The sequence below is a fragment of the Krasilnikoviella flava genome (genome assembly GCF_900167525.1).
In the GTDB taxonomy this organism is placed as follows: Bacteria; Actinomycetota; Actinomycetes; order Actinomycetales; family Cellulomonadaceae; genus Isoptericola; species Isoptericola flavus.
The window spans coordinates 341808-397538 of sequence record NZ_FUZQ01000003.1 but is presented as its reverse complement, the minus strand read 5'-3'; the positions used below and the strand labels follow the sequence as shown (position 1 = coordinate 397538).

The window sequence follows — 55731 nt, the reverse complement described above, 5'->3', positions numbered from 1 at the left end:
GCAGGTTCGGGTCGCCGGGCACGTCCGTGTAGCCGAGCACATCGGCCCAGAACACGGACTGGGCATAGGCGTCGCGGGCGTCGAACGTCGTGTGCGAGATGCGTGAGGTCATGCGGGCATCCAAGCAGCGCCCGCGGCCACCCGGCCAGGAATTTCGCCGGTCGTCCGCATATCCTCGCCGGAGCCCTGTCCCCGCGAGCCCCTGGAGGCCCCGCATGGTCGCGCACGACGCGCGGGTCGCGCCGTGAGCGCCGACGTCACCGCCACCGTCGGCTCCGTCGTCTGGTCGGTGGTGGTGTGCGCCTTCTGGGCGGTCTGGCTCGGGGTGTCGCTGCGCGCAGACCGGCGCCGGCTGCGCAACGGCTTCCTGCTGATCGCCGTCGTGTACACGGGCGTCGGGGTGGTGGGCCAGCTCGTGACCCTCCTGCCCGAGGGCGACACCGTGCTGGGGTGGGTCGGCCTCGCCCTGTTCGCGCTGCTCGGGCTGGGGCTCCTCGTCCTGCCGGCGTTCCTGGTCGTCAACGGGCTCACGATGGTGCGCCGCGAGCGGCGCAGCCTCGGCAACCTGCTCTCGCTGCTCGTGGGGCTGGCGATGTTCGCCGCGCCGGTCGTCGTCGCCGCGCCCGTCGTGGTGCGCTCCCCGTGGACGGCGGGGCTGTCCGTGGCGGTCTTGATGGGCACGGCGTGGCTCGGGCTCGTCTTCCTGGGCTTCGTGGCTCAGACGCTGCTCTACCGGCGGTACGTGGCGCGGGCGCCCGCGCACGGCGTCGTCGTGCTCGGCTCCAAGGTGGTCGGCGGCCGGGTGCCGCCGCTGCTCGCGGGTCGCCTCGCGGCCGGGGTCGCGGCCGCCGACCGGCTCGCGGCCGCCGGCGGGGCGCCCGTGCCGATCGTTCCCTCGGGCGGGCAGGGTGCGGACGAGGACCGCCCCGAGGGCGTCGCGATGGGGGAGTGGCTGACCGACCACGGCGTGCCGCCCGAGCGGGTGCTCGTGGAGGACCGGGCGCGCACCACCCGGGAGAACCTCACGCTCGGCGTCGCCGTGCTGCGCGAGCACGGCGTCGACGGCCCGTACCTCGTCGCGACGAACGACTACCACGCCCCCCGCGCCGCGCTCGAGGCGATGGACCTGGGCCTCGACGTGCACGCGGTGGGCGCCCCGACGGCGCGCTACTTCTTCCCCAGCGCCTACCTGCGCGAGTTCGTCGCGGTGCTGCGCCGCCGCCCGACGGTGCACGTCGTGGCGGCGGCGGGCATCTTCGCCGTGGCGGTCCTCGTGGCGGTCCTCGTGACGGTCGTCGTGGTGGCCGGGCTGTAGCGGATCAGCCGACCGGGACCGGCTCTCCCTCGGCGTCCGGGACGGCCTGCAGGTGCCGGGCGGCGTCCTGCGTGCCACGCGGCCGCGGGATGAACAGCACGATCGCCGCGCCGACGGCCGCCGCGAGGGCGCCGATGACGAAGCAGAGCTGGAACGCGCCGCCGGTGGGGACGGCGGGTGTGCCCGGGGCCAGCACGGTGGTCCGGCTGGTGAGCACGATGGCCATGACCGCGCCCGCGACGGTGGTGCCGATGGAGCGCATCAGGCTGTTGAGCCCCACGCTCGCGGCCGACTCGGCGGCGGGCACGTTGGTGAGGATGAGCGTCGGCATCGCTGCGTAGCCGATCCCGACACCGGCGGACGCCACGCAGGAGGCGAGCATGAGCTGCCAGGGCGCGTCCATGAGGAAGACGGCGACGACGTAGCCGAGCGCCAGGACGCCCGCGCCGATCGCCATCGTGCTGCGCCCGCCGAGCCGGGTCAGGAGGCGGGACGAGACCGGCGTGAACAGCATCATCATCAGGCCGGCAGGGGCCATCCACAGGCCGGCCTGGAGGATGGTCTGGCCCAGCCCGTAGCCCGTGACCGTCGGCATCTGGAGGAGCTGCGGCACCACGATCGACTGCGCCATCATGCCGAAGCCGATGAGGACGGCGGCGAGGTTGGTCAGCAGCACGGGCTTGCGCGCGCTGGTGCGCAGGTCGACCAGCGGGTCGTCGTGGCACAGCTCGAACCTGCCCCACAGGAGCAGCACGACGACACCGCCCACGATCATGCCGAGGGTGCTCGCGGATCCCCAGCCCCAGTCGTTGCCCTTGGAGACGCCCACGAGCACGCCGACGAGACCGATCGCCAGGCCGAGGGCGCCGACGACGTCGAGCCGGCCGGGGTGCGCGTCGCGCACGTGGGGCACGACGGTGGCGGTGAGCGCCGTCATCGCGACGGCGAGGACGACGGAGACCCAGAACAGCATGTGCCAGTCGAAGTCCTGCGCGATCCATGCCGCCAGCGGCAGGCCGAGCGCGCCGCCGACGCCGAGGGTGGCGCTGACGCCGGCCACGGCCGTGTTGCGCAGGTGCGGCGGCGCGATCTCGCGGACCATGCTGATGGCGACCGGGATGTAGCCCATCGCCACGCCCTGCAGCACGCGGCCCACGAGGACGGGGCCCACGGAGTCGGACACCGCGCAGACCAGGGAGCCGACCACCAGCACGGCGGCCGAGACGACGAGCACCGGCTTCTTCCCGTAGAGGTCGGCGAGGCGGCCCGTGACCGGCATGGCGACGCCGCCGCCGAGCAGGGTGGCGGTGACGACCCAGGAGGCGTTGCTGGCGGAGGTGGACAGGAGCTCGGGCAGCTCGCTCTGGATCGGGATGACGAGCGACTGCATCAGCGCGGCGCAGAGGCTGCTGAAGCAGACCACCACGACGACGGCGATCGCGCGCCGGTCGGTGCGCGGTGGCGCGTCGGGGGCGGGGGACGGGGAAGAGCTCACGGCACACCTCAGGATGTGTAAGTTACATATGACCGTGTGTATGCTACCTGCATATCGACCCGCGTCAATCTTCGGAGGGCACCCGATGCCGAGCGAGACACCGTCGTCCGCGACGTCGCCCACCCGGTCCGCACCGTTCGGAACCGGGCCCGGCCTGGCCCCCGACCGCCGCATCGCGGCGCTCCTGGCGCGCCTCGACGTCCATCGGCGCCTGGCCGAGCACCGCAGCGTCATCGGGGTCGCCGACGGCCGCCTGCTGTGGCTCCTGTCCGACGGCCGCCCGCGCACGCTGCGGGAGATCGCCGACTCCCTGCGCCTCGAGCAGTCCACCGTGAACCGCCAGGTCAACGGCGCGCTCGCGGCCGGGCTCCTGCGCCGGTTCACCGAGCCGGGCCGGTCCGCCCGGCTCGTCGAGCCGACCGCGGAAGGGTTGGCCCTGTTCGAGACGGCGACCGGCCAGGCGCTCGGCGCGTACTCCGACGGCCTGGCCGTGCTCGGTGACGACGTCGAGACCTTCCTCGAGCTGCTGGGCCGGTTCGCTGACGCCTACGGGGACGCCGTCCGCGAGGCGTAGGGCGTCCTTGCCCGGATGCGGGCAAATTCTGGCAGGTCGTGTTCGGCGGGTGCATGATGTCCCGGTGACCGACGCCGACCTCGTCGCCCGCATCGCCACCTCCACGGGGCTGTCCCCGGCCGAGGCGGCACGCGTCGTCGAGGACGTCCTCGCCTGGTACCGCGAACCGGTGGAGGACTACGTCCGGCGCCGGCACGCGTCGCTGCGCACCTACGGGCACCGCAACGAGGAGATCTACGCGCTCATCGCCGCCGAGCTCCGCGAGCGCCTCGTCGCCGCGCCGCAGCTCAGCGAGCGCCAGGTCCGTCGCACCATCTACGGCTGAACCGTCTACGGCAAGGAGCACCACCCCCATGTGCGGAATCGTCGGCTACGTCGGCCCCCAGCAGGCCGCTCCCGTCCTCGTCGAGGGCCTCACGCGCCTGGAGTACCGCGGCTACGACTCGGCGGGCATCGCCGTGCTCAACCCGCGCTCGAGCGCGCACCCGTCGCGCGTCGTGCGGGCCAAGGGTCGCGTGCGCGACCTCGAGGCCGCGCTGCCGGCGCGGCTGGCCGGCACGGTCGGCATCGGGCACACGCGCTGGGCGACGCACGGCGAGCCGAGCGAGCGCAACGCCCACCCGCACACGTCGTACGACGGCCGCGTGCACGTGGTGCACAACGGCATCATCGACAACTTCCACGTGCTGCGCTCGCGCCTCGCCGCCGACGGCGTGGAGCTCACGTCGGACACGGACACCGAGGTCGTCGCGCACCTGGTGGCGCGTGAGCTGGCCGCCGGTCTGGGCTTCGAGGACGCCGTGCGCGCCGCCGTCACGTCGATCGACGGCACCTACGCCCTCGCGGTGGCCGACGTCCAGAACCCCGACCGCGTGGTCGTGGCCCGCAACGGCTCGCCGCTGCTGCTCGGCGTCGGCGACGGCGAGATGTTCGTGGCGTCGGACGCCGCGGCGATCGTGCGCCACACCAGCCAGGTCGTGCTGCTCGACGACGGCGACTTCGCCTCCGTGACGGCCGACGGCTTCCGCACCTTCACCGCCGACGAGGAGCACACCGCGCGCTCCGCCGTCACCATCGACCTCACCGTCGAGGAGCTGGAGCTGGGCGGCCACGCCCACTTCATGCACAAGGAGATCCACGAGCAGCCCGAGTCCGTGGAGCGCATGCTGTCCGGCCGCCTCGACGACCGGTTCGGCACCGCCAAGCTGGACGGCCTCAACCTGGACCCGCGCCAGCTGCGCCGCTTCACGCGCGTGAAGATCCTCGGCTGCGGCTCCGCGTACTACGTGGGCCAGCTCGGCGCGTCGATGATCGAGGACCTGGCGCGTATCCCCGCGGACGCCGAGCCCGCGAGCGAGTTCCGCTACCGCAACCCGATCATCGAGCCCAGCACCCTCTACGTGGTGGTCAGCCAGTCCGGCGAGACCGCGGACACCCTCTTCGCCGTCCGCGAGGTGCAGCGCAAGGGCGGCACCGTCGTCGGCCTCGTCAACGCCGTCGGGTCTTCCATCGCCCGCGAGGTGGACGGCGGCATCTACCTGCACGCCGGCCCCGAGGTGGCGGTCGCGTCGACCAAAGCCCTCACGCACATGGGCGTCGGGTTCGCGCTGCTGGCGCTCGCGCTGGGCCGCGTGCGCGATCTGTCGTTCGCCGACGGGAAGCGCATCATCGCCGGCCTGCGGGCGGTCCCCGCGCAGATCGCGCAGATCCTGGGCGGCGAGGAGGAGCTCGCCGGCGCCGCCAAGGTGCTCGCCGAGGCGCCGAGCCTGTTCTTCATCGGCCGCGTGCGGGGCTACCCGGTGGCGCGCGAGGGCGCGCAGAAGTTCAAGGAGATCACCTACCGCCACGCGGAGGCGTACCCCACCAGCGAGCTCAAGCACGGCCCGCTCGCCCTCATCAGCCCCGAGCTGCCGACGGTCGCGATCATGCCCGCCGACGACCTGCTGGAGCGCAACATCACCGCCGCGCAGGAGATCCGTGCCCGCGGCGGCGCCGTCGTCGCGATCACGCACCCGGGCGTCGAGCTCGGTGACGCCGCCACGCGGCGCATCGAGGTGCCGCGCAACGAGGTGGAGCTGGACCCGATCCTGCTGACCATCCCCACCCAGCTGCTCGGCTACCACGCGGCCGTCGCCCTCGGCGAGGACGTCGACCGCCCGCGCAACCTGGCCAAGTCCGTCACCGTCGAGTGACGACGGCGGCGGGGAGGTGCGGCAGGTGGCGGCTCAGCCGCCGACCTCGTCGAGGAGCTGCCGCACCCCTTCGCCGTCCATGAGGCCGATGACGTTGCCCGCCGGGTCGGTGAACCAGGCGCCGTCACCGCCCTCCATGAAGCCGCGGGCGACACCGTTCTCGTCCTGGTCGAAGCCCTCGTAGCGCTCCAGGGACACGCCCTTCGCGACGAGGTCCTCCACCACCGGGTCGACGTCGTCCACCGCCAGGTGGAAGACGGTGAACGCCGCGGGCGTGTGGTCCTCCTTGGGGTACACGAACACCGGGGCGCCGTCGCCGAGGTGGACCACCAGGCCCATGCCCTCGTCGAGGGTCGTGACGCGGAGCCCGAGGGTGTCCGCGTAGAAGCTGCGTGCCGCGTCGAGGTCGTCCACCGAGAAGCTGGAGAACCCGCGCCGAGTCGTCACCATCGCTGATCCACTCCTTCGTGACCGCCGGCCCCGGACGTCGGGGAGCCGCCACGCAGGGTGCCGGACCCTTCCAGGATCCGTCCGCCACGCCCGTACGGGCGGCGCCGGGCCGGGTGAAGTTCCGTCAGGCGGGGTCGGGCTGGTCCTCGATCTTCACGGCCTTGAGCTCCGGGGTGAACGCGAACAGAGCGCCGTTCCTGGTGCCCACCCACCAGCCGCCGCACTGCAGCGAGGCGTCCTGCTCCTGGCCGGTGGTCCACCAGCTCGCCTCGAGCGTGGAGTCGGTGCGGTAGTCGTCGGCGCTCAGGGTGCCGCGCGTGGGCGCCGCGACGAGCGGGTGGTCGGCGTCCACGGACGTGCAGCCGGCCGGCAGGGACGTCACGTCGGCGTCCATCGTGAGGATCATCTCGTCGCCCGTGGTGCGGAAGACGCCTCGGACGTCGGAGGCGCCGTCCGGCACCCACGAGGGCAGCCCCTCGTCGGCCTTGCCGTCCGCACCGCTGTCGTAGGAGAACGCCTTGGTGTGGCCGGAGCTGCGGTCCTTCATCGCCTCCGTGATGGCACCGCAGGCCGACGTGGAGACCGCGACGGCGGCGACGAGCGCGAGGGCGCCGACGCCGCGGTACCGGCGCGTGGCGGAGGTGGTGACGGTGGACAGGTCGGCGGGAGCGGTGCGGTGCTGGTCGTGGTGGTTCTCGTGCTGCGTCATGTCCTCGACGCTACGAACGCGCAGGTGGCACCGGCGTCGGCCTCCGAGCGGAACCTCGCGGCCCGCGCGTACGACCCGGGGAGGACCCGGGGCCCAGGGCCGGCTCAGGGGTTCACCGGAGGGGTCACCCGAGGAACTCGCGCACCAGCGGCGTCGCGACCTCCTCGCCCTCGTGGAAGTAGGCGTGCCGCAGGCCGGGCAGCACCTCGACTCGCGCGCCGGGGACCCGCCGCCCGAGCAGCCCCGCGTTTACCGCGGGGGCGAGCACGTCGTCCGCGCCGTGCAGCACGAGCGTGGGCGCCAGCACCTGCGGCAGGTGATCCCACGCGTCGTGGCCGTCGCTGGCACGCAGGTGGTCGCGCCGGGCCTGCGGCGTCATCGACGGGTCGCCCTCGACCGTCGTCGGGCCCGGGTGGGCGGCCAGCCAGGCCGGCGTGTACATGAGATCGAGCAGGGAGCGCCGGGCCGCGCCGCGGTCGGGCTGCACCATCGCACGTCGCACCTCCGTCGACCGCTCGACGGCGTGCGCGCCGCCGGGCGTCGTGCACCCGAGGACGAGCCTCCCCAGCCGCCGCGGGTGGTCGACGGCGAACCACTGCGCCACCCGGCCGCCCATCGACGTGCCGTACACGTCGGAGCACTCGAGGCGCAGGTCGTCGAGGACGGCGGCGACGTCGCCCGCGAGGCGCCGGGTGGTGAGCTCACGGTCGGTCGGGCCGGACGTGCCCGTGCCACGCCAGTCGAGGGTGATCGTGCGGCGCCCCGCGCCGAGCCGGTCGCGCACCGGGTCCCACCAGCGGTGCGAGTTCGCCTGCCCGGCGAGCAGCACCAGCGCCGGTCCGGCGCCCCGCACCTGGTAGGCGATCTCGGCGCCGTCGTCGGCGATCGCGTGGGGCATCGTCACACCGTAGGCCGCCGGTCGAGGCGCGCGGCGACGGCGGCCGCGACGACGGCGACGACGGTGGTCGCGAGCGACACGGTGAGCACCCCGGCCCAGCCGGCGTCCTCCCAGACGTGCGTCGCGACGGCGCCCATGACGGCGCTGCCCACGTAGTACGCGAACAGGTACGCGCTGGACGCCTGCGCGGTGCCGCGGCCCAGCCGGTGCGCGCGGTCGACGGCCCAGCCGCTGACCAAGGAGTGCGCGCAGAAGAAGCCGACGGTGAGGATCCCGAGCCCGGCGACGACGGTCACGACGGAGGGCGGTGCGGTCACCGCGACGCCGACGGCGAGCAGCACGAGGCCCGCGACGACGGCGGCGCCGCGCCCGCGCCGTCGGGCCACCAGCTGCGCGACGGACGGGGTGACGATGCCGATCGGGTAGGCCAGGTACACGAGCGTCACCGCGTGCCCGAGAGAGAACGGCGGCGCCTCGAGCCGGAACGCGACGGCGTTGTACACGCCGACGAAGGTGCCCATGCTCGCGAAGCCGACGGCGCACAGCAGCGCCACGACCGGGTCGCGGAACGCCGACGCCGTGCCGGTCAGCACGCTGCCGAGCCGCAGCGGCCGGGGAGTGAACCGGGCCGAGCGCGGCACGAGCACCCACAGGGCCACGGCGGCGAGGAGGGTGGTGACGCCGAGCACCTCCGTGGCGAGCGGCCACCCGCCGACCGCGGCGAGGGGGCCGGGCACGAGCCGCCCGACGGCGCCGCCCACCGCCGTGCCCGCGATGTAGGCCGCGTTGGCGCGGGCGTGCGCACCCGGGTGCATCTCCTCGCGCAGGTACGCGAGCGCGACGGCGGGCAGGCCGGCCAGCGCGACGCCCGCCAGGCCGCGCAGCACCAGCAGGCTGCCCCACGTGGGGGCGAAGGCGCTCGCGAGCCCCAGCAGGCCGGAGGCGAGCAGCGACCAGCGCATCACCTCGACCCGCCCGAACCGGTCTGCCAACGGCCCGACGGCGAGCAGCGCGACCGCCATCGCCGCCGTCGTCACCGACAGCACCTGCGCCGACGCGCCCGCCGAGACGTCGTAGTGCGCGGCGACCTGCGGCAGCAGCGGCTGCACGTAGTAGAGGAGGGAGAAGTTCGCGAGCCCGCCCGCCGCCAGGCCGAGCAGCGTGCGCCGGTACGCCCGCGACCCGGGGCGGTGGCCCTCGAACGGGGCGGTGTCGCGCGCGGCGGTCGGCGCGGGCGGGGCGGTGATCACCGGTCCACGGTGCCCCCGGCAGGTCGATGCGCCAAATGATCCAGCCGCTCCCAGTGATGCGAGGATCGCATCTGACGACGAGAGGGAGGGCCATGGACGAGCAGACGCTGCGGGTGTTCCTGTCGCTGTGCGAGACGGAGAGCACCCGCGACACGGCCGCGCTGCTGCGGGTGGACCAGTCGACGGTCTCCCGCACGCTCGCCCGGCTGGAGGCGGGGCTCGGCGTCGAGCTGTTCCGCCGGCACGGGCGCCGCATCGCGCTCAACCGCGCGGGCGTGAGCTTCCGGGGCGACGCCGCCCGGGTGCTCGACGAGATCGAGGTGGCGCGGCGGCACGTGCGCCAGGAGGCGCTCGGCGCCCGGACGGTGCGCCTCGGCTTCCTGCAGTCCGTGGCCCGCTGGCTGGTGCCGCGCGTCGTGACCGAGCTGCGCCGCGACGATCCGGGCCGCCGGTTCGAGCTGCGCCAGGGGTTCGCGCAGGACCTGTTCGGCTGGCTCGACGACGACGTGCTGGACCTCGCGCTCGTCACGCCCCCTCCGCCCGCCCGCACGACGGGCTGGCGCCTGCTGCACGAACAGGTGCTGTGCGTCGCCGTCCCGCCCGGGCACCGGCTGGCCGGGCGCGCGGGCGTCGGCGTCGCCGACCTGGCGGGGGAGCGGTTCGTCGCCTTCTCGCGCACCACCGAGCTGCGCGGCGTCGTCGAGGGCATGCTCACCGAGCACGGCGTCGAGGTCGAGGTCGCGTTCGAGTCCAGCGAGGTCGACACCATCCGCGGCCTCGTCGCCGCGGGCATGGGCGTCGCCGTGCTGCCCCGGCCCGAGCGGCCCGACGCCGCCGACCCGGTCTACGTGCCGCTGGAGCCGCGCACCACGCGCCGGCTCGGCGTCGCCTGGCCCGACCGGGCCCGCCCGCCCGGGGTGGTCCGGTCCCTCACCGGGTAGGTTCGCGACCGTGAACCCCGAGCCGCCGACCCCCGAGCAGCCGAGACCCGAGGCACTGACGCCCGAGGCGGTGACGTCCCTGCAGCGCCGCACGCTGACCGTCGTCGTCGCGAGCCAGGTGCTGGGCGGCGCCGGCCTCGCGGCGGGCGTCACGGTGGGTGCGCTGCTCGCGCAGGAGATGCTCGGCACCGACCGGCTGGCCGGCGTGCCCACCATGCTGTTCACGCTGGGCTCGGCGCTCGCGGCGTTCCTCGTCGGCCGGGTCACGCAGCGCGCCGGCCGCCGCGTCGGCCTGGGGCTGGGCTTCGCCGCCGGCGGTCTCGGCGCGGTGGGGGTGGTCGCGGCCGCGGCCCTCGACGTCGTCCCGCTGCTGCTGGTGTCGCTGTTCGTCTACGGCGCGGGCACGTCCACCAACCTGCAGGCCCGGTACGCGGGGACCGACCTCGCGGCCCCGGACCGTCGTGGGACGGCGGTCAGCGTCGCGATGGTGTCGACCACCCTGGGCGCGGTGGCCGGCCCCAACCTCGTCGAGCCGCTCGGCGGCCTCGCGACGTCGTTGGGGCTCCCGGCGCTCGCAGGCCCGTTCCTGCTCGCCGCGGTCGCGTTCCTCGCTGCCGGGGCCACGCTGTTCGCCTTCCTGCGGCCCGACCCGTTCCTCGTCGCGAAGGAGCTGGCGCGCGCGGACGACGCCGCGGCGGAGGCGCGAGGCGACGCGGTGGACGCCGACGCCTCGGCGCGGCGTGCAGTGTCGCCTGGCGTCGTCGTCGGCGCCACGGTGATGGTGCTGACGCAGATCGCGATGGTCGCGATCATGACGATGACGCCGGTGCACATGCGGGGTCACGGCCACGACCTGGGCGACGTCGGTCTCGTCATCAGCATCCACGTGGCGGCGATGTTCCTGCCGTCGCTGGTGACCGGCGTGCTGGTCGACAAGGTGGGGCGGATCCCGATGGCGGTGGCCGCCGGCGTGACCCTCCTGCTCGCGGGGGTCACGGGGGCGGTCGCGCCGGGCGACTCGACGGGCCTGCTGGTGCTGTCGCTCGCGCTGCTGGGGCTGGGCTGGAACTTCGGCCTCATCGCGGGGACGGCGCTCATCGTCGACGCGACGACGCCGGCCACCCGCGCCCGCACCCAGGGCACGGTGGACGTGCTCATCGCCCTCGCCGGCGCGGGCGGGGGCGCGATGTCGGGGGTCGTGATGGCGGGGACGAGCTACGCGACCCTGGCTCTGGGCGGCGGGGTCCTGTCGCTGCTGCTGATCCCGGTCCTGTTCCTCACGCGGAGGCCGTCGCCGGCGACGGCATGAGCGTCGACACCGAGTCGACCAGGCCGGCGACCGCGCCCGGCGCCGCGCGGTAGTACGCCCAGCGCCCCCGCTGCTCGCGCTCGAGCAGGCCCGCCTCGACGAGGATCTTGAGGTGGTGGCTGACCGTGGGCTGCGACAGCCCGACCGGCTCGGTGAGGTCGCACACGCACGCCTCGTGACCCTCGTGCGCGGTCACGATCGACAGGAGCTGCACCCGCGTCGGGTCGGCGAGGGCCTTGAACTGCCGCGCCAGGTCGCGGGCGGCTGCGGGGTCGACGACGTCGCCCGCCGCCGGGGCGCAGCAGCCGGCCACGGCCCCCGTCTCCGGTCGGTCCACGAGGGGGAGGTCGATCGTCGTCATGTCCGCCATCCTCGCACATATTGACAACCGTCGATAGGTGGTCCACGATCGTCGCATCGATGGCCGTCGATACGACGGTGAGGTCAAGACGAGTCAGGAGTGGTGATGAGCGAGATCGCACGCGATGAGCTGCCGGTGGTCGTGATCGGTGCCGGCCCGGTGGGGCTGGCGGCGGCGGCGCACCTGCTGGAGCGCGGGCTGGAGCCCCTGGTGCTCGAGGCCGGCGAGGGCGCCGGCGCGGCCATGGCGTCGTGGGGGCACGTGCGCCTCTTCTCGCCGTGGCGGTACGACGTCGACGCCGCGGCGCGGCGGCTGCTCGAGCCCACCGGCTGGACGTCGCCCGACCCGGACGCCCTGCCGACCGGCCGCGAGCTCGTCGAGGGCTACCTCGCCCCGCTGGCCGCGACCGGGGCGATCTCCTCCCGGCTGCGCACGGGCACCCGGGTGCTCGCCGTGGCGCGCGACGGCGCGGACAAGACGCGGTCCCTCGGTCGCGACCGCCGCGGCTACCGCGTGCGGACCGTCGACGCCGCCGGCCGCGTGACCGACGTCCTGGCGCGGGCGGTGGTCGACGCCTCGGGGACGTTCTCGACGTCGAACCCCCTCGGTGTCAGCGGCCTCCCGGCCGCGGGGGAGGAGGGCGCGGCGACCTTCGTCACCGGACCGCTGCCCGACGTCCTCGGCGCCGACCGCGACCGGTTCGCCGGGCGGCACACCCTGGTCGTGGGGATGGGGCACTCGGCCGCGAACACGCTGCTGAGCCTGGTCGAGCTCGCGGAGGCCACCCCGGGCACGACGATCACCTGGGCGATCCGCGGCGGCTCGGCCCGCCGGCTGTTCGGCGGCGGCACGGACGACGAGCTGCCCGCCCGCGGCCTGCTGGGCACCCGGCTCAAGGGCGCCGTCGACGCGGGCCGTCTGCGCCTGCTCACCCGGGTCTCGATCGAGCAGCTCGTCCCGGGCGACGGCTCCGTGCAGGTGCTCGGCACCGCCAAGGACGAGCCGCTCGCCCTGGACGTGCACGCGATCGTCAACGCCACGGGCTTCCGGCCCGACCTGGGGATGCTGCGCGAGGTGCGGCTCGACCTCGACCCCGTCGTCGAGGCCCCGAGCGCGCTGGCGCCGCTCATCGACCCCAACCAGCACTCCTGCGGCACCGTGCCGCCGCACGGCGAGGCCGTGCTGTCGCACCCGGACGACGGGTTCTACCTCGTGGGCATGAAGTCCTACGGCCGTGCCCCGACGTTCCTCCTGGCCACCGGCTACGAGCAGGTGCGCTCCGTCGCCGCGGCGCTGGCCGGGGACCGGGCGGCGGCGGACGCCGTCGAGCTGGACCTGCCGGCCACCGGGGTCTGCTCCAGCGATCTCGCCCTGGAGGCCGACGGCGACGCCGGTGGCTCCTGCTGCGGGAGCGCGCCGGCCGAGCCGCAGCTCGTCACGCTCGGCGTCGGCGCGCCGGCCGGCGTCGGGTTCGCGTCCGGCATCGTGCACGGGCGCTCTGGCGACGGCGAGGACTGAGGTCCTCAGCGGGCGACCGGCTCCACACCGAGCGAGGCGAGCAGGTCGCGCACGCGGCGCTCGATCTCGTCGCGGATGGGGCGGACGGCGTCGAGGCCCTGGCCCGCGGGGTCGTCGAGCTGCCAGTCCTCGTAGCGCTTGCCGGGGAAGATCGGGCAGGCGTCGCCGCAGCCCATGGTGATCACGACGTCGGAGGCCTGCACGGCCTCGGTGGTGAGCACCTTGGGCTGCTCGGCGGTGATGTCGACGCCGACCTCGGCCATGGCATCGACGGCGACCGGGTTGATGCGGTCGGCGGGCATCGAGCCGGCCGACCGGACCTCGACGGCACCACCGGACAGGGTGCGCAGGAAGCCCGCGGCCATCTGGGAGCGGCCGGCGTTGTGGACGCAGACGAACAGGGCGGACGGCGGGGCGGGGGTGTGGGTGTCGGTCACGGTGGTCTCCGTCGTTCGGGGGTGTCAGGGTGTGGGCAGGTCGAGGTCGGGCACCAGGTCGGCGAGCAGCGCGCGTACGCGGGTGTCGAGCTCGTCGCGGATGGCGGCGACGCCGGCGGGCGAGGCGAGAGCGGGGTCGCCCACGAGCCAGTCCTCGTACCTCTTGCCGGGCAGGACCGGGCACACGTCGCCGCAGCCCATGGTGATCACGACGTCGGCGGCGCGGACCGCGTCGTCGGTGAGCGGCTTGGGGAACGGCTCGTCGGCGCCCAGGGCGGCGAGCTCAGGGCGAACGGCGGGGTGCACGTCCGCGGCCGGGGTGGACCCGGCGGAACGGACCACGACCCGGTTGCCGGCGTAGTGCCGCACGAGCGCGGCGGCGAGCTGGGAGCGTCCGGCGTTCGCGACGCACACGAACAGCACCTGCGGGGCGGCCGCGGGGTCGGCGACGCCACCACGGGGGGCGTCGCGAGCGAGGTCGGCGAGGCGCTGGCGGGCGAACCGCTCGGTGAGGGTGAGCAGGTGCGCCGGGACCTTGGCCGAGCGGGCCAGCGCGGTGTAGGACTCGCGGACGGTGCTCAGGACGACGTCGGCGCCGAGGTCAGGGTGCGCGGAGGCCAGCTCGGCAGCGAGCCGGTCCAGCGCGGCGTCGGCGTCCTCGAGCCCGGTCAGGTGCGGGTGCGGGCCCCGGGCGTCCAGCGCTGCCGGCGCGAACGACTCCAGCAGGGTGCTGATCGCGGACTTGTAGCCGGGGGTGATGCGGTACCAGACCCAGGTGCCGCGCCGCTCGGAGGCCAGGACGCCGACGTCGCGCAGCACCTTGAGGTGGTGGGACACGGTCGGCTGGGACACGTCGGTCAGCTCGGCCAGGTCGCACACGCACGCCTCGCCGGCGGGCGCGGTGGCGACGAAGGACAGCATGCGCAGCCGCAGCGGCTCGGCCAGAGCCTTGAGCGTGGCCGCGACCACGCCCGCCGCCTCGGCGCCGATCGCGTGCGCCTCGATCCGCGGCCCGCAGCCCGGGTCGCGCACCGTCAGCGGCAGGCTCGCCCCGGTCGTGTCAGTCGTGGTCATGACCTCACCTCGTCCAGCTCTCGTGCGGGGACTTCGACGGCGTACGGGTCGACGGCGAACCAGCGCCGGGCGATCCACAGGGACACGTAGACCAGGCCCACCAGCACCGGGACCTCGATGAGCGGGCCGACGACGCCGGCCAGTGCCTCACCGGAGGTGGCGCCGAAGGTGCCGATCGCGACGGCGATGGCGAGCTCGAAGTTGTTGCCCGCCGCGGTGAACGCGAGCGTGGTCGAGCGGGCGTAGCCCAGGGACAGGGCCTTGCCCAGGGCCAGGCCGAGGCCCCACATGACGGCGAAGTACACCAGCAGGGGAAGGGCGATGCGGACGACGTCGAGCGGGTTCGAGGTCACGGCGTCGCCCTGCAGGGCGAACAGCAGCACGATCGTGAACAGCAGCCCGTACAGGGCCCACGGTCCGACCTTCGGCACGAACCGCTCCTCGTACCAGTCGCGGCCCTTGACGCGCTCGCCGATCCAGCGGGAGGCGAAGCCGGCCCCCAGCGGGATGCCGAGGAAGACCAGGACGTTCAGCGCGATCTGCCCGACCGACACGTCCAGCCCCTGGGTGTCGAGGCCGAGCCAGCCGGGCAGCACGGTGAGGTAGAAGTAACCGAGCAGCGAGAACGCGACCACCTGGAACACGGAGTTGATCGCCACCAGCACGGCGGCGGCCTCCCGGTCCCCGCACGCGAGGTCGTTCCAGATCACGACCATCGCGATGCAACGGGCGAGACCGACGATGATCAGCCCGGTGCGGTACTCGGGCAGGTCGGGCAGGAACGTCCAGGCCAGGGCGAACATCAGCGCCGGTCCGACGATCCAGTTCAGCAGCAACGAGGAGACCAGCAGCTTCTTGTCCCCGGTCACGGCGGCGACCTTGTCGTAGCGGACCTTGGCCAGCACCGGGTACATCATCACCAGCAGCCCGAGCGCGATCGGCACGGAGATGCCGCCGATCTCCATCGAGGCCAGCACGTCGGACGTCGCCGGCACGAAGCGGCCCAGCAGCAGGCCGACGACCATCGCCAGCCCGATCCAGGCGGGCAGCCAGCGGTCGAGGGTCGACAGGCGACGGGGCTGCTGCATAGGCATGCGTCTATATTGACCTATGTCAATTCAAGAGCGCAAGGCGCGATCCGCGCACGCCGCGGGTCCTCACGACTGCGGCTCCACCGGCCCGTCCTCGCCCGCGACCAGCTCGCCGCAGCTCGTCCCCTGCGCGGTCACGACCACCGGGTCGGCGGGCCCGGCCCCCTGCGCGACGGTCTGCTCCTCGCCGTTGGAGCCCGTCACGGCCCCGTCGTCCAGGTCGACGAACGTGCGGTCCACCGTGAACGAGCCGTCGCCGGCCGTGGTGGCGTCGAGCCCAGCGAGGCGCAGCGCCCCGTCGGCCTCCGTGCACCCCACGCCCGTGCCGTGCCCGGTGAACCCCTTGTCGAACGTGTAGGCGTCGCCCGCGAGGTTCTGCGTCGCGGCGAGGTCGCAGTCGGCCGCGGAGAGCAGCAGCACCTCGCGGCCGGTGTCGATCAGCGCGATCGGGGAGGAGTCGTCCCCGGCCGCGACGACGTTCACGACGGCGGCCGCGCGCTGCGGGCTCGCCGCGTCGATCGCGACCGAGAACGTGGCTCCCGACGCCGTGGTGATGCCGAAGCGGCGGTCGGCGCTGCCGGTGAGCCACGCGGTGTCGGCCTCGCCGTCGCCGTCCACGTCCACCACCTCGTGGGTGTCCGCGCCCTCCGGGGTGTCGTCGTCGGTCGCGTCGCAGCCCGCGGCCCCCGTCGTGCTCGGGGTGGGTTCCGCGGGGTCCTGCGTCGCGGTGGGGGACGGCGCCGTGGGCGACGACGCGGCGGGGGACGGCGACGCGGCGGGGGCGCCGCCGTCCCGCACCACCAGCCAGACGACGACGGCGAAGATCACGACCGCGACGAGCACGACGACCCGCAGGGTCCAGGGGCTGCGGGCGCGAGGTCCGGGGTCCGGGGAATCGCTCATGTCCCCAGGCAAACATCGTCAGGCGGGGTCGTGCATCCCGTGCAGCCGGGCGTGCAGGGCGCGGACCTCGTCGGCGAGCTCGGGCTCCGGGCCTCGCGTCGGGACGCCGGGCGCGACGTCGCCCACCGGCAGCGGGGTCACCGGGCCGGGCGCGACGCCCCACTCCTGCAGCCACCCGGTGAGCTGGGCGGTGCTGGTCGCGTAGACGATGGGCCCGAGGCCCACCCAGGCGTGCGCGGCGCTGCACATCGCGCAGTGCTCGCCCGACGTGTACGCCGTCGCCCCCGCGCGCTCCTCGGGCGTCAGGTGCGCCGCCGCCCAGCGGGCGATCTCGAGCTCGGGGTGGCGGGTCTGGTCGCCGTCCTTCACGCGGTTGCGGTCCTCGAAGACCACGGCGCCGCCGGCGTCGACCAGGAGCGAGCCGAACGGCTCGTCGCCGTCCTCCAGGGCCTCGCGCGCGAGGTCCACGCAGCGCCGCAGGAACGGCAGGTCGGCGGGGGCCGCGGGTTCGAGGGGCTCAGTCCGGTATCCCATGCCGCCCATCCTCCCGCACCGCCCGGTCGTCACGACCGGCGACGCAGCGCCGGGTCGTCCTCGTTCGCCTCGAGCGCGGCGATGAGGGTGCGCGCGTCGTGCGGGCCGCGGTGGCGGACGCCGTCGAGGAAGAACGTGGGAGTGCCGCGCGCGCCGGACGCGGTGGCGCTGGCCTCGTCCGCGCGGACCCGGGCGTGCAGCGCCTCGTCGGACATGTCGGCGTCGAACCGCCCGAGGTCGAGCCCGATCTCGGCGGCGTGCTGGCGCAGGTCGTCGGGCTCGAGCCGCGACTGGTGCGCGAACAGCCGGTCGTGCATCTCCCAGAACCGGCCCTGCCGCTCGGCGGCCTCGGCCGCGACGGCGGCCAGGTACGCGTGCGGGTGCACGTCCTCGAGCGGCAGGTGCCGCACGACGTACCGCACCCGGTCGCCGAAGTGCTCGCGCAGCTCGGCGCCCATCCCGGTGGCGCGGGCGCAGAACGGGCACTCGAAGTCGAGGTACTCGACCACGGTGTGCGCGGCGTCGTCGTCCCCCTTCACGTGGTCGCGGCCGGGGTCGACGGCGGGGGTGAGCGTCACGGGCAGGTCGGCGCTCGCCTCGCCGTAGCGCACGCGCGCGACGGTGAAGATCGCCCACCCGAGCAGGGCGGACAGCACCATCGCGATCAGGATGCCGACGGTCGCGGCCTGCCCGGCGGGCGTGCCGTCGAACGCGAGGTCCACCACGAGCAGCGACACGGTGAAGCCGATGCCGGACAGCGCCGCGCCGCCGAGCACGCTGCCGGGGCCGACGCCGTCGGGCAGCGCGCCGAGGCGGGCGCGGATGGCGCCCCAGGTGCCCAGCGAGACGCCCACGAGCTTGCCGACCACGAGCCCCGCCACGACGCCCCACGTGATCACGGAGCCGAGGGCGTCACCCAGGGCGCCGCCGCGCAGGTCGATCCCCGCGTTGGCGAGCGCGAACAGCGGCACGACGACGAGGGACACGGGGCTGCGCAGCACGTCGTGCAGGCGGTGGTTGACGGAGATGGAGCGGGCCAGGCCGACGCGGGCGTTGCGGGCCACGCTGGCGCTGGGCGACTGCCAGTAGTCGCGGAACAGGCTCTTGGCCTGCAGCACGTCGTCGCGCCGCGTGGCGACCGCGGGCACCAGCAGCCCGGCCAGCATGCCGGCGATCGACGGGTGGACGCCGGCCTGCACGGTCGCGCCCCACAGCACCACGACGACGAGCACGTACGGCGAGCTGCGCCACTCGCGCATGCGGCCCAGCAGCCACAGCACGCCGAGCGCGGCGAGGGCCACCAGGAGGGGCGCGACCCGCACGTCCTCGGAGTAGACGACGCCGATGATGCCGACGGCCAGGAAGTCGTCCACCACGGACAGGGTGAGCAGGAAGACGCGCAGCTGGCTCGACATCGTGGGCCCGACGAGAGCGAGCACGCCCAGCAGGAAGGCCGTGTCCGTGCCGACGACGACGCCCCAGCCGTGCGGGTCGGCGTGCCCGGCGACGGCGAGGAAGACCAGCGCGGGCACGATCACGCCGAGCGTCCCGGCCACCAGCGGGACCAGGCGCTGGCTGCGCTTCCGCAGCGACCCGATCGCGAGCTCCTGGCGCACCTCGAGGCCGACCACGAAGAAGAACAGCACCATGAGGCCGTCGTTGACCCAGTGGTGCAGGTCCATGTCGAAGCGCAGGTCGCCGACGTCGACGTGGATCGGCAGCTCCCACAGGTGCTCGTACCAGCCCGACAGCGGCGAGTTGGCCCACACCAGCGCCAGCAGGGTCACGCCCACCAGCAGCAGGGCGGCGCCCGACTCGGTGCGCAGCCGTTCGGTCAGCGCGCGTGCGGCCATGCGTGTCTCCCGTCCGTCGTGGGGTGCGGGCCCGCGAGGAGCCTATGTCTCCCGCGGGTCCCGCGACGGGCCAACACCGCTCAGGCGCTGCGGCTTCCCAGCCACGGCGCCAGCACGTCGTCGCGGCCGAGCCAGCGCAGCCCGCCGTCCGCCACCTCGTCGCCGGTGGCCAGCGCCTCGCCGAAGGCGTCGAGGATGCGGTCGTGCACCTCGCGGGCGTCGCGGGGCCCGCCCGCGCCGACCACCAGGATGCGCGTGACGGGACGATGCCCGGCCGCCACCTCGTCCCAGGTGCCGAGGTCCGCCACGCACAGGGCGCCGCCCGCGCCGTCCCACAGGCACGCGGAGTCGGGCCGGTTCGGCACGTGGAAGACGCCGCGGCTGCGGACCGGCCCGGTGCCGAGGTCCTCGACGTGCGCCAGCAGCCGCTCGGGGTGGAACGGCCGGTCGCTGCGCAGCAGCAGGCTCCAGCTCCGGTCCCGGGGGTCCTTGGCGCGCCGGCGCCCGCCGCGGGCGGCGAGCGGGTGGGCGCGCCGCTCGGCCGCCGCGGGGGCGTGCGCGCGGGCGGCGAGCGCGACGGGGTCCAGGTCGTGCAGGCCGTCGACCCGGTGGCTGTCGACGGCGCGCAGCCGGTCGGCGAGCCCGCCCCCGGTCGGCGCGTCGCCGGTCGTGACGACCACGTCCACCTGCTCCAGCTGCGCCGCCAGTGCCTCGCCGACGGGCCGCTGGTCGTCGTCGGTGAGCGCGAGCCCGCGCTCGTCCACCAGGTCGTCGCCGAGGAGGTCCGCCTCCAGGGCGTCGAGGTCGACGACGCCGACCGTGGCGGCGAGGCGCAGGCGCTCGAGCGCGCCGCCGGCGCCCGTCTGCGCCGCGAGGGCCCGCGCCACGGGCAGCGGCTCCGCGGTGACGGGCAGGGCGAGCACGAGGTGGGCCCAGCGACCGTCGTCGGCGAGGCGGGCGAGGGTGGGCACGGCGTCCTCCCGCACGCTGCACGAGACGCAGGCGTGCTCCAGCGCCACCGTCTCGTCCTCCACCACGCCCGTCGCGTCGACGGCGACGCGGCGCAGCGCGCCGTCGTCAGGCAGCAGGTCGTGCCGCACGACGACGACGCCGGGCGCGGCGAGGGTGAGGCTCGCGGCCGCGGCGTCGCGCAGCACGGGGTCGACGGCGACGAGCACGCTCAGCGCGGGCGCGACGGGCGTGGTGGACGCGTGCGGGCGGTCGGGAATCACGGGCACCTCCGGCGGGTTAGGGATGGCGGTACTTGAGAACAATTCTCAAGTCTGCCAGTCTAGCGCTCTGATGAGAACCGTTCTCATGACGGAGGTATCGATGTCTGCCCGCTGCCAGGTGCTCGGCACCGTCCCGGGCTTCGGCCACGCGATCTCGCACTCGCACGTGCGGACCAAGCGCCGGTGGGACCCGAACGTCCAGAAGAAGCGCTACCGGGTGCCCTCGCTCGGCCGCACCGTCACGCTGCGGGTGAGCGCCCGGGGCATCAAGACCATCGACCGCGACGGGATCGACGTCGTGGTCGCCAGGATCCAGGCACGAGGAGAGAAGGTCTGATGGCCACCCGCACCGACCTGCGCCCGATCGTCAAGCTCCGCTCGACGGCGGGCACGGGCTTCACGTACGTCACCCGCAAGAACCGCCGCAACGACCCGGACCGCGTGGTGCTGCGCAAGTACGACCCCGTCGTGCGCCGGCACGTCGACTTCCGCGAGGAGCGCTGATGGCGAAGGCGTCCACGATCGCCGCCGACGCGCGGCGTCGCGAGGTCGTCGAGCGGTTCGCCGCCCGGCGGGCCGAGCTGAAGCGCGTCGTCGCCGCACCGTCGTCCACCCCGGAGGAGCGGGCCACCGCCGTCATGGAGCTGCAGCGCCAGCCCCGTGACGCGAGCCGCGCCCGCCTGCGGAACCGCGACGCCGTCGACGGCCGCCCCCGCGGCTACCTGCGCCGCTTCGGGCTGTCCCGCATCCGCCTGCGCCAGCTGGCGCTGCGCGGCGAGCTGCCCGGCGTCACCAAGTCCAGCTGGTGAGAGGAGAACCACCATGAAGCAGAGCATCCACCCCACCTACGGCCCCGTCGTCTTCCGCGACACCAGCGCCGGCACCGCGTTCCTCACGCGCTCCACGCTGGCCGGCGAGACGGCCTCGGGCCCCGGCCGGCCCGCCCGCACGATCGAGTGGGAGGACGGCAACACCTACCCCGTGGTCGACGTCGAGATCTCGAGCGCCAGCCACCCGTTCTGGACCGGTGCCGCGCGCGTGGTCGACACCGCCGGCCGCGTCGAGAAGTTCCGCCGCCGTTACGGGCAGGGCGTCCGATGAAGGTCCGGGCCTCGCTGAGGTCGCTGAAGCGGCTGCCGGGCGCCAAGGTCGTCCGGCGCCGCGGCAGGACGTTCGTCATCAACAAGCAGAACCCCCGGTTCAAGGCCCGCCAGGGCTGAGCCGGGGGTACCGGACCCGAGGAAGGAGCGGCCACGGCCGTCCCCCAGCGCAAGTCCTCCCGCTCGCGCACCCGCAGCCGGCGGGCGCAGTGGAACGCCGGGGTGCCGGCGCTCGTGCCCGTCGCCGTCGGCGGTCGGTCCCTTCTCGTGCGCGCCGTCCGCCACCCGGGCTGACCCGCGCGGAGGTCGACGCCGGAGCGGTCTGGTCGCCCTGGGCCGTCGCTGGTATGTTCCATCTATTAGATATACCTAAACGATGGAGCGGCAGTTCATGGACCAGGGTGGCCCCCCGATGCTCGACGACCGCGTGCTGGACGAGGTGACCGACCGTGTCGCCGACGCCTTCGACGCCCCGACCGCCGCAGTCTTCGCCGAGGCGATGCAGCGCACGCTGCGCGACGCCGTCGTGCTCGAGCCCGACGGCACCGCCTTCGTGCTCACCGGCGACATCCCGGCGATGTGGCTCCGCGACTCCGCGGCCCAGATCCGCCCGTACCTCGCGCTGCTCGACGCCGACCCGCGGGTCGGCGACGTCGTGGCGGCGCTGGTGCGGCGGCAGAGCGCGCAGATCCTGCAGGACCCGTATGCCAACGCCTTCAACCGGACGCCCGACGGCGCCGGGCACCAGGCCGACCGCACGGCGATGACGCCCGGCGTCTGGGAGCGCAAGTACGAGGTCGACTCGCTGGCCTTCCCCCTCCAGCTCGCGCACCAGCTGTGGCTCGCCACCGGTCGCACCGACCACCTCGACGAGACGTTCCGCGGCGCCGCGGAGGCGGTCCTCGCCACCCTGCGCACGGAGCAGGACCACGACGCGCGGTCCGACTACCGGTTCGAGCGCGACGACTGCCCGCCGACCGACACGCTCGTGCGCGACGGCCAGGGGTCTCCGGTCGCCGTCACCGGCATGACGTGGAGCGCGTTCCGGCCCAGCGACGACGCCTGCGTCTACCACTACAACGTGCCCGGCAACCTGTTCGCCGCCGCGTCGTTGCGCGACCTCGCCGACCTCGCCCGCGGGCCGCTCGCCGACCCGGGCCTGGCCGCACGGGCCGTGGAGCTCGCCGCGGAGCTCGACGACGCCATCCGGCGGCACGGCGTCGTGGACCACCCCGAGCACGGGCCGATCTTCGCCTACGAGGTCGACGGCCTCGGCCACCGGCTGCTCATGGACGACTCGAACATGCCGAGCCTGCTCTCGCTGCCGCTCACCGGCGGCGTCGCCCTCGACGACCCGCTCTACGTCGCCACGCGGCGCTTCATCTTCAGCGACGACAACCCCACCTACGTGCGCGGCGCCACCGGCGACGGGCTCGGCAGCCCGCACACGCCGCCGCGCTACGTCTGGCCGATCTCGGCGGCGGTGCGGGGCCTGACCTCGACGGACACGGCCCAGAAGCGCGCGCTCGTCGCGTCGATGCTCGCCACGAACGCGGCGCGCGGGCGGATGTGCGAGTCGTTCCACGTGGACCACCCGGAGCAGTTCACGCGGGAGTGGTTCAGCTGGGCGGACTCGATGTTCTGCGAGCTCGTGCTCGACGTCGTCGGGTACCGCGTGCCCGGCACGGCGACGACAAGGTTCACGCACGCCGCATAGGAGCGGCCGTGCGGATCGGCAAAGGAGGCGATCAGCACCATGACGGTGACGACAGCGGCAACGGCGCCGCCAGGCCGGGCGGCGACCCCGCTCCCGGCCCCGGCACCACGCAAACCCTCACGGCAGTGGCGGATCCAGGAGAGGTGGGCCTGGCTCTTCGTGGCCCTGCCCATCGCCCTGTTCGCGATCTTCGTGGTCATCCCGGCGGGCATGGCGCTCGTCATGAGCTTCACGAGCTACTCGGTCATCGGCGACTCGCACTGGGTCGGTCTGGACAACTACCGCCGGCTCTTCCTCGACCCGTACTTCTTCATCGCGCTGCGGAACACGGCGTACTACACGCTGCTGTTCGTGCCGCTCGGCATCCTGGTCGCGCTGGCGACCGCGCTGCTGCTGCACCGCAACGTGCGGGTGTCGACGCTCTTCCGCACCTTCTTCTACGTCCCCGTGGTCTCGTCGACCGTCGCGACCGCGACGATCTGGCTGTGGCTGCTGAACCCCCAGTTCGGCATGGTCAACGTCGCGCTCGGCTGGTTCGGCATCGACGGCCCCGCCTGGCTGTACGACTCGAACTGGGCGATGCCGGCCATCGTCATCATGAGCGTCTGGGCGGGCTTCGGCACCAACATGATGATCTATCTCGGCGGCCTGCAGGGGATTCCGTCGCAGCTCTACGAGGCCGCGCGCATCGACGGCGCCGGCTGGTGGCAGCAGCTGCGCTACATCGTCATGCCGAGCCTGTCGCGTACCACGTTCCTCGTCTCGACGCTGCTGGTCATCGGCGCCTTCCAGGTGTTCGACCAGGCCTACGTGCTCACCAAGGGCGGCCCGGGCAACTCCACGATCACGCTCGTCTACTACATCTACACGCAGGGCTTCGGGAACCTCGAGATGGGCTACGCGTCGGCGATCTCGTTCGTCCTCTTCGCGATCATCGCGGTCTTCGCCGTCATCAACGCCCGCGTCACGGGGAGGGACAACTCATGAGCGCGCAGACCGCACCCGGCCTGTCCGTCGCGGCCACCACCGGCGCCCTCGCCGGCCGGTCCCCCCGGCCCGGCGAGCTGCACACCAAGCACAAGACCCCCGCCCAGCGCGTGGGCGCCGTCGCCTGGTGGATCGCCGTCGTCGTCGTGGCGATCCTGACCGTCTTCCCGTTGTTCTGGACGCTGGTCACGTCGCTCAAGCCGGCCGGCGACATCCTTTCCGGGGCGCTGGAGCTGATCCCGCGCACCGTCACCCTCGAGAACTACCAGCGCGTGCTCACGGAGGTGCCGTTCGGCCGCTACTTCCTGAACTCGATGCTGCTCGCGGTGGCCGGCGTCGTGCTGAACCTGTTCTTCGGCTCGCTCGCCGGGTACGCGTTCGCCAAGCTGAAGTTCCGTGGCAAGCGGGCGCTCTTCGTGACCCTCCTGGGGTCGCTGATGGTGCCCGGCATCGTGACGATGGTGCCGTCGTTCCTGGTGCTGCGCGCCTTCCCGTTCGCCGGCGGCAACAACGTCGTCGGGCAGGGCGGCGTCGGCCTGCTCAACACCTGGTGGGCGATCATCCTGCCCGGGGCCGCCGGCGCGTTCGCCGTGTTCTTCATGCGGCAGTTCTTCTCCTCCATCCCGGACGAGCTGGGCGAGGCGGCGCGGATCGACGGCGCGTCCGAGTTCCGGATCTTCGCGCAGGTCTACCTGCCGCTCGCCAAGGCGGGGGCCGCCGTGCTCGCGATCCTCACCTTCCAGGCGGGCTGGAACTCCTTCATGTGGCCGCTGATCGTCCTCAACGTCCAGGAGATGTGGACCGTGCAGGTCGGCCTCGCGTCGTTCGTCACCGACTACGCGACCGACTACGGCCCGCTCATGGCCGGGACCGTGATCACCAGCCTGCCGGTGCTGCTGCTGTTCGTCTTCGCCCAGCGCTACATCATCGAGGGGGTCTCCCATGTCAACGCCCGTTAGCCGCCGCGCGATCCTGCGGGCGCTCGGCGTGGGCGCCGGCGCCGCCGTCCTCGCGTCGTGCGCGGCCCCGAACCAGCCCCGCTACACCGACACGGGTGCCCGCCGCCTTACCATGTGGGGCAGCTGGGCGGGCGACCAGGCCGCGCAGATCAAGACGCAGCTCGACGCGTTCAACGCCGCGCAGGCCGAGTACGCGTTCCACTACGTGCCCCAGGGCGCGCTCGAGGAGAAGATGCTCACCGGCATCGCGTCGGGCAACGTGCCGGACCTCGTGCTCTGGGACCGCTGGCAGACGGCCAAGTACGGCCGCCGCGGGGCGCTGCAGGCGATCGACTCCTGGGCGGCGCGCGACGGCGTGGACCTGGGGTCGTTCTACGCCGAGGCGGTACGAGAGATGACCGTCGGCGACGTGACTTTCGGCCTGCCCCTCCTCGTCGACACACGCGCGCTCTTCTACAACAAGGCGCACCTCGACGAGGCCGGCATCCGCCCGCCGACGACGTGGGCCGAGCTGGCCGACGCCGCCGAGGCGCTGACCGTCCGCGAGGGCGGGCAGCTCAAACGGGCCGGGTTCGAGCTCCAGGACGTCGGGCTGTTCAGCATGTGGCTCAAGCAGGCGGGCGGGGAGCTGCTCGACCCGACCCTGCGCTACACGGCGTTCGACTCCCCGCAGGGCCTCGAGGTGCTCGACTTCTGGGACGAGCTGCTGCACGAGCGGCGCGTGTACGAGCTGGGCTTCTCCGACGGCATCGACGCGTTCGCGCAGGGAGCGGTGTCGATCAAGTACGACGGGCCCTGGAACTTCCCCACCTGGGACGCCGTCGACGGCCTGGAGTACGGGGTCGTGCCGGCCGTCGCCGGGCCGCGGGGCGACACCGGCGCGTCCATGGGCGGCTTCGGGCTCGTCGTCCCCGCCGAGGCCCCGTGCCCCGAGGGCGCGTGGGAGCTCATGAAGTGGTGGGCGGCGGACCAGGAGAACAGCCTCGCGTTCGCCGAGATCAGCAAGAACATCCCGGCGAACGTCGAGGCGTCACGACGCGCGGTGGACACGGTCGACGACCGCTTCGCCCCCATGGTCGAGACCATCGAGGTCGCCACCGTCCGCCCGCCCGTCCCCGGGTACTCGGATGTCGAGGGGCTCGCCCTCATCCCCGCACTGCAAGAGGTGATGTCGGGTGCCCTGCGGGCCCCCGACGCGCTCGACACCGCCCGCACGCAGGGCGACCGCATCCTGGAGGCCAACCGATGACGACCACGACACCGGACGCCGCGCGCGTGCAGACCTGGGCGGACCGCGCCGACGTCGCGCAGCACAGCGTCGACCTGCTCTACGGCGCCGCGCCGCCGCAGCTGCTCCACAACGGCCACCCCGAGGTCGCCGACGGCACGTTCAACTACTGGTGGCTCGCGCACGTCGTCGACTGCCGGCTCGACGCCCACCTGCGCACGGGCGACGAGGCGTGGCTGGACGCCGCGCGGGCGACGGCCGCGAACATCCGCGAGCGCAACGACGGCAGCCTGTTCAACGACTACTTCGACGACATGCTCTGGTACGCCCTGGCGCTGCTGCGGCTGGCCGCGGCGACCCCGGACGACGCGGAGCGCGATGCCGTCGAGGCCGACGTCGTCGCGCTGTGGAAGCACGTCGTGGACCACGGGTGGAACGACACCCACGGGCCGTCGCTGTCGTGGCGCAAGCAGCAGCCGGGCTACAAGAACACCCCGGCCAACGGGCCGCTGGCGATCCTGGGCGCGCGGCTGGCCCGCCGCACCGGGGACGAGCGCTACCTCGACCGCGCGCTGACGACGGTGGCGTGGCTCGAGGCGCACCTGGTGGGGCCGGACGGGTTCGTCGAGGACGGGTTGGGGCGCGAGGGCGGCTCGGCCGTGGACACCCACTGGCGGTTCACCTACAACCAAGGCCTGTACATCGGGGCATGTGTCGAGCTGTACATGTCTACGGGGGACGCCGGCTGGCTCGACAAGGCCGAGCGCACGGCCCTGACGTCGGTGCGCGAGCTCGCCGTCGGCGGCGTCTTCCGCCGGGAGGGCGAGCTGGTCGACGACGACGTGCCGGACACCGCGGGCGGCGACGTCGGCCTGTTCAAGGGCGTCTGGTACCGGTACGCGGCGCTGCTGCTGGACGAGCGCGCCGTCCCCGAGGTGGAGTCGCTCGTGCGGTCGAGCACCGACGCCCTGTGGGAGCACGGGCTGGTGGCGCTCGACGACGTCGCCCGGGCGGACGGCGCGCCGCCCGCCGCGGTCGTGGGGCTGGGGCGCGCGGGCGTCGTGCTGCGGCCGGGCGACGACTGGGCGCGGCCGGCGCCCACCCAGGTCGGGTACTCGACCGTGCTGAGCGCGGTCATGGCGCTCGAGGTGCGTGCCCGCCAGGGATGAGCTGCTACGACCTCGCCGAGCGGGGCGCGGGGGCGGTCGACCCGCCCGCCAGGATCCGCACGGGCACGGTGTCCTGCGAGACGTCGCCCCGCTCGGCGAGCTGCCGCTCGACCAGCTCGAAGGCGCGCGCCCCGATCGCGTGCTGGTCCTGCTCCACGTGGGTGAGCGGGACCGCGGCGTCGACGTACTCCGGCGGCGCGTCGAAGCAGATGACCGAGAGGTCGTCGGGCACCGTCCGGCCGAGCCGATGCGCGGCCTGCAGCACGAGGCGCGCGGAGTGGTACTCCGTCACCACACAGCCGGTGAGGTCGGGGTGGGCCTCGAGGAACGCGGCGAGGCCGTCGACGTCGTCCTCGGGCGTGACCTCGGAGCCTGGCACCACGGACCGGACGCCGGAGTACACCTGGGACTCCTCGAGGCGTACCTGGTGCGCGGCGTGGGCGGCCACGACCCCGCGCCTGCGCTCGTCGAGGGTCGACACCGCGTTGGGCGACTGGACCAGCGCGATCCGGGTGTGGCCGAGGTCGAACAGGTACTCCGCCGCCAGCTGCCCGCCGGTGACGTTGTCGGAGGTCACCGTGCTGACGGGCACGCCCGTGAGCGTGCGGTCGACGATGACGATGGGGAACCCGCGGCCGACGAGCGTCGCGACGCTCTGCGGGATGGACTGCGACGACGTGGGGAGCAGGACCAGCCCGTCGATGCCGCCGTCCAGCTGCTCCTCGATGAGACGTTCTTCGAGCTCGGAGCTGCCCCGGGACATCGCGACCACGACGTGCGCCCGCTCGCTGGACGCCGCGAGGATCCCGCCGAGCAGGTGCGACCCGAACGCGTCGTCGAACCCCGGCACGATGTACCCGACCAGGGGCAGTCGGTCGGCCGGCGCCGAGGGCGCACCGCCCGCGGGGGTCGTGGAGACCACGATCGTGCCGATGCGCGGCCGCCGCGTCACGAAGCCCTCGTCGCGCAGCATGTCGAGCGCGCGCTTGATCGTGATAGCACTGACCGAGAACTCCTCGACCAGCTCCGCCTGCGTCGGCAGCCGGTCGCCGACGGCCAGCCCGCCGCCGACGATGCGTGCCCGCAGCGTCTCGTGCACCTGGGCGTACAGCGCCTCGCTCAAGCCAGCTCCCCTGATCCGGACAGACACATCCAGCCGATTGAATATGGCCGGTGGTCACGTTCCGTCCCATTGTGGGCCACGACCACGCCCCGGGCAGAGCCCTGGTCGCCTCGTTGAGCCTCTGATACGTTTCAATCCGCGTCCGACGACGGGCGCGAGATGTCCCCGACAGCGGGTTCGTCCCGCGAGGAGGCGCGACGATGCGCATCGAACGGCTCGTGGCCGAGTACGGCGCTCCGGACCTGGGGGTCGGTACTGCCGCTCCTCGGCTCTCGTGGGTCCGCAGCGAGGGAAGCGGCTCGCAGACCGCGTCCGAGATCCGGTTGCGGGCTCCCGACGGCCGCACCGAGGTGGCCCGGCGGTCAGGACCCCAGCAGGTGCTCGTGGCGTGGCCCTTCCCGGAGCTGCGCTCGCGGGAGCGCGTCGAGGTCGAGGTGCGGGCGGAGGCCGGCGGCGAGTGGACGGCGTGGAGCGATCCGCTGGTGATCGAGGCCGGACTGCTGACGCCGGAGGACGTCGAGGCGCGGTTCGTCAGCCCGCGGGACGTGGGCGGGCTCGACGGCGGCGCCGTCGTGCTCGCGCGGGATCTCGAGCTCGATGGTGACGTCGTGGCCGCTCGCCTGTACGTCACGGCGCACGGGATCTACGACGCGTGGATCGGTGGCCGCCGCGTGGGCGACCATCAGCTGGACCCGGGCTGGACCGCGTACGACGCGCGGCTGCGCTATCGGACGTTCGACGTCACCGAGCACCTGCGCTCACCCGGGGCGGACCGGATCGCGGTGGGTCTCGGCAACGGGTGGTACCGCGGGCAGCTCACGTGGACGCTGCAGCGAGACTCCTACGGCGACCGACTCGCGCTGCTCGCCCAGCTCGAGGTGACCTATGCGGACGGCCGCCGGCAGACGGTGGTCACCGACGAGAGCTGGCGTGCCGGTACGACAGGGGTTCTCGCGGACGACCTGTACGACGGCCAGACGACCGACCTCCGCCTGCCGCTCGCGCCGGACGCCGTCGCGGAGGGCCCGGTGGACGTGGTGGAGGCTGACCTCGGTCGCCTCGTCGCGCCGACGGGCCCGCCCGTGCGCGAGGTCGCCACCCTGCCGGCGCGCGAGGTGAGCACGTCGCCCGGCGGTGCCCAGATCCTCGACTTCGGCCAGAACGTCGTCGGCTGGGTCCGCCTGCGCGTGACCGGCGAGCGCGGGGCCCGGGTCACGGTGCGGCACGCGGAGGTGCTCGAGGACGGAGAGCTCGGCGTGCGCCCGCTGCGCGACGCGAAGGCGACCGACACCTACCTCCTTGCGGGCGGCGGGGCGGAGCTGCTCGAGCCCCGCTACACCTTCCACGGGTTCCGGTACGCGGAGGTCACGGGCGCGACCGTCCGCGCGGAGGACGCCGATGCGGTCGTGGTCAGCTCCGACCTGCGACGCACCGGCTGGTTCGAGTGCTCCGAGCCGGAGGTGAACCGGCTGCACGAGAACGTGGTCTGGGGCATGCGCGGCAACTTCGTCGACGTGCCCACCGACTGCCCGCAGCGCGACGAGCGCCTCGGCTGGACCGGCGACATCCAGGTCTTCGCGCCCACGGCCGGCTTCCTGTTCGACGTGGGCGGGTTCCTCGGCTCGTGGCTGCAGGACCTCGCCGCGGACCAGCACGCCGACGGCGGCGTGCCGATGGTGGTCCCGGACGTGGTGCACGAGAACGTCAGCGGACCCCGGCCCGGGGACCAGGGGCAGACGTCGGGGGCGGGGTGGGCCGACGCGGCCGTGCACGTGCCGTGGACCCTCTACGAGCGCTACGGCGACGTCGGGGTGCTGGAGCGGCAGTACGACTCGATGCGGGCCTGGGTGGACAAGGAGCGCGCCCTGGCCGGCGACTCGCTGCTGTGGGACACGGGCTTCCAGTTCGGCGACTGGCTGGACCCGGACGCCCCGCCCCACGACGCGGCGGCGGCGAAGGCGGACCCGGCCGTCGTCGCCACGGCCTACCTGGCGCGCAGCGCGCACCTGCTGGCCCGCGCGGCCGGCGTGCTGGGGCACGAGGCCGACGCCCGGCGGTACGGGCAGCTGTCCGAGGACGTCGCGTCGGCGTTCCGCGAGGCGTACGTCGGGGCGGACGGGACGGTCCGCAGCGACTGCCAGACCGTCTACGCGCTGGCGATCGTCTGGGGCCTGCTCGACACCGACGCGCAGCGGCGCGGCGCGGGGGACCGGCTGGCGGCGCTGGTCCGCGAGGCCGACTTCCACGTGAGCACCGGGTTCCTGGGCACCCCGGTGATCCTGGACGCCCTGTGCGAGGCCGGGTACCCGGAGCTGGCGCACGCGATGCTGCTGACCCGCACCAACCCGTCGTGGCTCTACCCGGTGAGCATGGGAGCCACGACGATCTGGGAGCGGTGGGACTCGATGCTGCCGGACGGCTCGGTGAACCCCGGCGAGATGACGTCGTTCAACCACTACGCCTACGGGGCGGTCGCGGACTGGCTGCACCGCTCGGTGGCGGGCCTCGCGCCCGCGGCTCCGGGCTACCGGGAGGTCACGGTGCGGCCCTTGGTGACGGGGCAGCTCGACCGGGCGTCGGCCCGGCTGGACAGCCCGTACGGACCGATCGAGGTGTCGTGGCGGCTGGCCGGCGAGCGGTTCGAGCTCGAGCTCGAGGTGCCGCCGGGCGTGACGGCCCACCTCGACCTCCCGCTCGACGAGCCGGCACGCACGGTCGGGCCGGGGGCGCATCGGGTCGCGGGCGACTGGGTGCCGGTCGGGAGCCCGCTCGTCACGCGGTGACGTGCTCGGGTGCGGGCGACGCGGCCCGCACCCGAGGTCTCGGGACTCTTGACACGACCAGGTCCCGACGCCACGATCGATCCCATCGCTTGTAACGTTTAAATCGGGAGCGAAGCGGCTCCCCGCCGGCAGGTCAGCTTCTCAAGGACGAGAGGGAGTGACGATGAAGTGGCACAGAACGCTTCGTGGCGTGGGTGCGGCGGTGATCGCCGGGACGGTGGCGTCGGTCGCGCTGTCCGGGTGCGCGGCAGAAGGACCGGCGGCCGACCCCGCAGGCGGTGAGCGGACGCTGACGCTCGGCGTCTCGGGCGAGCCGCAGTCGTTCGACCCCGCCCTCCAGCAGAGCGGCGGCGACCAGCGGTGGCGGTGGCAGGCGACCTTCGACTCGTTGCTGCACTGCGAGGCGGACGGCTCCGTCGTCCCCAACGCGGCCGAGTCGTACACGCTCAGCAAGGACGCCAGGACGCTCACCATGAAGCTCCGCGAGGGCATGACGTTCTCGGACGGCACCCCGGTGGACGCGGCGGCGGCGAAGGCGACCATCGAGCACATGAAGGTGGGCGGCGGCAGCGACGCCGGCCGCGTCGCCGACGTGACCGTCGAGACGCCGGACGACCTCACCGTCGTCCTCAAGGCCCCCCGGCCGACGGGCCAGCTGCCGACCTTCATGTGCCTCGCGCCGGGGGCGATCGCCCAGCCGGAGCAGATCGAGAGCGGCGCGGTCGCCTCGAACCCCGTCAGCTCCGGCCCGTACGTGCTCGACGTCGCCGGGTCGACGTCCGGGTCGGTCTACCGGTTCGAGAAGCGTGACGACTACTGGAACGCCGACGCCTACGCCTACGACGTCATCACGTTCGTCACGATGTCCGAGGCGACGGCGCGGCTCAACGCCCTGATGTCGGGTGAGATCGACGGCGCCACCATCAACTACGACCAGGCGGGCGAGGCCGAGAGCTCCGGCCTGCACGTCCTCTCCGCACCCGGTACCTGGACGGGGTTGTACCTCAACGACCGCGCCGGCGAGGCGGTGCCCGCGCTCGGCGACGTCCGGGTGCGACGGGCGATCAACATGGTGTTCGACCGCCAGGGGGTCGCCGACCACATCATGGGCGGCGAGGCCACCCCGACCACGCAGATCTTCAACCCGTCCTCGGCCGCGTTCGACCCCGCACTGGACGAGCGCTACCCCTACGACGTCGAGGCGGCCCGCAAGCTGATGAAGGAGGCCGGCTACTCCGACGGCTTCGAGGTCGAGGTGCCCACGCAGGGCGAGAACCCGATCTACGCCCCGATGGTGGCCCAGCAGCTCGGGCTGCTGAACATCGACGTCAAGGAGGTCCCGCTCACCGGGCCGACCGCGATCACCGACATCCTCGGCGGCCGGTTCCCCATCATGGACGCCCGGATGAGCACCTCCGCCTCGTCGCTGTTCAGCATCGTCGAGGCGCTCGAGCCCGGCTCCATCTGGAACGTCATGCAGACGGAGGACCCGAAGCTGCAGAAGCTGCTCGACGAGGCCCAGGTGGCGCGGGGCGAGCGGGCGGACGAGGTGTACCGCGAGATCAACGAGTACGTCGTCGACCAGGCGTGGTTCGCCCCGTGGGTCGCCGAGAACACCTTCTTCGCGGTCCGCGACGCCGAGATGGTGCCGGAGATGACCGACCCGTTCAAGTTCAACCCTTATCTGCGGGACTTCAAGTGAGCGTCCGCACAGGCCACACAAGGAGGTGGGGCATCTCATGATCGGATTCACGCTGCGCCGGCTCGCCTCGGCGCTCCTGCTCGTCGTCGTCGTCACCTGCGCGACGTTCCTGTTGATCTTCAGCGACGGCGCCACGATCGCGCGCGCCACGCTGGGGGAGAGCGCGACCCAGGAGGCCGTCGAGGCCAAGGCCGTCCAGCTCGGCCTGGACCAGCCCGTCGTGACGCAGTACCTGGACTGGGTCCAGGGCGTCCTGCACGGGAGCCTCGGCAACAGCTACTTCACGGGCGAGCCCGTGACGGCGATGCTCCTCACGAGGCTCCCCGTCACGCTCTCCCTGACCGTCATCGTCGTGCTGCTCACGGCACTGATCAGCGTGCTGGTCGGCACGCTCGCCGCCGTGCGCGGCGGCTGGCTCGACCGCGGTCTGCAGCTCCTCGCGGTCGCGGGCGCGGCGGTCCCCGGGTTCATCGTCGCGATCATCCTGGTGCTGACGGTCGCCGTCGGGTGGGGCGCCCTGCCCGCCACCGGCTACGTCCCCGTCACCACTGACCCCGGGGGGTGGGCGCGGTCGCTGGTGCTCCCCGTGCTCGCCATCCTCGTCGGCTCCGTGGGCGGCGCGGCGCAGCAGTTCCGCGGCGCGATCTCCGACGTCCTCCAGCAGGACTTCGTGCGCACCCTGCGCTCGCGCGGGATCGGCGAGTTCCCCATCGTCGCCCGGCACGTGCTGCGCGCCGCGGCCGCGCCCGGCCTGACGATCCTCAGCCTCCAGACGATCGGCATGCTCGGCGGCGTCGTCCTCATCGAGCAGGTGTTCGCGCTCCCCGGGGTCGGCGACCTCGCGCTCGAGACCACCATGCGCTCCGACGTCCCCGTCGTCATGGGGTGCGTCGTCTTCACCGTCCTCGTCGTCGTGGTCGTGAACCTCGTGGCGGACGTCGTCGGTGCCTGGATCAACCCGAAGGTGAGGCTCGCATGAGCACGGTGCAGACCACCCAGGCCGGCCTCGACGCGCGCGACGCCCGTCCCGAGGCCGGGACGCCGCCGGGACCGCGCGACGACGGGCGCGGCGGCGACGCAGCACTGCGGCGCCTCCTGCACGACCCGCTGGCCCTCGGCGCCATGGGGTACGTGGCCCTCGTGGTCGTCGTGGGCGTGTTCGCCCCGCTGATCGCGCCGAACTCCCCGAACTTCGTCGACCTCTCCCAGGCGAACGCCGCCCCGTTCAGCGACGGAGACTTCCTGCTCGGCGGCGACTCCTCCGGCAGGGACGTGCTCTCCCGCCTGCTCTGGGCCACCCGAGGCACGCTCGTCGCGTGTGTCATCGTCCTCGTCGTCTCGACCGTCGTCGGGGTGGTGGGAGGGCTGCTCGCGGGCTACTTCCGCGGCCGCACGGAGGTGGTCGCGAGCTGGATCGCCGACGCGATCATGGCCCTGCCGGGAATCGTGCTCCTCATCGCGCTCTACTCCGTCATCGGGCCGTCGATCCCGACGGCGATGGCCGTCTTCGGCGTGCTCATCGCCCCCGCCAACTACCGGCTCGTGCGCGCGGTCGTGGCCCAGGTGCGCGGCGAGCTCTACATCGACGCCGCCAAGGTCTCGGGCCTGTCCGACCTGCGCATCGTCTTCCGGCACGTGCTGACGGCGGTCCGCGCGCCGATCCTCATCCAGAGCGGGTACGTGCTGGCGGCCGGCATCGGCATCCAGGCGGGCCTGGAGTTCCTCGGCCTGGGCAACCCGAGCGTCCCGTCGTGGGGCGGCGTCCTCGAGCAGGCGTTCTCCGCGATCTACCTCAACCCGCAGGGTGTCGTCGCCCCGGCGGTGCTCGTGAGCCTCACGACGCTGGCGTTCGTGCTGCTGGGCAACGCGCTGCGCGACGCCTTGCAGGGCTCTGGCCGGCGCCGCGCAGCGACGGCCGACCGCGTCGCAGAGGCACGAGCGGCGCGCGCGGCCCGTCCCTCGCCGTCCACCGCCCCCGAGGCGGAGGCGCTCGTGACGGTCCGCGGGCTCGCTATCGGCTACCCGGACGGGGAGAGCGACGTGCGTGCGGTCGTCGACGGCGTCGACCTGTGCGTGCACCGCGGCGAGATCCACGGCCTCGTCGGCGAGTCCGGGTCCGGCAAGTCCCAGACCGCGTTCGCGATGCTGGGGCTGCTGCCCAAGGACGCGACGGTGCTGGGCGGGGCGGTGCTGTTCGACGGCGCCGACCTGCTCGCCGACCCCCGGGCGATGCGGCGGGCGCGCGGCACCCGCATCGCGTACGTGCCGCAGGAGCCGATGAGCAACCTCGACCCGACGATCACCATCGGGCGCCAGCTCACCCTCGGTCTGCGGGCGGTGAAGCGGATGTCGAAGGACCAGGCGCGCACGCACCTGCTGGGGCTCCTGGGCCGGGTCGGGATCGCCGACCCCGAGGCGGTCTTCGCGATGTACCCGCACCAGATCTCGGGCGGCATGGCACAGCGGGTGCTCATCACCGGCGCCATCGCGGGCGACCCCGAGCTCATCGTCGCCGACGAGCCGACGACGGCGCTCGACGTCACCGTCCAGGCCGACGTCCTCGCCCTCCTGCGGGAGCTGCGTGACGAGCGCGGCCTGGGGATGCTCCTCGTCACCCACGACCTCGGTGTCGTGGCCGACATCTGCGACACCGTGAGCGTCATGCGTCACGGCACGATCGTCGAGCACCAGGAGGTCCGCGCCTTGTTCGCCGCACCCGAGCACCCGTACACGCGCGAGCTGCTGTCGTCCGCGCTCGACCCCGAGGAGGCGTGATGACCACGACGGACCACGGGCCGCTGCTGCGGGTGGAGGACCTCGTCGTCGAGTACCGGTCGGGGCGCCTGCGCGCGCCCAAGCGGGTGATCGACGACGTGAGCCTCGAGATCGCCCCGGGCGAGACCCTCGGCCTGGTCGGCGAGTCCGGTTCGGGCAAGACGACGATCGGGCGCGCGGTCCTCGGGCTCGCGCCGGTCACGTCCGGCCGCATCCTGCTCGACGGCACCCAGATCAGCGGTCTGCGTCGCCGGGAGCGCCGCGACCGGGCGCGGGGAGTGCAGGCGATCTTCCAGGACCCGTACTCCTCGCTCAACCCGTCGATGTCGATCGCGGACATCCTCGCCGAGCCGATCCGAGAGGGGACGCCCGCGTCGCGGCGAGAACGGGTGCGCGAGCTGCTCGACGCCGTCGGCCTGCCCGCGGACGCCGGACGGCGGCGGGCGCGGGAGTTCTCCGGGGGGCAGCGGCAGCGCATCGCGATCGCGCGCGCCCTGGCGCTGCGTCCCCGGCTCATCATCTGCGACGAACCCACCAGCGCCCTCGACATGAGCACCCAGACCCGGGTCCTCGGGCTGCTCCGGGACATCCAGGCGCGCACGGACGTCTCGTACCTGTTCATCAGTCACGACCTGGGAGTCGTGCGGGCGATGAGCGACCGCACCGCGGTGCTCCTGGGAGGGCGGGTGGTCGAGGAGGGGACTGCCGAGCAGATCGCCCGGGACCCCCGGCACCCGTACAGCCGGCGGCTCCAGATGGCGACGCCGGTCGCCGACCCCGTCCTGCAGGCACGACGCCGCGAGGAGCGGGCGACGCTCCTGCGCGAGCAGGCCCGCTCGGCCGCCGCCTGACCGCCACCCGCTCGACCGCACCCACGGAAGCCCCATGGAAGGAACCCTGGTGGACCCGCAGCTGATCGACCTCTTCGACCACCCGCCGACGCACCACGGACCGGTGCCGCTGTGGTGGTGGAGCGGTGGCCGGGTGACCCGCGAGCGCGTGCGCTGGCAGCTCGAGCGCTTCGTCGAGGGGGCGATCCACGACGTCGTGCTCATGAACCTCGCCCCGAAGGGCCCGACCTACGGGGCGCCGCCGGACGACCCACCGTGGTTCAGCGAGGAGTGGTGGGAGCTCGTCGCCTACGCCTGCGACGTGGCCGAGGAGGTCGGCGTCCGGCTCTGGTTCTACGACCAGATCGGGTTCTCGGGGGCCAACGTGCAGGGCACCATCGTCGCCGCGCACCCCGACGCGGCGGGCCGGGTCCTGCACACCGAGGTCACCGAGGTGCGCGGGGACGGTGTCGTGCCGCTCGGTGGGCGCGACCACCTCCTCGGCGTCTACGGCGCCCGCACCGGCACCGGCTGGGAGCGCCTCGAGGTGCGCGACGGGCGGGTCGGCGCCGCGCCGGGCACCCGTGTGCGGGTCGTGAGCTGGCGCGACACGGCGTTCGACTACCTCGGCCCGCAGGCGTGCGGGCTGCTGCTCGACGCGGTGCACGGCGAGTTCGACCGCCGGCTCGGCGAGCGGCTGGGCTCGGTCGTCGTGGGCAGCTTCCAGGACGAGCTGCCGGCCATGCCTACCTGGTCCGCCCGGTTCGCGGCCGAGTTCGAGCGCCGCCGGGGCTACGACCTCCTCGACCACCTGCCGTCCCTGTGGGAGCGCGGCGGCGACGCCGACGACGGGCTGCGCGCCGACTACCACCTGGTGCGCACGCAGCTGGCCGAGGAGGCGTTCTTCCGCCCGCTCGGCGAGTGGCACGAGCGGCGGGGCATGCTCATGGGCGCGGACCAGACCAACCCGGCCCGCGCCGGCTGGCCGACGCAGAGCTCGCAGCTGTACGGCGACTACTTCGCCACGCACCGGTGGGTCAACGCCGTCGGCAGCGACCACGAGGGCGACGCCCGGGTCCACTCCTCGATGGCCGACCTGTACGGGCACCCGCGGGTGTGGATCGAGTCGTTCCACTCGAGCGGCTGGGGCGGCACGCTCGAGGACACGTGGGACTGGCTGCTCCCGTTCTTCCGCAGCGGGGCCGACCTGTACAACCCGCACGCCACGTACTTCGACACGCGGGCCGGCTGGTTCGAGTGGGCGCCGCCCGGAACCGACTTCCGGCAGCCCTACTACGCCGTGTACCCGAGCTTCGCGCGCGCCATCGCCCGGACGTCCGCGCTGCTCACCTGGGGTGAGCACGTCGTGGACGTCGGCGTGCTCTACCCCTCGACCACCGGGCACGCCGAGCTGGCGCCGGACGAGCCGATCGACTACTTCGGCGACGGGAGCGTGGGCGGCCCGCACGAGCGGACCGACCGTGCGCACGCCGCCTACCTGGCGCTCGTCGGCACCAACAACTGGTTCCGCCACGCCCCGAGCCTGCTCGACCGGGCGGGCATCGACTTCGACGTCGTCGACGAGGACTCGCTGCGTCGTGCCACGGCCGGCGGCGGACGTCTGCAGGCAGGCCAGGTCGGGTTCCGTACGGTGCTGCTGCCGTCGGCCACGCACCTCCTTCCCGGCACCGCGGAGCAGCTCGTCGCGCTGCTCGACGACGGCGGCCAGGTCGTGGTCGTGGGGGCCGTCCCGCAGGCGGTGGCCGGCCGGGACCCGGGAGCACGCGCCGCGGCGGCGCTCGCGGCCCTGGCCGGGCACCCGAAGCTGCTCCGCGTGGACACGCCGGAGCAGGCGGTGCGGCTGGCCGCGGCCGCGGGCACTCCGGCGTGGGCCCCGCACGGGCTGCGCGCGCGCAGCTCCGGCGACCTGGTGGTCGCTTTCGTCCCGGCCGCCGAGCCCAACGCCACCGCGTACCCGTTGCGCCAGGACCCGGACTCGCTGCACTGGGACGAGATCGACGTCGACCCGTCCCGGTACGCGGCGACCACCCGGGTGGAGGTGGCCGGCCCGGTGCGCGAGGCGGAGGTGTGGAACCCTGCCACCGGCGAGCGGCGGCCGGCGCGGGTCACCCCCACGGCGTCCGGGAGCACCATCGAGGTCGACCTCGCCGGTGCGCCCGCCGTCTTCGTCGTCTGGCGCGCCGGCGACCGTCCGTCCCCGCGCCAGGTGGCGGCCCCTGCCGTCGCTTCTCCCGTGACCCAGGAGCCGCTCGACGACGGGTGGACCCACGAGCTCGTCCCCACGCTGGACAACACCTGGGGCGACATGGCGCTGCCGGCGGGCCCGGACGACGTCCCGCTGGAGGTCTGGCGGATGCGCTGGCGGGACGGCGACGGCGAGCAGGCCGAGGTGCGCGCGACGTTCGGCCAGCAGGTGCTGGTCCACGGCCCGACGACGGCGCCGCCCGGGCCGCTGGGGGAGCGGGAGACGGCACGGGTGCGCGAGGGCTCGGACCTCGCGGGCCCGCACGGCGGGGAGCCGTGGCGGGTGCACCGGTTCTCGGCGTCCCGCGGCCTCGACACCGACGACGGGCACCGGTACGAGCCGAAGGGGTTCGTGCCCGAGGAGTTCCTGGTGCTGCCCGCGGCCGGCGAGGGCGAGCACGTCACCGTGCGCACGGTGCTGCGCGTTGACGAGCCCGGGGAGTACCTGCTCACCGTGGCGGCCCCGGCGTCGACCGAGGTCTGGTTCGACGGCGTGCCGTGTGCGGGCGACGACCGGTACGCGACGACCGTTCCCGTGCGGTTCGCCGGCCGCACCGCCGTCCTGGAGTACCGCGTGGGCCCCAGCGAGCTTCCCGCCTCGGTGCACGGGACCCGTCCGGACACCGTGGGGTCGTGGTTCATGCTCGAACGGCCCGGCCGCCACGTCGACCGACCCGAGTTCGTCGCGCCGGCGCACGTGGCCGGCGGGGAGGGTGACCTGCGCACCGGGTTCCGCACCACCGCCGACGCCACCGACGTCACGGTGGTGGCCGGCTCCACCGCCGCCCTGCGGATCGAGCTCGACGGGGTGCCCGTCGCCCGGCAGGAGAAGGTCCAGTACTACGAGTCGGACGCCGGCGACCGGCCGATGTTCTTCACCCACCGGCTCGGGGCCCTCGCGGCCGGGGAGCACGAGCTCCGCGTCGTCGCGGAGACGGCCGACCTCGCCCACGCGGTGTCGATCGACGCCGTCGTGCGCGGCCCGGGTTCTCGGCAGGCCGTGGTGAGCGGTCCGGGGTGGACCACCGGCGCGGGGGACGCCGGCGTGCGGGTGGTGCGGGGCCTCGGGGCGGGGCTGACCCACACCCACGCGGTCCGGCGCCCGCACCCGTTGCCCGACACGGCCTGGCTCGCCGGCGAGCCGGAGCTCGGGGAACCCACGGTGCGGTTCTCGGCCGCGCGGTCTGCCACGCCACGCGCGCAGGAGTTCGAGGTGCTCCTGCCCGCGGGCACGATCGAGGCGGACCTGCCCGTGCCGGCCGTGAGCGCGGAGCTCGGCGGGGCCGAGGTGGACGTCGAGGACGGCCGGCTCGCGCTGGACGCGCCGCTCGGACGTCCCACCCCGCTCGTCGTGCGCACGGCGCCGCGGGCGTTCGACGTCGGGGGAGCCTCGTGGGACGGCCCGGTCGTGGTGCGCACGGGCCCGTTCGCCGGGCCGTTCGAGGACTGGCCGGACGCCGGGCTCGGGGCGTGGAGCGGCGCAGTCCGCTCGACGCGGTCGATCCGAGGGGGCGAGGGGGAGCGGCTGCGTCTCGACCTCGGACGCGTGCGCGGGGCCGTCGTGGTGGCGGTCGACGACGAGATGGTCGCGGAGCTCTTCTGCGGCCCGTTCGCGGTCGACCTGGGCGAGCTCGGGGCCGGTGAGCACGAGCTCGCCGTCACGGTGTACGGCACCCTTGGGCCCCGCCTCGACTCGGTCGGTCCGACGCACTTCCTGCGGCCGTCACAGCTCCGGACCGGCGTGCGCGGTCCGGTCCGGCTCCTGCGTCGGGTGGGCGACGATGTCCCCGTGCCGTGACGGCGGCCCTCAGGAGGCGATGAGATGACGAAGAAGGCCAGCGGACTGGTCGCCGTGGCGCGGCTCGCCGGCGTGTCGACCGCCACGGTGTCGAACGTGCTGAACCGTCCGGAGCTGGTGGCGCCGGCGACCCGTGAGCGGGTCGTGGCCGCACTGGACGAGCTCGACTACGTCCGCAGCGGGGCGGCGGTCGCGCTGCGCACGGGAACGAGCCGGCTCGTCGGCCTCGTCGTGCCCGACATCACCAACCCGTTCTACGCCGCCATCGCCGAGGGCGTCACCGCCGCCGCCGACGACGCGGGGTACAGCGTCGCGCTCTGCGTCAACCACGACGACCCGGCCCGCGAGCGACGCCAGTTCGAGCTGCTCGCCCAGCAGCGGGCCGCCGGCGCGCTTGTCGTCCCCCTGTCGGCGGGGTCGTCGCGGCTCTCGACGCTGCGTCGCGTCGGCACCCACCTGGTGCTGGTGGACCGCATCGCCGAGCGCGACGAGGGGTGCTCCGTCGCCATCGACGACGTCCTCGGCGGGCGCCTCGCCGTGCGGCACCTGCTCGCGCTCCGCGGGCCGCGGATCGCGCTCGTCAACGGGCCCCGCACGATCGAGCAGTGCGCCAACCGGAGAGCCGGTGCGCGGAAGGAGCTGCGACGGTCGGGCGTGGACCCTGACACGATGACCGAGCTCACGGTCGAGGAGATGACGATCGACGCCGGGCGGCGTGCCGGGAACGCCCTCGCGGCGGCGGGCGGCGTCGACGGCGTCTTCTGCACCAACGACCAGCTCGCGACGGGCGTGATCCGCGGCCTCGCGGACGCGGGCGTGCGGGTGCCCGACGACGCGGCGGTGGTCGGGTACGGCGACCTCGCCCTCGCCACGGACGGGCCGCTGCCGCTGACGACCGTGTCGCAGCCGAAGCTCCTCATGGGCCGTACCGCCGTCGAGACGCTCGTCCGCGAGATCGGGGACCAGGTGGACGGCGGGCGGGAGCACCAGCACTCCGCCACGTTGTTCCAGCCCTCGCTCGTCGTCCGGGACTCGGCCCCCGCGACCTGACAGGAGTGGGCCGACGCCCACCGCCACCGCTCCGAGACGGAGGAGTCACACGCATGACCCAGGACCTCACCGCCGTGCCCGACCCGCTCACGCGGGTGCGACGCCGCAAGGCCCGGATCGGCCTCGTCGCCGGTGGCCTCGGCACGTACTGGCCACAGTTCCCCGAGCTGCTCCCGCAGCTCCAGGAGTCCGCCCGCTACGTCGCGGACCGGTTCGGCCGCATGGACGCCGAGGTCACCGACGTGGGGTTCGTCTCCGATGCGCAGGAGGGGGCCCGTGCCGCAGAACGGCTGCGACAGGCCGACTGCGACGTCATCGTCCTCTTCCTGACCACCTACCTGACGTCGTCCATGGTGCTGCCGATCGCCCAGCGGACCGGTGCCCCGGTGCTGGTGATCGACCTGCAGCCCAGCGAGAAGATGGACCACGCCGCCTTCGACACCGGGGCATGGCTCGCCTACTGCGGCCAGTGCCCCGTCCCGGAGATCGGAAACGTCTTCCGCCGGGCGGGCATCCCGTTCCGCTCCGTCTCCGGCTGGCTCCGGCAGGAGTCGGCCTGGCGCCGCATCGAGCGGTGGGTCACCGCCGCGCACGTCCGGGCGGCGCTGCGGCACGCTCGCCACGGGCTCCTCGGGCACGTGTACCCCGGCATGCTCGACGTGTCGACCGACCTGACGCTGCTGCCGACCACCTTTGGGTCCCACGTCGAGGTGCTCGAGATCGACGACCTGCGGGTGCGGGTGGCCGAGGTCACCGACGCAGCGACGCGGGACCGCATGGCGCTGGCCCGCGACGTGTTCACGCTGGACGGGTCGGTGGACGACGACGACTTCGCCTGGGGGGCGCGCGTGTCCGTCGGGCTGGACCGCCTGGTCGAGGACTTCGAGCTCGACACGCTCGCGTACTACCACCGCGGGCTGGACGGGGAGCAGCACGAACGGCTGGCCGCGGGGATGATCCTGGGCGCCTCGCTGCTCACCGGCCGGGGCGTCCCGGCGTCCGGGGAGTACGAGCTGCGGACGACCGTGGCCCAGCTGATCACCGACGTCGCGGGCGCCGGGGGGTCGTTCTGCGAGATCCAGGCGCTGAACTTCGAGGATGGCGTGGTCGAGATGGGCCACGACGGCCCGGCCCATCTCGGGGTCTCGGCGCGCGACCCCCTGCTGCGCGGGCTCGGCGTCTACCACGGGAAGCGGGGGTGGGGGGTGTCAGTGGAGTTCGACGTCCGCCACGGCCCGGTCACGCTGCTCGGGTTGGGGCAGGACCGGGACGGGACCCTGGCCCTCGTCGCGTCCCAGGGTGAGGTCGTGGCCGGCCCGCTCCTGGAGATCGGGAACACGACGAGCCGGGTCGACTTCGGTCGTGACCCGGGGGAGTGGGTCGACGCCTGGTCCGCGACCGGTATCGGCCACCACTGGTCGCTGTCGGTGGGCCACCGGGTGGACGACTACCGTGCCGCGGCGGACCTGCTGGGCGTCCCCTTCCGGGTGGTCTGACCGGCGGGTCTCCCGCGCGGGTCGCGCAGGGCTGACAGGATCGGCCGGACGACGACGAGAGAAGGTGGACGATGGCGATCACCCTGTGCGTGCTGCTGTGGGCGGCCGACGGCGAGGCCCAGACCCTGGAGGACTACGAGACCGAGGTGCTGGCGCTGGTGCCCCGGCACGGCGGCCGGGTGCTGCAGCGCGTGACCAACGTGGCCCACACCGACGACGCCGCGCACGGCGCGGTGCAACCGACCGAGGTGCAGCTCATCGAGATGCCGGACGAGGAGGCGCTCGCGGGCTTCATGGCCGACCCCGACCGCGAAGCGCGGCTCGACGTGCGCGACCGCGCGATCTCCCGGACCGAGATCCTGCGCGTGCGCCCGGTGGGCTGACGGGGTCTGACGGGGCCCGGCGCCGCCGCGGGAGCGCGGCGCCGGGCGGGGGTCTCAGTCGGTCGTGGTGCCCGCGCCATCGAACTCCCATCGGTCACGAAGGGTGCTCCCAGGCCGGGATGGTGACGTGTGCGGCATGATGCGCAGCCGCCCGACCGTCCCCCGCCGCCGCGCCACCGGCGGCCTCCACCCCTCCTCGTCGTCGCGGCGCCTCGTCGCGGGGGCCGGTGCCGTGGCGCTCGCCGGCACCCTCGCCGCGTGCGACGCGAGCGCGTCGGCGGACGACGCCGGCGACTTCTTCGACACCTCCGCCGTGCACACGGTCTCCGTCGAGTACGACGAGGACGACTACCAGGAGATGCTCGACACCTTCGCGGACACGGGGGACAAGGACTGGATCAGCGCCAGCGTCACCATCGACGGCGACGAGTACGACGACGTCGGGCTGCGGCTCAAGGGCAACTCCAGCCTGCGGGGACTCGGTGGCGACGCGGTCGCGCCGCAGGCCAGCGCGGACGACGACGCCGCCGCCCATGACGGCGCGGCGAACGACGAGGGCCAGCAGCAGCCGGGCGCGGACGAGGGCGACGGCAACGCGTCGGCCGACGACCCGGCGGGCCTGCCGTGGCTGATCCGCCTGGACAAGGACGTGGACGGCCAGGAGCACGACGGGCGCGCTGACTTCGTGGTGCGCGGCAACAACACCGAGTCGTCGCTCAACGAGGCGGTGGCGCTCAAGGTGCTGGAGCTGGCGGACGTCACCGCCGAGCAGGCGACCTACACGCGGTTCAGCGTGAACGGCGGCGACGAGCAGCTGCGCCTGGTGATCGACCTGCCGGACGACGACCTGTGGAACGAGGACGCCTACCCGGACGGCGGCATCACGTACAAGGCGGACGCCGACGGCGACTGGGCGGTCAAGGACGACGCGGCGGCCTACGCCGAGTCGTTCGAGGCGAAGTACGACAGCGCGGGGTCGACGGACGACGACGCGGCGTACGAGCCGCTGCAGGCGTTCCTCGAGTTCGTCAACAACTCGTCGGACGCGGACTTCGCCGCGAAGCTGGGCGACCACCTCGACGTCGACTCCTTCGCCCGGTACCTCGCGGCGCAGGACCTCGTGGCGAACTCCGACGACATCGACGGCCCCGGCAACAACGCGTACCTGCACGACGACCCCGAGTCCGGCCTCATGGAGGTGGTGGCGTGGGACCAGAACCTCTCGTACGGCGGGTTCGGCACGATGGGCGGTGGCCCCGGCCTCCAGGGTGGTGCGCGCCCCTCGGGCGCACCCGAGGGGATGGAGCTGCCGGAGGGCATGACGCGACCTGACGGCGCGCAGGGCGGCGGCCCGGGCGGGGGCGGCGGCGTCGGCGGCCAGGAGAACCCGCTCGTCACGCGCTTCCTGGAGAACGACGACTTCAACGCCGCCTACGAGTCCGCGGTGGAGGACCTCACGGCGTCGATCTACGGCACCGGTGACGCGCAGGACTACCTGGACACGCTCACCGCGACCCTCGCCGACCAGGCGTCCGACCTGGTGGACGCGGACACGCTGAAGAGCGAGTCGCAGTCGGTCTCCGACCTGCTCGCCGTGGACGCGGTTCAGGCCGGCCAGGGCCAGGGCGGGCTCGGCACCGCCGGCGGCGCCTCGAAGGAGGACTCCGACGACGCCGCCACGGACGGCACGACGTCGGGCGCGGGCGCCTAGGCCCGGTGCCACCGCCGGGTCCCGCCGGAGACCTCGGCCGCGGCGCCCGTCTAGCGTGGTGCCGTGATCACCGTCGTCGAGTACCACCCGGGCTGGCCCGCACGCTTCGAGCAGCTCCGTGCCGCGTACGCGCAGGCGCTCGAGGCGGCGCGGGTGCCGTACCGCGGCATCGAGCACGTGGGCAGCACGGCCGTCCCGGGCCTGGCCGCCAAGCCGGTGATCGACGTCGACGTCGTCGTCGCCGGGCCCGACGTCGAGGCGGCGTCGGCGGCCCTCGGCGGCCTCGGCTTCGAGCCGCGCGGCGACCTCGGCATCGCGGGCCGGTACGCCTTCGAGGCGCCGGAGCGGTTCGCGCCCACCCACACCTACGTCGCCGTCGAGGGCTGCCTCGCGCTGCGCAACCACCTCGCCGTCCGGGACGCGCTGCGGGCCGACGACGCCCTGCGCGACGAGTACGGCGAGGTCAAGCGACGGGCGGGCGTCGAGGCCGCCGACATCGACGAGTACCTCCTGCTCAAGAGCGACGTGCTGGGCCGGATCCTGCGGCGCGGCGGGCTGTCCGAGGACGAGCGCACGGCGATCGCCGCGACGAACCGCGGCATCGCCCGTCGGGGCGCGCAGGGCTGAGCCGGGACGGCAGCACCCGTCAGCCGACGGATCCCGGCATGTCCCGCCCGGGGACGAGCAGGTCCTCCGGGAAGCAGTAGCCCCAGTGCTCGCCGGGCTCGATCGACCGCATCACGGGGTGCGCGGTGGCGTGGAAGTGCGCTGTCGCGTGCCGGGCGGGGGAGGAGTCGCAGCACCCGACGTGCCCGCACTCCAGGCAGGCGCGCAGGTGCACCCACGTGCCGCCGGCGGTGACGCACTCGGGACACTCGCCGAGCGTCTCGGGTGCGACGGGGTCGATCTGGTCCAGGTGCGTGCACGTGCTCGTCATGGTGACGCCCTCTCCGGCGGGTCCGTTCACCGCCGTCGGCGAGTCTAGGGAGGGTCGGCGTGCGCTGCGCCAGGGGCGACGTCCCGCTAGCGTGTCGTCATGCTCGCCGGACCCCACCATCTGAACGGCGTCGAGGACGCCCGCGAGCGCACGGCCGTGATCGTGGAGGACGATCCGGACGTCCGCGACCTCCTCGACGCGGTGCTGTCGCAGGCGGGCTTCGCCACGCGCACCGCGGCGTCGGGGCGGGAGGGTGTCGAGCTCGTGCGCACCTTCGACCCGCTGGTCACGACGCTCGACGTGGGCCTGCCCGACATCGACGGCTTCGAGGTGTGCCGGCGGATCCGCGCGGTGTCCGACACGTACGTCGTGATGCTCACCGCGCGCACCGACGAGATCGACGCCCTCATGGGTCTCGACGCGGGCGCCGACGACTACCAGACGAAGCCGTTCCGGCCCCGGGAGCTGCGGGCCCGGATCGAGGCGATGCTCCGGCGGCCGCGCCGGCAGGTGCCCGCGGTGGGCGCCGCGGCCGTGCCCGCGGTGTCCGACGGGCTCGTCGTGGACGTCGCGGCCCGGACGGTGGCCGTCGACAGCGTCGAGGTGCACCTCACGCGCAGCGAGTTCGACCTGCTCGCCGCGCTCGTCGCCGCGCCCGGGCGCGCGATCTCCAAGGACGCCCTCGTCCGCGTGCTGTGGGAGGACGAGTACGACACCGGGACACCGATCACCGACCAGGACCGGCGCAGCGTGGAGGCGCACCTGGCCAACCTGCGCCGCAAGCTCGGCGAGGACGTGGCGTCGCCGCGGTGGATCAGCACGGTGCGGGGCGTGGGCTACCGGTTCGACCAGCTCTCCTGAGCGAGGGCGCCGGCCACGTGGATCGCGGCGGTCCGGGCCTCGTCCGCGATGTGCTCGACGTGCTTCCGCGCGCCGTCGACCCCCTCGTCCTCGAGGGCGTCGAGGCCTCGCGAGGCGGCGTCGGCGAGCCGGTCCACCCCGAGCATGTCCGCGGTGCAGGTGAGGGTCAGCAGCACGTCGCGCGCGGCGTCGGCGTCGGCGTGCCCCAGCGCCTCGATGAGCATGCCGGTGCGGTGCGGCAGGAGGCCCGCCCAGGAGCCCGCGAAGCCTGCGACCGCCGCGCGGTCGCCGTCGAGGTCGTCGACGAGCGACTGCCACGCGACGGCCATGCCGGGGGTGAGGCCGGGCGTCATGCGGGGCGTCATGACGGGCGCCCTGCGGGCAGGCCGGGGACGACGCCGGACGCCTGCCGGGGGAGTTCCTCCCGGAGCACCGTCGGTCTCGCCGACCGCAAGGCCTGACCGTGCGCCCAGGGGGAGGTGCGCGCGGGGGCCCCGAGGGGACCGGACGTCGAGGTGGTCATGGTGCTCCGGGAGGAGATCGTGGGGTCGAACGAGTCGATCCTGCGACGCGAACCTCGGGGCCACCCCCGGGTCGGCCCAGGACTGGCTCAAGATCTGCTGAGGATTGCGCCGCCCCCTACCCTGACCGCATGCCCGAGCGCCCTGCCGACCGTCCCGTGATCCTGCTCGTCGCCGACGCGCACGCGCCGCTGGTGGAGCAGGAGTTCCGCGCCCGCTACGACCGGGACTACCGGATCGTGCTGGTGGGCACCACCGGCGAGGCGCTGGACCGGCTGCGCGACCTGGTGGCCGACCGGGTGCCGGTGGCGATGATCGCCGCGGAGCGCCACCTGCCGGACTCGGCGGGCGTCGACCTCCTGCACCAGGTGCCGGCCGTCGTGTCGACCGCGCGGCGGGTGGCGCTGATCTCCGGCGACGAGTACGCCGACGCCCTGGACGAGATGCGGGCGGCGCTGCTGCGCCGCGACATGGACACGTTCGTCGGCATCCCGCGGGGCGCGCGCGACGAGGAGTTCCACGTGGCGCTGGTCGAGCTGCTGTCGGAGTGGGGCTGGTCGGTGGCCCGCCCCACGGTGACGTCCACCGAGGTCGTCGCGGAGCCCGGCGACCGCGTGGCGGCCGCCGTCCGCGACCTGCTGGAGCGGCTCGGCGTCCCGAACCGGGTGCTTGCCCCGGACGACGCCGCGGCGCGCGCGATCCTCGACGCGGCGGGCCCGGGCGCCGCCCTGCCGGTGGTGCGCACGTTCGCGGGTCGCGTGCTGACCGGCGCGACGCCGTCCGCCGTGGCGGAGGCGATGTACGGCGGGTACGACTCCATCCCGCCCGGGGAGATCGCGGACGTCGTGGTGGTCGGGGCGGGCCCGGCAGGGCTGGCGGCCGCGGTGTACGCGGCGTCGGAGGGGCTGTCGACGGTGGTGCTGGAGCGGGAGGCGATCGGCGGCCAGGCCGGCTCGAGCTCGATGATCCGCAACTACCTCGGCTTCCCGCGCGGGATCTCGGGGATGCGGCTGGCGCAGCGCTCGCGCGTGCAGGCGGGGCGGTTCGGCGCCCGTTTCTACACCGGCCGCCCGGTGGCGCGGATCGAGCCCGGCCCCGCCCACGAGCCGGAGCACCACCACGTGCACGTGGACGGCGCCCAGCTGTGCGCCCGCACGGTGGTGCTCGCGACCGGCGTCTCCTACCGCCGCCTCGGGGTGCCGGGGGTCGACGACCTCGTCGGCGCAGGGGTGCACTACGGCGCCGCGAGCTCGATGGCGCGCGAGATGGCCGACCGGGACGTGGTCGTGGTGGGCGGCGGCAACTCGGCGGGCCAGGCCGCCGTGCACCTGGCGAAGTTCGCCGGGTCGGTGACGATCCTCGTGCGCCGCGGGAGCATCGCCGAGACGATGTCGGACTACCTGGTGCGGGAGATCGCCGCGACGCCGACGATCGCGGTGCGGCCGCGCACGTCGGTGGTCGACGGCGGGGGAGAGGGCGCCCTGCAGTGGCTGGTCACCCAGGACCTCGACACGGGCGAGCGGTCGAAGACGCACGCCGACGGCCTGTTCTGCCTGCTGGGGGCGGAGCCCGACTGCGGCTGGCTGCCCGGCGGCCTCGCCCGTGACGAGCACGGCTTCGTCCTCACCGGCCGCGACGTGCCGCAGGAGCGGTGGGTGGACGGCCGCCCGCCCGCGAGCCTGGAGACGACGCTGCGCGGGGTCTTCGCCGTCGGCGACGTGCGCGCGGGCTCGATGAAGCGGGTCGCGTCCGCCAGCGGGGAGGGGGCGTCCGTGCTGCCGCTGGTGCACACCCACCTCGCCTGGCTGCGCGCGCAGGAGTTCGGCGCGGACGCCTGATCGTCGGTCGCCGCGCGCCGTCGGGCCATCGCGGGTGGAATGGCGCCATGGGATCTGCGCAGGACGTCGCCACGGACCCGGCCCCCTGGTCACGACCGCCCGCCGAGGTGCTCGCCGCGCTCCGGACGGACGACGGCGGCCTGAGCGCTGCCGACGCCGCGGCGCGGCTCGCGGAGGTCGGGCCCAACCGGCTGCCGCCGCCGGAGAAGGACCCGCTGTGGAAGCGGGTCCTGGTGCACTTCGACGACGTGCTCATCTACATCCTGCTGGTCTCCGCGGTGCTCAAGGCGATCCTGGGCGACTGGGTGGACTTCACGGTGATCCTCCTGGTCGCGGTGGTCAACGCGGCGATCGGCTTCATCCAGGAGGGGCGGGCGGAGAGCGCGCTCGACGGCATCCGCCAGATGCTGTCCGTGCACGCCGAGGCCCGCCGCGACGGCGCGTGGGCCAAGGTCGACGCCGACGACGTCGTGCCGGGCGACGTCGTGCGCGTGCGCTCCGGCGACCGGGTGCCCGCCGACGTGCGGCTGCTGCAGGCCACCAACCTGCGGGTCGAGGAGTCGGCGCTCACGGGGGAGTCGGTCGCGGCGAGCAAGCGGGTCGACGTCGTGGACCCCGACGCCGGGGTGGGCGACCGCACCAGCATGCTGTTCTCCGGCACCCTGGTCGCCGCCGGCCAGGGCGTCGGCGTGGTCACGGCCACCGGCGAGCGCACCGAGATCGGCCGCATCCAGACGATGATCTCCGAGGTCGCGAGCCTGGAGACGCCGCTGACGAAGCAGCTCGACCGGTTCGGCAAGCTGCTCGCGGTGCTCATCCTGGGCATGGCCGTGGTGATGGTCGTCATCGGCCGGGTGGTGCACGACTTCTCCGTGCCGGAGCTGGTCTCGGCGTCCATCGGCTTCGCCGTCGCCGCCGTCCCGGAGGGCCTGCCCGCGCTCGTGACGATCACGCTGGCGCTCGGCGTGCAGCAGATGGCGCGCCGTCGCGCGATCACGCGCAAGCTGCCCGCCGTCGAGACGCTCGGCTCCGTCACGACGATCTGCTCGGACAAGACGGGCACGCTCACCAAGAACGAGATGACCGCGCGCCGGGTGCGCACCGCCGGCCGCGCGTTCGACGTCGAGGGCGCCGGGTACGCGCCGGTCGGGGAGCTCACGCTCCCCGGGGCCGCCGGGGAGCACCGGCACGCGGACCTCGCCGGGGACCGCGACCTCGCCGCCGTGGTCGCCGTGATGATGCTGTGCAACGACGCGCGCGTCGTGCCCGGGGAGGGCGACGACTGGCGGCTGGTCGGCGAGCCGACGGAGGGTGCGCTGCGCAGCCTCGGCATGAAGGCGGGGTTCGACACCACGGGCTGGTCGCGGGTCGGCCTCGTGCCGTTCGAGTCGGAGAACAAGTTCATGGCCACCCTGGACCGGGGGCCCGACGTCGGGCCGGTCGTGCACCTCAAGGGGGCGCCCGACCGCGTGCTGGACCGGTGCGACACGCAGACCGCCGCGGACGGTTCGGCCGAACCGCTGGACCGCGCGTTCTGGGAGGCGCAGATCGACGAGATCGGCGGCCGCGGCCTGCGGGTGCTGGCAGCGGCCCGCCGCCGTGCCGAGGAGGGCACGACGGCCCTCGACGTCGACGACGTCGCGTCCGGCCTCGAGCTGTGCGGCCTGGTCGGCATCGTCGACCCGCCGCGGCCGGAGGCGATCGACGCCATCGCGCAGTGCCGCGACGCCGGCATCGGCGTCAAGATGATCACCGGCGACCACGCCGGCACCGCCGTGGCGATCGGCCGCGAGATGGGCATCGTGGACGCCCCCGAGCCCGGCGAGACCCCCGCCGTCCTCACCGGCGCGGAGCTGGAGGCGATGAGCACCGAGCAGCTGCGCGCCGTCGTGCGCGACGTGTCGGTGTACGCCCGCACCAGCCCGGAGCACAAGATCCGCATCGTCTCCGCGCTGCAGGCGCACGGCGAGGTGGTCGCGATGACGGGGGACGGCGTCAACGACGCCCCCGCGCTCACGCAGGCCGACGTCGGCGTCGCGATGGGCATCAAGGGCACGGAGGCGACGAAGGACGCCGCCGAGGTGGTGCTCGCCGACGACAACTTCGCCACCATCGAGCGCGCCGTGGAGGAGGGGCGGCGGATCTACGACAACATCCGCAAGTCCGTGCTCTTCCTGCTGCCGACGAACGGCGCGCAGTCGCTGGTCATCCTCGTGGCCGTGCTGTTCGGCCTGGTGCTGCCGCTCGCGCCGGTGCAGGTGCTGTGGATCAACATGATCACGGCCGTGACCCTGTCCCTCGGGCTCGCGTACGAGAGGGCCGAGCCCGACATCATGTCCCGGCCTCCGCGCGACCCGAAGGCGTCGATCCTCGACGCCGCGTTCGTGCGCCGCATCCTCGTCGTGTCGCTGCTCATCGGCGGCGCCACGCTGTTCGTCTTCTATGCCGAGCGGGCCCAGGGCGCGCCCCTCGCCGAGGCGCAGACCACGGCCGTGACGATGCTGGCCCTGGGCCAGCTCGCCTACCTGTTCAACTGCCGGTTCCTGGACCGCTCGAGCCTCACCTTGGACGTGCTGCGCGGCAACCGCGTCATCTGGGTCTCCGCCGCCGCCCTGCTCGCCCTGCAGTGCGTGTTCGTGTACGCCCCGTTCATGCACGACTGGTTCGCCGCCGCCCCCATCGGCCTCGAGGAGTGGGGCAAGACGGCGGGCCTGGCGCTCGTCGTCTTCCTGCTCGTCGAGGTGGTCAAGGCGGTCGGCAGGGCCCGGTCGCGCCGGGTCAGGGCGTGACGATCGGGAAGTTCGGGTCGAACTCGTCGAGGACGGCGGCCAGCCCGTCGAGCACCGCGGCGTCGCCGTCGAGCGCGACCTTCCCCGCCGCGGCGAGCCGCCCCGCGGCCGCCGGCTGCAGGAGGGCCGCCGCGGCCAGCGGCCGCGGGGCGCGCAGCGTGAGCGGCGCGTCCGGGCTCGCGCCCCGCCGGGCGTTGAGCACGCCGTGGCGCACCCGGGCCGACCAGGTCTCGCCGAGGTCCGTGAACTCGACGTCGAACCGCAGGTCGACGTCGGCGGCCCGGTCGCCGATCACGTGCACCGCGACGAAGTCGAAGAGGATGTCCACGGGCATGTGGCTCACCGAGTCCGGGCTGGCCGTGGCGAAGGCGGCCTCGAGCACGCCCTCGCGCAGCTCCCGGGCCGCCGTGAGGAAGATGCCGCGCCACTGCGGGCCCTCGGCCTGGTACCCCATCTGCTCGTAGGCGTCGGCCTGCAGCTCCCTCGCCTCGACGTCGTCCGGGTCCGCGAAGACGAGGTGGTGCAGCACCTGGGCCGCCCACCGGTAGTCGCCGGTGTCGACGGCGCGACGGCCCTCCGCGAGGATCGCGTCGCGGCCGAAGGCGGCCACGTACCGGGTCGCCGTGTCCACCGGCGGGTGCGGGTGCAGGGTCACCGGGTCGCCGTCCCACAGGCCCAGCTCCTTCGCGAACACGGCGCGCACGTCGTGGTGCACCGTGCCGTGGTACCCGCGGTTGAACCATCGACGGCCCAGGGCCTCCGGCAGGTCCACGACCTCGGCCGCCTCCAGCGGCGTGTACCCCTTGTTGGCCAGGCGCAGCGCCTGGTCGTGCAGGTACTTGTACGTGTCGCGCTGGGACTCGATGAACTCCACGATCTTCGCGTTGCCCCAGACCGGCCAGGTGTGCGGCCCGTAGTGCACCTCCGCCTCGTCGCCCCATCGCACCAGCGTCTCGTCCAGGTACCGCGCGAAGTTCCGGGCATCGCGCGTGCGGGCGCCCCGCAGCGTCTGGATGTTGTGCAGGGAGTGGTTCGCGTTCTCCGCGCAGGTGAGCGCCTTCAGCTCGGGGATCCAGATGTGCATCTCCTCGGGCGCCTCGGTGTCCGGGGCGTACAGGAACTCGAACGTCAGCCCCTCGATGACGCGGCGCTGCCCCGTCTCCGTGATCGGGTCGGTGGGAGAGATGTACGAAACGGTCGGGCCGTCCGCCGTCGCGGACCCGATGCCGCACGACACCGCCTGGCGCGGATCGCGCTCGAGGAGACTGCCGAACGCGTAGCCCGCGCGGCGGCTCATCGCGTTCCCGGCGATGACGTTCTCCCCGATCGCGTGCTTGTCGAAGCTCGCGACCGTGCCGGGCGCGATGATCGGCACCCGGCCCGCCGCGACGTCGGCCTCGTCGACCACGCCCCTCACGCCGCCGTAGTGGTCGATGTGGGTGTGCGTGTAGATCACGGCGGCCACCGGCTTGTCCGCCACGTGCTGCCGGTACAGCGCCAGCGCCGCCGCGGCGGCCTCGACGGACGACGAGCAGTCGATGACGATCAGCCCGCCGTCGCCCTCGACGACGGTGACGTTCCCGATGTCGATGTTGCGCACCTGGTGGATCCGGTCGACCACCCGGTACAGGCCCGCCTCGTGCACCAGCTGGGACTGGCGCCACAGGCTGGGGTCCACCGAGTCCGGCGCCTCCTGGTCGTCGCCGTCGAGGAACGCGAGCCGGCCGACGTCGTAGCTGACCGTGCCGTCCGCCAGCCGTACCTGCCCCCCGGGGAAGTCGGCGACCTTGCCCCGCCGGGCGGTCTCGTAGTCCTCCCGGTCGTCCAGCGCGTACCGGGTGCGGGCTGCGGCGAGCGCGTCGGCCGTCGCCGGGGTCGGGTCCTTCGGTGCGTACGACATCGTTCCTCCGGGGAGTAGGAAGGTTCGGCCTGGCAGCACGGTCGCCCGGCGCCGACCGGACCGCAACCCGAGCCGGACGGACCGCCGTCTACCGTGGGACCGGCAGGTCACGGGGTCGGCGAGGGATCAGGGCGTGGGGCGAGGCAACGGGCGGCCGTCGATGGCACAGGTCGCCGACCGTGCGGGCGTCTCGCTCGGCACGGTGTCGCACGTCCTCAACCACCCCGACCGGGTCACCGGAGGCCACGCGGGCCCGGGTCCGCGCGGGGATGACCGAGCTCGGCTTCCTGCGCAGCTCGGTGGCGCGCACGCTGGCGGGCGGCTCGAGCGACGCGATCGGCCTCGTCCTCACCGACCTCGGCAACTCCCTGTTCGTGGATCTGGCGCGCGGCGCGACCCGGGAGGCGGAGGACGCTCGACGACAACCTCGCCGCCCGCGACGTACCCGTGCCGGCACAAGGCCGTGGTGCTTCAGCCGACGCTGGTCGTGCGCGCCTCCACGGCCGGCGACGCGGGGGCCTGAGCGCCCACCCGCACCTCGTGCACCCCGTGCCCGACGACGGACGGGGCGCGGCCGGGCAGGTCCAGCTCCGCCATGGCGCGCGGACCTGCCACGACGGTGCAACGATCGGTCGCGGCACCGGATCCCAGGAGGGACGCGCGGATGGCGAACGAGGGCACGACGGCAGCGCCGGGCAGCACGACCAGCATCACCACCAAGGTCTCCCTGCTGACCCTCACCGCGATGGTGGTCGGCTCGATGGTCGGCGCAGGAGTGTTCTCGCTGCCGCGCCGGTTCGCGCAGGAGACGGGCGTCATGGGCGCCCTCATCGCCTGGGTGGTGGCGGGCGCGGGCATGCTGATGCTGGCGTTCGTCTTCCAGCGGCTCGCGATGCGCAAGCCCGACCTCGACGCCGGCGTCTACGCCTACGCGAAGGCCGGGTTCGGTGAGTACACCGGCTTCTTCGCCGCGGCCGGCTACTGGGCCAGCGCGTGCGTCGGCAACGTCACCTACTGGGTGCTCATCATGTCGACGCTGGGGCAATGGATCCCCGCGCTGGGCGCGGGGGACACGGTGCTCGCGCTCGCGCTCTCCACCGTCGGCCTGTGGCTGTTCTTCCTGCTCGTGCGGCGCGGGATCAAGGAGGCGACGGCGATCAACCGGATCGTCACCGTCGCCAAGCTCATCCCGATCATCGTCTTCGTCCTGCTGGCGCTGTTCGTCTTCGACCCCACCGCGTTCGCGGAGAACTGGGGCGGCGCCGACTACGCCGGGAGCCTGTTCGACCAGGTGCGCGGCACCATGCTGGTGACGGTGTTCGTGTTCCTCGGCGTCGAGGGCGCGAGCGTCTACTCCCGGCACGCGAAGCGCCGCGAGGACGTCGGCCGCGCCACGATCCTCGGCTTCCTGAGCGTCTTCGCCATCTTCGCGTCGGTGACGATCGTGTCCTACGGCATCATGCCGATGGCCGAGATCGCCGAGCTGCGCCAGCCGTCGATGGCGGGGGTGCTCGAGGCCGCCGTGGGGGAGTGGGGCAGCGTCTTCGTCGGCGTCGGCCTCATCATCTCGGTGCTCGGCGCGTACCTGGCCTGGACGCTCATGGCGGCCGAGGTGCTGTTCGTCGCCGCGAAGGACCGCGACATGCCGCGGTTCCTCACCCGGCAGACGGACC

Annotated in this window: 52 protein-coding genes and 1 pseudogene (2 of these 53 running past the window's edge); 34 read left to right on the top strand and 19 right to left on the bottom strand. The window is 73.9% G+C overall.

Going from position 1 to position 55731, the window contains the following annotated elements:
- Positions 1-112: the start of a VOC family protein gene (locus tag B5Y66_RS09800; RefSeq protein WP_079573939.1), read on the bottom strand. It extends 311 nt beyond the left edge of the window; only the first 112 of its 423 coding nucleotides appear in the window; the start codon lies at positions 110-112; its stop codon lies beyond the left edge, outside the window.
- 132 nt (positions 113-244) lie between these two features.
- On the opposite strand from B5Y66_RS09800, the gene B5Y66_RS09795 reads away from it, so the two are divergent.
- Positions 245-1315, top strand: coding sequence for a YdcF family protein (locus tag B5Y66_RS09795; protein WP_079573937.1), 1071 nt, complete (start codon positions 245-247; stop codon positions 1313-1315).
- A 4-nt stretch (positions 1316-1319) separates the two neighbouring features.
- On the opposite strand, the gene B5Y66_RS09790 is transcribed toward B5Y66_RS09795, so the two are convergent.
- Positions 1320-2810 carry an MFS transporter gene (locus B5Y66_RS09790; RefSeq protein ID WP_245807031.1) on the bottom strand — a complete coding sequence of 497 codons (1491 nt, stop codon included), beginning with the start codon at positions 2808-2810 and terminating at the stop codon, positions 1320-1322.
- 85 nt (positions 2811-2895) lie between these two features.
- On the opposite strand from B5Y66_RS09790, the gene B5Y66_RS09785 reads away from it, so the two are divergent.
- The 3 genes from B5Y66_RS09785 to glmS all read left to right on the top strand — a co-directional run bounded on the left by B5Y66_RS09785 (position 2896) and on the right by glmS (position 5576).
- Complete coding sequence (locus tag B5Y66_RS09785) at positions 2896-3384, top strand: MarR family winged helix-turn-helix transcriptional regulator (protein ID WP_139820824.1); 489 nt, start codon at positions 2896-2898, stop codon at positions 3382-3384.
- A 64-nt stretch (positions 3385-3448) separates the two neighbouring features.
- A complete protein-coding gene (locus tag B5Y66_RS09780; protein ID WP_079573935.1) occupies positions 3449-3709 on the top strand; it encodes an HU family DNA-binding protein in 261 nt (86 codons plus the stop codon).
- Positions 3710-3737: 28 nt separating this feature from the next.
- The gene (gene glmS / locus B5Y66_RS09775) at positions 3738-5576 is read left to right on the top strand and encodes a glutamine--fructose-6-phosphate transaminase (isomerizing) (RefSeq protein ID WP_079573933.1); all 1839 of its coding nucleotides are present in this window, start codon (positions 3738-3740) and stop codon (positions 5574-5576) included.
- Positions 5577-5609: 33 nt separating this feature from the next.
- Here glmS and B5Y66_RS09770 read toward each other — a convergent pair whose 3' ends face one another.
- From B5Y66_RS09770 to B5Y66_RS09755, 4 genes are all read right to left on the bottom strand, one after another.
- Positions 5610-6026 carry a VOC family protein gene (locus B5Y66_RS09770; protein WP_079573931.1) on the bottom strand — a complete coding sequence of 139 codons (417 nt, stop codon included), beginning with the start codon at positions 6024-6026 and terminating at the stop codon, positions 5610-5612.
- A gap of 124 nt (positions 6027-6150) precedes the next feature.
- Entirely contained in the window at positions 6151-6735 is a 585-nt protein-coding gene (locus B5Y66_RS09765) for a hypothetical protein (RefSeq protein ID WP_079573929.1), read from the bottom strand.
- A 124-nt stretch (positions 6736-6859) separates the two neighbouring features.
- Entirely contained in the window at positions 6860-7633 is a 774-nt protein-coding gene (locus B5Y66_RS09760) for an alpha/beta fold hydrolase (protein ID WP_079574442.1), read from the bottom strand.
- A gap of 2 nt (positions 7634-7635) precedes the next feature.
- Positions 7636-8883: an MFS transporter gene (locus B5Y66_RS09755; RefSeq protein WP_245807030.1), complete on the bottom strand. Its 1248-nt coding sequence runs from the start codon at positions 8881-8883 to the stop codon at positions 7636-7638.
- 92 nt (positions 8884-8975) lie between these two features.
- Between B5Y66_RS09755 and B5Y66_RS09750 the strand changes: the two genes are divergently transcribed.
- On the top strand, positions 8976-9824 hold the full coding sequence (locus B5Y66_RS09750) for a LysR substrate-binding domain-containing protein (RefSeq protein WP_079573927.1): 849 nt from the start codon (positions 8976-8978) through the stop codon (positions 9822-9824).
- Positions 9825-9834: 10 nt separating this feature from the next.
- Positions 9835-11133 carry an MFS transporter gene (locus B5Y66_RS09745; RefSeq protein ID WP_245807029.1) on the top strand — a complete coding sequence of 433 codons (1299 nt, stop codon included), beginning with the start codon at positions 9835-9837 and terminating at the stop codon, positions 11131-11133.
- Here B5Y66_RS09745 and B5Y66_RS09740 read toward each other — a convergent pair.
- Positions 11102-11494 (bottom strand): ArsR/SmtB family transcription factor, encoded by a 393-nt coding sequence (locus tag B5Y66_RS09740; protein ID WP_079573925.1) that lies wholly within the window; start codon positions 11492-11494, stop codon positions 11102-11104. The genes B5Y66_RS09745 and B5Y66_RS09740 overlap by 32 nt on opposite strands.
- A gap of 105 nt (positions 11495-11599) precedes the next feature.
- On the opposite strand from B5Y66_RS09740, the gene B5Y66_RS09735 reads away from it, so the two are divergent.
- Positions 11600-13012 (top strand): FAD-dependent oxidoreductase, encoded by a 1413-nt coding sequence (locus tag B5Y66_RS09735; protein ID WP_079574434.1) that lies wholly within the window; start codon positions 11600-11602, stop codon positions 13010-13012.
- A 5-nt stretch (positions 13013-13017) separates the two neighbouring features.
- Here B5Y66_RS09735 and B5Y66_RS09730 read toward each other — a convergent pair whose 3' ends face one another.
- The 7 genes from B5Y66_RS09730 to B5Y66_RS09700 all read right to left on the bottom strand — a co-directional run bounded on the left by B5Y66_RS09730 (position 13018) and on the right by B5Y66_RS09700 (position 20136).
- Positions 13018-13449 carry an arsenate reductase ArsC gene (locus B5Y66_RS09730; protein ID WP_079573922.1) on the bottom strand — a complete coding sequence of 144 codons (432 nt, stop codon included), beginning with the start codon at positions 13447-13449 and terminating at the stop codon, positions 13018-13020.
- 24 nt (positions 13450-13473) lie between these two features.
- Positions 13474-14523, bottom strand: a complete 1050-nt coding sequence (locus B5Y66_RS09725) for a metalloregulator ArsR/SmtB family transcription factor (RefSeq protein ID WP_079573920.1) — start codon at positions 14521-14523, stop codon at positions 13474-13476.
- Positions 14520-15617: an ACR3 family arsenite efflux transporter gene (gene arsB / locus B5Y66_RS09720; RefSeq protein ID WP_079573918.1), complete on the bottom strand. Its 1098-nt coding sequence runs from the start codon at positions 15615-15617 to the stop codon at positions 14520-14522. Before arsB ends, B5Y66_RS09725 begins: the two co-directional genes overlap by 4 nt.
- 63 nt (positions 15618-15680) lie before the next feature.
- The gene (locus tag B5Y66_RS09715; RefSeq protein WP_079573915.1) at positions 15681-16517 is read right to left on the bottom strand and encodes a hypothetical protein; all 837 of its coding nucleotides are present in this window, start codon (positions 16515-16517) and stop codon (positions 15681-15683) included.
- Between the two features lie 18 nt (positions 16518-16535).
- Positions 16536-17051, bottom strand: coding sequence for a nucleoside deaminase (locus tag B5Y66_RS09710; RefSeq protein ID WP_079573913.1), 516 nt, complete (start codon positions 17049-17051; stop codon positions 16536-16538).
- A 29-nt stretch (positions 17052-17080) separates the two neighbouring features.
- On the bottom strand, positions 17081-18904 hold the full coding sequence (gene nhaA, locus B5Y66_RS09705) for a Na+/H+ antiporter NhaA (protein WP_079573911.1): 1824 nt from the start codon (positions 18902-18904) through the stop codon (positions 17081-17083).
- An 80-nt stretch (positions 18905-18984) separates the two neighbouring features.
- The gene (locus B5Y66_RS09700) at positions 18985-20136 is read right to left on the bottom strand and encodes a GTP-binding protein (protein ID WP_245807028.1); all 1152 of its coding nucleotides are present in this window, start codon (positions 20134-20136) and stop codon (positions 18985-18987) included.
- Between the two features lie 100 nt (positions 20137-20236).
- Between B5Y66_RS09700 and rpmB the strand changes: the two genes are divergently transcribed.
- From rpmB to B5Y66_RS09645, 11 genes and pseudogenes are all read left to right on the top strand, one after another.
- Entirely contained in the window at positions 20237-20473 is a 237-nt protein-coding gene (gene rpmB / locus B5Y66_RS09695; protein ID WP_079573909.1) for a 50S ribosomal protein L28, read from the top strand.
- On the top strand, positions 20473-20640 hold the full coding sequence (gene rpmG, locus B5Y66_RS09690) for a 50S ribosomal protein L33 (protein ID WP_079573907.1): 168 nt from the start codon (positions 20473-20475) through the stop codon (positions 20638-20640). The genes rpmB and rpmG overlap by 1 nt, the downstream gene beginning before the upstream one ends.
- Positions 20640-20945 carry a 30S ribosomal protein S14 gene (gene rpsN, locus B5Y66_RS09685; protein WP_079573905.1) on the top strand — a complete coding sequence of 102 codons (306 nt, stop codon included), beginning with the start codon at positions 20640-20642 and terminating at the stop codon, positions 20943-20945. The genes rpmG and rpsN overlap by 1 nt, the downstream gene beginning before the upstream one ends.
- Positions 20946-20958: 13 nt before the next feature.
- A complete protein-coding gene (locus B5Y66_RS09680) occupies positions 20959-21237 on the top strand; it encodes a type B 50S ribosomal protein L31 (RefSeq protein WP_079573903.1) in 279 nt (92 codons plus the stop codon).
- Positions 21234-21356: a type B 50S ribosomal protein L36 gene (gene ykgO, locus B5Y66_RS09675; RefSeq protein ID WP_079573901.1), complete on the top strand. Its 123-nt coding sequence runs from the start codon at positions 21234-21236 to the stop codon at positions 21354-21356. Before B5Y66_RS09680 ends, ykgO begins: the two co-directional genes overlap by 4 nt.
- A 48-nt stretch (positions 21357-21404) precedes the next feature.
- Positions 21405-21530: pseudogene (rpmF, locus tag B5Y66_RS09670) on the top strand (50S ribosomal protein L32); the annotation flags it as partial.
- An 82-nt stretch (positions 21531-21612) separates the two neighbouring features.
- Positions 21613-22953, top strand: a complete 1341-nt coding sequence (locus tag B5Y66_RS09665) for a glycoside hydrolase family 125 protein (RefSeq protein ID WP_245807027.1) — start codon at positions 21613-21615, stop codon at positions 22951-22953.
- A gap of 159 nt (positions 22954-23112) precedes the next feature.
- Complete coding sequence (locus tag B5Y66_RS09660) at positions 23113-23940, top strand: carbohydrate ABC transporter permease (protein WP_245807026.1); 828 nt, start codon at positions 23113-23115, stop codon at positions 23938-23940.
- Entirely contained in the window at positions 23937-24899 is a 963-nt protein-coding gene (locus B5Y66_RS09655) for a carbohydrate ABC transporter permease (RefSeq protein ID WP_079573897.1), read from the top strand. Before B5Y66_RS09660 ends, B5Y66_RS09655 begins: the two co-directional genes overlap by 4 nt.
- Complete coding sequence (locus B5Y66_RS09650) at positions 24883-26148, top strand: ABC transporter substrate-binding protein (protein ID WP_079573895.1); 1266 nt, start codon at positions 24883-24885, stop codon at positions 26146-26148. The genes B5Y66_RS09655 and B5Y66_RS09650 overlap by 17 nt, the downstream gene beginning before the upstream one ends.
- Positions 26145-27296: a glycoside hydrolase family 76 protein gene (locus B5Y66_RS09645; protein WP_079573893.1), complete on the top strand. Its 1152-nt coding sequence runs from the start codon at positions 26145-26147 to the stop codon at positions 27294-27296. The genes B5Y66_RS09650 and B5Y66_RS09645 overlap by 4 nt, the downstream gene beginning before the upstream one ends.
- A gap of 4 nt (positions 27297-27300) precedes the next feature.
- On the opposite strand, the gene B5Y66_RS09640 is transcribed toward B5Y66_RS09645, so the two are convergent.
- Positions 27301-28419, bottom strand: coding sequence for a GntR family transcriptional regulator (locus B5Y66_RS09640; protein WP_139820822.1), 1119 nt, complete (start codon positions 28417-28419; stop codon positions 27301-27303).
- Positions 28420-28619: 200 nt separating this feature from the next.
- On the opposite strand from B5Y66_RS09640, the gene B5Y66_RS09635 reads away from it, so the two are divergent.
- The 11 genes from B5Y66_RS09635 (at position 28620) to B5Y66_RS09585 (ending at position 45839) form a co-directional block, all read left to right on the top strand.
- Complete coding sequence (locus B5Y66_RS09635) at positions 28620-31202, top strand: family 78 glycoside hydrolase catalytic domain (RefSeq protein WP_079573888.1); 2583 nt, start codon at positions 28620-28622, stop codon at positions 31200-31202.
- A gap of 163 nt (positions 31203-31365) precedes the next feature.
- Positions 31366-32904, top strand: coding sequence for an ABC transporter substrate-binding protein (locus B5Y66_RS09630; protein ID WP_139820821.1), 1539 nt, complete (start codon positions 31366-31368; stop codon positions 32902-32904).
- Between the two features lie 37 nt (positions 32905-32941).
- A complete protein-coding gene (locus B5Y66_RS09625) occupies positions 32942-33883 on the top strand; it encodes an ABC transporter permease (RefSeq protein WP_079573884.1) in 942 nt (313 codons plus the stop codon).
- Positions 33880-35679 carry a dipeptide/oligopeptide/nickel ABC transporter permease/ATP-binding protein gene (locus B5Y66_RS09620; RefSeq protein ID WP_079573882.1) on the top strand — a complete coding sequence of 600 codons (1800 nt, stop codon included), beginning with the start codon at positions 33880-33882 and terminating at the stop codon, positions 35677-35679. The genes B5Y66_RS09625 and B5Y66_RS09620 overlap by 4 nt, the downstream gene beginning before the upstream one ends.
- Positions 35679-36530, top strand: coding sequence for an ATP-binding cassette domain-containing protein (locus tag B5Y66_RS09615; protein WP_079573880.1), 852 nt, complete (start codon positions 35679-35681; stop codon positions 36528-36530). Before B5Y66_RS09620 ends, B5Y66_RS09615 begins: the two co-directional genes overlap by 1 nt.
- Before the next feature lie 34 nt (positions 36531-36564).
- Entirely contained in the window at positions 36565-40572 is a 4008-nt protein-coding gene (locus tag B5Y66_RS09610; RefSeq protein ID WP_139820820.1) for a glycosyl hydrolase, read from the top strand.
- 24 nt (positions 40573-40596) lie between these two features.
- Complete coding sequence (locus tag B5Y66_RS09605) at positions 40597-41622, top strand: LacI family DNA-binding transcriptional regulator (protein ID WP_079573876.1); 1026 nt, start codon at positions 40597-40599, stop codon at positions 41620-41622.
- A gap of 53 nt (positions 41623-41675) precedes the next feature.
- On the top strand, positions 41676-43118 hold the full coding sequence (locus tag B5Y66_RS09600) for an L-fucose/L-arabinose isomerase family protein (protein WP_079573874.1): 1443 nt from the start codon (positions 41676-41678) through the stop codon (positions 43116-43118).
- 71 nt (positions 43119-43189) lie between these two features.
- On the top strand, positions 43190-43501 hold the full coding sequence (locus B5Y66_RS09595; protein WP_079573872.1) for a DUF1330 domain-containing protein: 312 nt from the start codon (positions 43190-43192) through the stop codon (positions 43499-43501).
- A gap of 136 nt (positions 43502-43637) precedes the next feature.
- Entirely contained in the window at positions 43638-45212 is a 1575-nt protein-coding gene (locus B5Y66_RS09590) for a CotH kinase family protein (RefSeq protein WP_079573869.1), read from the top strand.
- Positions 45213-45275: 63 nt separating this feature from the next.
- The gene (locus B5Y66_RS09585; RefSeq protein WP_079573867.1) at positions 45276-45839 is read left to right on the top strand and encodes a GrpB family protein; all 564 of its coding nucleotides are present in this window, start codon (positions 45276-45278) and stop codon (positions 45837-45839) included.
- A 19-nt stretch (positions 45840-45858) separates the two neighbouring features.
- On the opposite strand, the gene B5Y66_RS09580 is transcribed toward B5Y66_RS09585, so the two are convergent.
- Positions 45859-46149, bottom strand: coding sequence for a UBP-type zinc finger domain-containing protein (locus tag B5Y66_RS09580; RefSeq protein ID WP_079574429.1), 291 nt, complete (start codon positions 46147-46149; stop codon positions 45859-45861).
- 99 nt (positions 46150-46248) lie between these two features.
- On the opposite strand from B5Y66_RS09580, the gene B5Y66_RS09575 reads away from it, so the two are divergent.
- Entirely contained in the window at positions 46249-47010 is a 762-nt protein-coding gene (locus B5Y66_RS09575) for a response regulator transcription factor (protein ID WP_079573865.1), read from the top strand.
- Here B5Y66_RS09575 and B5Y66_RS09570 read toward each other — a convergent pair.
- The gene (locus B5Y66_RS09570) at positions 46986-47375 is read right to left on the bottom strand and encodes a hypothetical protein (protein ID WP_139820819.1); all 390 of its coding nucleotides are present in this window, start codon (positions 47373-47375) and stop codon (positions 46986-46988) included. The genes B5Y66_RS09575 and B5Y66_RS09570 overlap by 25 nt on opposite strands.
- Positions 47376-47662: 287 nt before the next feature.
- Here B5Y66_RS09570 and B5Y66_RS09565 point away from each other — a divergent pair, with 287 nt between their 5' ends.
- Positions 47663-49369, top strand: a complete 1707-nt coding sequence (locus tag B5Y66_RS09565) for an FAD-dependent oxidoreductase (RefSeq protein ID WP_079573861.1) — start codon at positions 47663-47665, stop codon at positions 49367-49369.
- Between the two features lie 47 nt (positions 49370-49416).
- A complete protein-coding gene (locus B5Y66_RS09560) occupies positions 49417-52158 on the top strand; it encodes an HAD-IC family P-type ATPase (RefSeq protein WP_079573859.1) in 2742 nt (913 codons plus the stop codon).
- Here the strand turns inward: B5Y66_RS09560 and B5Y66_RS09555 are convergent.
- A complete protein-coding gene (locus B5Y66_RS09555) occupies positions 52148-54058 on the bottom strand; it encodes an alkyl/aryl-sulfatase (RefSeq protein ID WP_079573857.1) in 1911 nt (636 codons plus the stop codon). The genes B5Y66_RS09560 and B5Y66_RS09555 overlap by 11 nt on opposite strands.
- Positions 54059-54218: 160 nt before the next feature.
- Here B5Y66_RS09555 and B5Y66_RS23270 point away from each other — a divergent pair, with 160 nt between their 5' ends.
- On the top strand, positions 54219-54581 hold the full coding sequence (locus B5Y66_RS23270) for a LacI family DNA-binding transcriptional regulator (protein WP_079573855.1): 363 nt from the start codon (positions 54219-54221) through the stop codon (positions 54579-54581).
- Here B5Y66_RS23270 and B5Y66_RS23125 read toward each other — a convergent pair.
- A complete protein-coding gene (locus tag B5Y66_RS23125; protein ID WP_281251995.1) occupies positions 54530-54655 on the bottom strand; it encodes a hypothetical protein in 126 nt (41 codons plus the stop codon). The two genes, B5Y66_RS23270 and B5Y66_RS23125, sit on opposite strands and share 52 nt — an antisense overlap.
- A gap of 67 nt (positions 54656-54722) precedes the next feature.
- Here B5Y66_RS23125 and B5Y66_RS09540 point away from each other — a divergent pair, with 67 nt between their 5' ends.
- Positions 54723-55731 carry the 5' portion of a basic amino acid/polyamine antiporter gene (locus B5Y66_RS09540; RefSeq protein ID WP_079573851.1) on the top strand. It continues 452 nt past the right edge of the window, so 1009 of the gene's 1461 nt are visible here — the first part of the coding sequence; the start codon lies at positions 54723-54725; the stop codon falls past the right edge of the window.

What these genes read in the sequence shown, in the direction of transcription:
- nhaA (WP_079573911.1), bottom strand. Translation starts at nt 18,904, where the DNA reads ATGGCCGCACGCGCGCTGACCGAACGGCTGCGCACCGAGTCGGGCGCC.
- B5Y66_RS09680 (WP_079573903.1), top strand. Translation starts at nt 20,959, where the DNA reads ATGAAGCAGAGCATCCACCCCACCTACGGCCCCGTCGTCTTCCGCGAC.
- B5Y66_RS09750 (WP_079573927.1), top strand. Translation starts at nt 8,976, where the DNA reads ATGGACGAGCAGACGCTGCGGGTGTTCCTGTCGCTGTGCGAGACGGAG.
- B5Y66_RS09760 (WP_079574442.1), bottom strand. Translation starts at nt 7,633, where the DNA reads ATGCCCCACGCGATCGCCGACGACGGCGCCGAGATCGCCTACCAGGTG.
- B5Y66_RS09565 (WP_079573861.1), top strand. Translation starts at nt 47,663, where the DNA reads ATGCCCGAGCGCCCTGCCGACCGTCCCGTGATCCTGCTCGTCGCCGAC.
- B5Y66_RS23270 (WP_079573855.1), top strand. Translation starts at nt 54,219, where the DNA reads ATGGCACAGGTCGCCGACCGTGCGGGCGTCTCGCTCGGCACGGTGTCG.
- B5Y66_RS09575 (WP_079573865.1), top strand. Translation starts at nt 46,249, where the DNA reads ATGCTCGCCGGACCCCACCATCTGAACGGCGTCGAGGACGCCCGCGAG.
- B5Y66_RS09785 (WP_139820824.1), top strand. Translation starts at nt 2,896, where the DNA reads ATGCCGAGCGAGACACCGTCGTCCGCGACGTCGCCCACCCGGTCCGCA.
- B5Y66_RS09655 (WP_079573897.1), top strand. Translation starts at nt 23,937, where the DNA reads ATGAGCGCGCAGACCGCACCCGGCCTGTCCGTCGCGGCCACCACCGGC.
- B5Y66_RS09620 (WP_079573882.1), top strand. Translation starts at nt 33,880, where the DNA reads ATGAGCACGGTGCAGACCACCCAGGCCGGCCTCGACGCGCGCGACGCC.
- B5Y66_RS09725 (WP_079573920.1), bottom strand. Translation starts at nt 14,523, where the DNA reads ATGACCACGACTGACACGACCGGGGCGAGCCTGCCGCTGACGGTGCGC.
- B5Y66_RS09630 (WP_139820821.1), top strand. Translation starts at nt 31,366, where the DNA reads ATGAAGTGGCACAGAACGCTTCGTGGCGTGGGTGCGGCGGTGATCGCC.
- B5Y66_RS09605 (WP_079573876.1), top strand. Translation starts at nt 40,597, where the DNA reads ATGACGAAGAAGGCCAGCGGACTGGTCGCCGTGGCGCGGCTCGCCGGC.
- B5Y66_RS09580 (WP_079574429.1), bottom strand. Translation starts at nt 46,149, where the DNA reads ATGACGAGCACGTGCACGCACCTGGACCAGATCGACCCCGTCGCACCC.
- B5Y66_RS09645 (WP_079573893.1), top strand. Translation starts at nt 26,145, where the DNA reads ATGACGACCACGACACCGGACGCCGCGCGCGTGCAGACCTGGGCGGAC.
- B5Y66_RS09710 (WP_079573913.1), bottom strand. Translation starts at nt 17,051, where the DNA reads ATGGGATACCGGACTGAGCCCCTCGAACCCGCGGCCCCCGCCGACCTG.
- B5Y66_RS23125 (WP_281251995.1), bottom strand. Translation starts at nt 54,655, where the DNA reads ATGGCGGAGCTGGACCTGCCCGGCCGCGCCCCGTCCGTCGTCGGGCAC.
- ykgO (WP_079573901.1), top strand. Translation starts at nt 21,234, where the DNA reads ATGAAGGTCCGGGCCTCGCTGAGGTCGCTGAAGCGGCTGCCGGGCGCC.
- B5Y66_RS09735 (WP_079574434.1), top strand. Translation starts at nt 11,600, where the DNA reads ATGAGCGAGATCGCACGCGATGAGCTGCCGGTGGTCGTGATCGGTGCC.
- B5Y66_RS09770 (WP_079573931.1), bottom strand. Translation starts at nt 6,026, where the DNA reads ATGGTGACGACTCGGCGCGGGTTCTCCAGCTTCTCGGTGGACGACCTC.
- B5Y66_RS09650 (WP_079573895.1), top strand. Translation starts at nt 24,883, where the DNA reads ATGTCAACGCCCGTTAGCCGCCGCGCGATCCTGCGGGCGCTCGGCGTG.
- rpsN (WP_079573905.1), top strand. Translation starts at nt 20,640, where the DNA reads ATGGCGAAGGCGTCCACGATCGCCGCCGACGCGCGGCGTCGCGAGGTC.
- B5Y66_RS09765 (WP_079573929.1), bottom strand. Translation starts at nt 6,735, where the DNA reads ATGACGCAGCACGAGAACCACCACGACCAGCACCGCACCGCTCCCGCC.
- B5Y66_RS09595 (WP_079573872.1), top strand. Translation starts at nt 43,190, where the DNA reads ATGGCGATCACCCTGTGCGTGCTGCTGTGGGCGGCCGACGGCGAGGCC.
- rpmG (WP_079573907.1), top strand. Translation starts at nt 20,473, where the DNA reads ATGGCCACCCGCACCGACCTGCGCCCGATCGTCAAGCTCCGCTCGACG.
- B5Y66_RS09610 (WP_139820820.1), top strand. Translation starts at nt 36,565, where the DNA reads ATGGAAGGAACCCTGGTGGACCCGCAGCTGATCGACCTCTTCGACCAC.
- B5Y66_RS09715 (WP_079573915.1), bottom strand. Translation starts at nt 16,517, where the DNA reads ATGAGCGATTCCCCGGACCCCGGACCTCGCGCCCGCAGCCCCTGGACC.
- B5Y66_RS09625 (WP_079573884.1), top strand. Translation starts at nt 32,942, where the DNA reads ATGATCGGATTCACGCTGCGCCGGCTCGCCTCGGCGCTCCTGCTCGTC.
- B5Y66_RS09665 (WP_245807027.1), top strand. Translation starts at nt 21,613, where the DNA reads ATGGAGCGGCAGTTCATGGACCAGGGTGGCCCCCCGATGCTCGACGAC.
- B5Y66_RS09635 (WP_079573888.1), top strand. Translation starts at nt 28,620, where the DNA reads ATGCGCATCGAACGGCTCGTGGCCGAGTACGGCGCTCCGGACCTGGGG.
- rpmB (WP_079573909.1), top strand. Translation starts at nt 20,237, where the DNA reads ATGTCTGCCCGCTGCCAGGTGCTCGGCACCGTCCCGGGCTTCGGCCAC.
- B5Y66_RS09555 (WP_079573857.1), bottom strand. Translation starts at nt 54,058, where the DNA reads ATGTCGTACGCACCGAAGGACCCGACCCCGGCGACGGCCGACGCGCTC.
- B5Y66_RS09570 (WP_139820819.1), bottom strand. Translation starts at nt 47,375, where the DNA reads ATGACGCCCCGCATGACGCCCGGCCTCACCCCCGGCATGGCCGTCGCG.
- B5Y66_RS09600 (WP_079573874.1), top strand. Translation starts at nt 41,676, where the DNA reads ATGACCCAGGACCTCACCGCCGTGCCCGACCCGCTCACGCGGGTGCGA.
- B5Y66_RS09615 (WP_079573880.1), top strand. Translation starts at nt 35,679, where the DNA reads ATGACCACGACGGACCACGGGCCGCTGCTGCGGGTGGAGGACCTCGTC.
- B5Y66_RS09590 (WP_079573869.1), top strand. Translation starts at nt 43,638, where the DNA reads ATGATGCGCAGCCGCCCGACCGTCCCCCGCCGCCGCGCCACCGGCGGC.
- B5Y66_RS09740 (WP_079573925.1), bottom strand. Translation starts at nt 11,494, where the DNA reads ATGACGACGATCGACCTCCCCCTCGTGGACCGACCGGAGACGGGGGCC.
- glmS (WP_079573933.1), top strand. Translation starts at nt 3,738, where the DNA reads ATGTGCGGAATCGTCGGCTACGTCGGCCCCCAGCAGGCCGCTCCCGTC.
- B5Y66_RS09560 (WP_079573859.1), top strand. Translation starts at nt 49,417, where the DNA reads ATGGGATCTGCGCAGGACGTCGCCACGGACCCGGCCCCCTGGTCACGA.
- arsB (WP_079573918.1), bottom strand. Translation starts at nt 15,617, where the DNA reads ATGCCTATGCAGCAGCCCCGTCGCCTGTCGACCCTCGACCGCTGGCTG.